Raw genomic sequence first — 56041 nt, forward strand, 5'->3', positions numbered from 1 at the left:
GACGTGCACGGTCATCGGACCACCTCGGCGGACGGGTTCGCGGCCAGCGTGACCTTGACCTTGACCCGGCCGGACGTCTCCGGAAGGCGGACCGTCAGCGAGCCGCTGTCGAAGTCGGTGTGCGGCTCGCCGTCGATGTCCACCGAGGCGATGCGCACGGACCCCGGCGGCAGCAGGTCGGGCGACACCCGCAGCAGCCGGTCCTCGACGAGCGCCGGGTCGGGCTTGAACCAGAAGTCCATCGTCTTGCCGTTGACCAGGAGGTTGTTGTACACCGCGGCCAGGTAGCAGAGCTCCGCCGAGTGGTACATCGACATCGAGTGGCTGCCCTTGAGACGCTCCACGCCGAGCAGGTACGGCATTCCGCCGGCGAGGGTGTTGAAGTAGACGGCACCCTCGTCGTGGTCGAGGAAGAAGGCGTTGTAGAAGGCCTGGGCGTCGCGGGCCTCGGTGGCGAAGGAGGCGCGCCCGGTCACCCCGTGCAGGATGAGGTAGGCGAGGATCGCCTGCTCCTGCTGCCACCAGGCCTTGCGGTCGTGCCACGTGAACCGGAAGCCGTCCTCGCCGTCGGCCCGGAGCCGCTCGACGACGTCGTACCAGCCGCCGCGCTGGCGGTCGGCGCCGACCGCGGGCATGGTCTCCCCGATCGAGGCGGCCGTCTGGAGGTAACTGTCCTTGGGGCGCAGCGAGTTCATGCGCATCAGGTTCCAGGCGATCTTCAGGTTGTGGCCCACCACCGCCCGGTTCTGCTGCCAGCCGTGCGTGGTGTCGTGCGACCAGTCCCGGTGGAAGCGCTCCTGCACGAACGGGCTGTTCTTGAGGTCGGGGAAGCGCTCGACGATGGTGTCGAAGGTGTACTCCAGCATGTCGGCGTAGCGCTGCTCGCCGGTGGCCAGGTACAGGTTGATCAGATAGGCCGGGGCGTGGTCGCCGACCGAGTTCCAGTTCTTGCGGGCCTTGTTGGGGCCGAGCGAGTCGTGATCGGGGCTCAGCAGGATCGGGTCGATGTGCGAGAAGTAGCCGCCGTGCTCGGGGTCCAGGTAGAAGCGGTCGAAGAGCCGGATGGTGGCGTCCGCGTCGGCCTTGATGCGGGGGTCGCCGGTGACGCGGTAGGTCTGCACCGGGCCCGCGAGGGCGTAGATCTGCTCGTACGCCGGCAGCGCGTCGTAGTCGTCGGAGAACTCCGAGGTGAACAGCTTGGTCTCGGTTTCGCCGTCGACCTTGAGGCCGTGGTACCAGTACACGACGTTCTCGTCGGTGTCGACGAACCGCATGTGCTCACGCAGGTACTCGGTGCCGCGCTCGGCGACCTCCAGGTACTCGTCGTTCCCGGTCAGCAGGAACGCGGAGGCCATGCCGTACACGAGGCGGGAGATGGTGTCGGTCTCCTGCACGTGGCTGGCGGTCTTCTCGCCGCCGAGCCGGATCTCGGTGCGGTACCGGGTGAAGTCGACGGGGCCGTCACCGAACTGGGCCTTGCGGTAGAACCCGGCGATCTCCTGGATCTGCCGGACCCACCAGCCCTCCTCCTCGAACCGGAAGTCGTCGGCGCCCCGGCCCATGAAGATGAGCCGCTTCGCCTCGAAGCGGGCGCCGGTGCCGTTCGGGTAGAAGACGCCGTACGCGAAGACGAACCGCCCCGGCTCGATCAGGCTGTCGATGTGCCCGGAGGCGTCCTGGTAGGGCTCGCCCAGGTTGTGCAGCAGCTCGGCGCTCGGGCCGCCGTCGAGGTCCACCTCGAAGTCCCGGCCGTCCGCGGTGGCCAGGGTGAAGCGGCGGGTGTCCGGGTCGAAGGAGGTCACCCGCCCGGCGACGGTGTCGGAGAACGTGAAATTCACAGCGTTGGACATGGATGTCTCCCAGTCAGTGGTTGCGTGCGGCTTGGCCGACCGCGGGGGCCCGGGTCTCGACGAGGATCTGGCAGGCGATGCCGCCCACCAGGACCGCTTCCAGGAGCACCGTGGGCAGGCCGCCGCCGGCCGCGCCGAACAGCACGAAGACCGCGCTGAGGCCGAGCCGGGACCATGCGCGCAGGTCGCCCCGCGGCCCCACGTTGAGCAGATGGATGCCGCCCACCCCGAACAGGAAGACGGCCATGCCGAAACAGAGCACCGGTCCGCCGTCCAGGGGCATGCGGCCGCCGCCGTTGGCCGCCTGTGCCGCGAGCAGGCCGCCGACGCCGGTCACGGTGATGCCGCCGTGCACGAACAGGTGGCCGTACACGTACGCCTGGCCGGTGAGCCGCCACTTGCGCAGCGGGGACGCGTCGACGTGGTCGAAGACCAGCCACCACTGACCGGCGGCGATCAGGAACGACCCGGCCACCACGGCCAGGGTCTGGGGACGCAGCCCGCTCGCGGCGATCCCGATGGCGTTGAGCGCCACGACCTCGCCGAGCACGATGATGGTGAAAAGGCCGAACCGCTCCGGCACGTGGGAGGCGTTGAACGGCACCCGGGCGACCGCCGAGCTGGACAGGATCGGGGTCAGGAGTTCCACCGCGACCCCGGCCGCCCACAGCGCGTAGCAGTACGGCACCGGCACCAGTACCGAGCTCCCCCAGACCGCCGCGCCGAGCCCGTACCCCTGGAGGAAGCGACGGGTCAGGGGGTGTGCCCGGGGCACGTGGTAGTGGGCCCGCAGGTACAGGCCGAGCAGGATCAGGCGCACCACGAAGTAGCCGAGCGTGAACCGGATCGCCCCGGGCCCGCCGGTGAAGGCGGTCGGCACCGCCACCGACAGCGAGAGCACCCCCATCATCGCGATGATCATGATGAGCCGGTAGACGCGGTCGTCGTTGTCGAAGCGGTCGGCGTAGAACGTGTAGCAGACCCAGGTCCACCAGACCGGCACGAACAGTGCGGTGAAGCGCAGCACCCCCGGCCAGGTCGGAGCGTGCAGCAGTACCTCGGTGAGCTCCGCGACGGCCACCACGAAGACCAGGTCGAAGAAGAGCTCCAACGGCGAGGCGGCCCGGTGGTGTCCCTCTTCGGACCCCCTCAGCCGCACCCGGCCGCGGTGCAGCCGCACCCTGCCGGTGTAGGTACCGCGCGCGGCGCCCGCCTCGGGCGCGTCCAGGACCCCCCTCATACCGGTCAGCCCCCGGCGACCTGGGTGTGGGCGTCGTCGTGGTAGCCCCTGATCTCGGTGATCAGGCCGTCGTCACCGACCCGGAAGGTGTCGATCCCGCGGTCCTCGACGACCTTGCCGTCCTTGGTGTGCGCGGTGATGTGGAAGCTGAACGCGGCCTCGTCGCCGGTGATCACCACATCGGTGACGCGGAATTCGAGGCGGTCGATGACGTCGAAGACCCCGTCGAAGAAGGCGGCCACGGCGCCCTTGCCGCGGTTGGCCGGCGAGCCGACCGGCTCGTACTGCACGACGTCCTCGGCGAGCAGGGCGACGAAGCCGTCCCGGTCCCGCTTGCTGAAGGTCTCCGCGTAGCCCTCGACGGCGGCGCGTATCTGCTGCTGGTCCGGCATGAACTGCTCCTGTCGGTTTCGCTCGGCCGCTTCGATCTCGCGGACGAAGGTGTCCATGAACTGGGCGGTCACCTCGGGGTGTTTGGCCGTGACGAGATCGCCGTCCACCACCAGGTCCGCCGTGCCGTCGCCCTCGTAGACGACCTCGGCTCCCGCGTTCTCCACGTCGCAGACGATGTTGTGGGCGCAGGTGACACGGCGGCCCTCGATGAGCTGCCGGTCGGCGCACAGCAGCCACAGCGAGTGGCAGATGGTGCCGATCTTCAGCCCCTCGACCGCCGCGGCGGCGCGCAGGAACTCCACGGCGGGCGCCTTGTTGCGGCTGTGCGGACCCGGCACCTCGGCCTGGTAGCGCAGCCGGTCCATGGCGTACGCGCCGATCAGGATCAGGCCCTTGTAGTCGTGCGGGCTGATCGACGCCACCTCGGTGGTGACGGTGAGGTGCTCCTCGACGTAGCCGTTGTCGGGGTTGCTGCCGAAGGTCAGCGACGGCTGGCCCCACAGGTGCGAGACGTACTCGACCTCGTAGCCGGCCCGTGGGAAGTACTCGTTGAAGGCGCGGTACTCGGTCTGGTCGAAGTGCTCCTCGATGAGGACCGCGATCTTCCCCTTGGCCGCCGGCGCCGGGCTCATCAGGCCAGGCCCAGCGGTGCGAGCAGCTGGTGCGGGTCGAAGAAGGCGGTGACCTCCTTGATGAGGCCCGCCTCGATGCGGAAGATGTTCATTCCGCGCACCGTGATGGGCTCGCCCGTGGGGGCGGCACCCATGAACACGCCCCGGTGGGTTCCGGTGATGGTGAACGAGGCGGCGACCTTGTCGTCCTGCTCCAGGAGGTCGTCGATGGTGAAGACGCGGTCCGGGAAGCCGCCGTACCAGCGCAGCGCGAACTCCTTGTACGCGGCCAGGCCGTGGATGCCGTCCGGCGAGATCGGGTTGTTGAACACCACGTCGGGCGCCATGATCTCGTCGGCGAGCTGCAGGTCGCCGGGGGCGGTCAGGAACTGCTCGTAGTACCGGCGGACGAGCTTGGACCCCTCGTCGGAAACGTCGGGCATGGGTGGACTCCTCGCAAGGAACGGTTCGTTGGGACAGACGGCCGGCCCGGACCGTGGATGGGGGGTACGGCCCGGACCGGGGTACCGGGGCGGGATCAGGCGCCCTGCAGGAACCACTCGGCGGCGCGCTCACCGATGACGTAGCAGGTGAGGTTCGGGTTCGCGCTGACATGGGTCGGCATCACGGAGGCGTCGACCACGTTCAGGTTCTGCACGCCGTGCACCCGCAGGCGCTGGTCGACGACGGCGCTCCCGTCGCCGCTCGGGCCCATCTTGGCGGTGCCGACCGGGTGCCACAGGGTGGCGGAGTTCTCCCGGATGTAGTCGAGCAGCAGGGCGTCGTCATCGACCTGGCGCTGCGTCAGCTTGTCCGAGAGACCCGACGAAAGGTCCTGGATCTGCTTGGAGTTGGCGATCTCCCAGGAGAGCCGCACGCCGTCGAGGGCGATCCTGCGGTCGGCCTCGGTGCCGTAGGAGTTGAGGACGATCTCGGGCTGCACCGACGGGTCGGCGCTGCGCAGCGACACCCGGCCGCGGCACTCCGGCTTCTGCAGCACGCTCATCACGCTGATCGGCCGGTGGGTGACCGGGACGTAGCGGCTGACGAAGTACAGCTGCATGTCGTTGAACTGCTGCGAACCCGGGTTGGTGTACCGCACCAGGACCTGGACGTCCGGGTCGTTCGGGTCGGTGACGCCCTCCTTGGGCAGCAGGCCCACCGTGATCTGCTGGTGCTCGATCAGGTTCTCGCCGACGTTCGGCTGGTCCAGGACCACCTCGATGCCGAGCTCGCGCAGCCGCTCCTTGGGGCCGATCCCCGAACGCAGCAGGATCGCCGGGGAGTTGAGGGCTCCGGCGGACAGCGTGATCTGGTCGCCGTAGACCTTTTCGAGACGGCCGCCGGTCTCCACCTCGACGCCGACCGCGCGGGTGCCCTCGAACAGCACCCGGTGCACGGTGGCACCCGAGCGGATGGTCAGGTTCTTCCGCTTGCGGGCCTCGGTGAGGTACGCGATCGCGGTGGAGATCCGCACGTCGCCGCGGCGGTTCATGGGGATCGGGCCGACACCGGTGGACTCCGGGTCGTTGTGGTCCTCGACGTAGCCGAAGCCCTGATCGAGGCAGGCGTCCAGATAGGCGGCCTGGAAGGGGACCAGCTCGTCGCGGGTATGCCGCACGACGGGGGTCGGACCGCCCTTGCCGTGCAGCGGACCGCCGAAGTCCTGGTCGTCCTCGATCCTGCGGAAGTACGGCAGCAGCGAGCTCCACGACCACTCGTCGTTGCCCAGCTGGGCCCACTCGTCGTAGTCCGCCGGGATGCCGCGCAGCGCGATCGCCCCGTTGACGGCCGAGCAGCCGCCCGCCACCTTGCCCCGGGCGTACGTCAGGGAGCGGCCGGGGACGGCCTCGGCCGAGTAGCCCCAGTCGTGGTCCTCCACGGACACGGTCCTGGCGTTGGTGATGTCGGCGGGGATGTCGGAGTTGTCGGCCCAGTCGGGCCCGGCCTCCAGGAGCAGGACGTCGACGCCGGAGTTCTCCGTGAGCCTGCTGGCCAGGACGGCGCCGGAGGAGCCGGCACCGACGACTATGTGGTCGTAACGCATGGAACAGTTCCCTTCCGGGTTCACTGATGGGTTGCGCCCGGGGCGGTTCCCGGGACTTCGCGGCCGGCTACTCGGATTCGAGGCCGCCGGGGTAGATCCCAGTGCGCACCCACTCGTCGATGGGGCCGCGGTCGCCGGTGTCCACGTACTCGATGCGGGCGCCCATCAGATCGGGCGCCGTGATCACGGCGAACGGGGTGGACTCGGCGTCCTTGCGGAACACCGCGTCGATGCCCACGCCCTGCTTCTCCAGGAGTTCGAGGCGCCCGGCCATGTCGTCCTCCCAGACCCCGTAGTACAGGATCTGTCCGGCGTTCTTCGCCGAGACGATGCCGTCGCCGTCCGCCTGGATCAGCTCGTAGTAGGGCGCCCCCGTCTTGGAGAACGCGCAGACCAGCTCGAAGGGGTGCGGCTCCGGGTCCTCCAGGCGCGGCACCTTGAAGGTGGCCGGCTCGGTGAACTCGACGCCGAACACCTCGGAGTAGCGCTCGATCGCCGCCGCCAGGTCCGGGACCACGATGCCGACGTGGAAGAAGGAGTCGGGCAGTTCCGGGCCGGGCGTGACGTCACGGTAGGTGTTCACCTCCGGGAATTCCTCCAGGCATTCCAGGAGGTTCGGAATGAAGTCGCGCAGATAGTCCGTCGACTTGTGGAATTCCATGGCCGCGTCGTCGCGGTAACGCTCGACGACGAGCCGCGTGTTGCCGCCCTCTTCCGGCTTCACATAGTCGAAGCCGACACAACCGGGCTCATTGGCACGGATCTTGGCGGCGAGAGCGGCCATGAGGACTTCGAGCTCGGCCTCCTTGCCCGGCTTGACGGTCTGCCGCGCCGTGACGGTGATCACGCCTGACCACCCCGGCCCGGAAGCAGCATCGGCTCGAAGAAGTCCGTGAACTTCTCCTCCAGCTCCGGGTGGAGGTAGAACTCGGGGCCCGCCTGGTCGAAGATCTGCTCGCCGATGCCGCCGTAGGTGTCGAACATCATCGAGACGATGGTGCCGACCTCCTTGCCGAAGTACTCGGCGACCAGCGCGACGGTGGACCCGTTCACACCGTACGAACCGGTCGTCGTCCAGATCTTCTTCGCGGCGTCGTGCAGCCACATCCGGCGCGGCGACGGCACGTTGGTGCCCTCCGCGCGCAGGCCGCGGGCGACCGCGGCGACGCAGGTCACCGGGGTGTCGCCGAGGATTCCGGAACGGGACAGGATGCCGATGCCCGAGCAGTTGCCCGCGATGACCTTCCCGTTCACGTGGTGGTGGCGGATCGCGTCGAGGATGCGCCCGTCCTGGGTCATCTTCCCGGAGCCGACACCGCCGGGGACGTACAGGATGTCGAAGAGCTGGCCGTCCTCCAGGACCGCGTCCGGCACGACCTGGGTGCCCATCTGCATGACGACGTTGCCCGGGTCGAGGGAGACGAACTTGACGTCGAGATCGCGCGGTTCGGCCTCAAGGGGCCACGGCGCGATCTGGTGGGCGAGCACCATGGCGGTGCCCTTGAAGATTTCGAGCGGCGTGATCGTGTCCTGCTCGCTGCAGCTCTCGTAACCGAGAACGGCCACGGTTTTGATCTCGGCCATTTCAGAATCCTCCTGGAAATCCCGTGCGGGATTTCGGCGTTGGGAATCCGACGGGCCCTCAAATGGGGCGTTCCTGTCGGCGATTACCGCGAAGCTAGCAGGGCGCCTTTGCCCGATGCCCGTGACCGGAACGGACTTCCTGAACTCCGCCGCACTTCAAGACCTCGGCCTGAGGTCAGGAAGTCCGCGCGGAAAACTTGGCCCCCTCACGCCCGTGCGGAAGCGTGCCGTCCATGACAACCGAGAGCATCGACGTCACTTCTCCGGCACCTGCCGAGAAGACGCACCCTGCCCCGAAGCCGCGCACCGCCGGCCGTTTCCTCGGTATCGCGGTCGGCAACTTCCTCGTCCTGATGGACGCGTCCATCCTGAACGTCGCCCTGCCCGACCTCCAGCACAGCCTGCACACCTCAACGGGCGCCCTGGCGTGGACGGTTGACGCCTACACCGTCGTCTTCGCGGGTCTGATGCTGGCGTCCGGCTCGTTCGCGGACCGCTGGGGACCGCGCCGCGTCTACCGCACGTCGCTGATCGCCTTCGGCGTGGTGTCGCTGCTGTGCGCGCTGGCCGGCTCGGCCGGGCTGCTCATCGCGGGCCGGGCGCTGCTCGGTGTCGCCGCCGCCGGCCTGGTGCCCGCCTCCCTCGCGCTGCTCGCCGGGCTCTACCCCGACCCGGCCAAGAAGGCGCGGGCGGTCGGCGCGTGGGCCGCGGTCAGCTCGCTCGGCCTGGTGTCCGGGCCGGTGCTCGGCGGCGGTCTGGTCGCGCTCGGCGGCTGGCAGCTGGTCTTCCTGGTCAACCCGCCCATCGCGCTGGTGACGTGGCTGGCCGCACGCGGCTTCGCCGCCGACGGGGCGCGCCCGCACCGGCCCGTCGACACTGCGGGCCTGGTGCTCTCCATCGTCGGGCTCGGTACGCTCACCTTCGGACTCGTCGAGGGCGGCACCTCCGGCTGGGGCAGGCCGGCGCCGATCGTCGCCGTGGCCGCCGCGGTGGTGGCCTTCGTCGCCCTCGGACTGGTCGAGCGGAAGGCCGCGTTCCCCGCGCTGCCGCCCGCGCTGCTCGTACGGGCCCGGGTGCAGGCCGACATGATCGCCGGTACCGCCGCCTCGTTCGTCTTCTACGGGCTGCTCTACGCGATGACCCAGTGGATGGTCAACGAGCGCTCCCTCACCCCCTTCCAGACCGGCCTCGCCTTCCTGCCCATGACGCTGCCGCTCGCCGTGCTCCCGCTGTTCACCGGCCGTCTGGTGGCCCGCGTCGGCACCCGCCCGCTGATCCTGTTCGGGCTCACCTGCGGCGTTCTGTCCGGTGTGATCCTCGCGTTCTCCGGCACCCGTACCCCGTTCGCCCTGCTGGTCGCCGCCCAGCTGATGCTGGCGCTCGGCTCCACCACCGCGATCCCCGCCTCCACGGCCGACATGGCGATGACCGCGCCCGCCGAGTACGCCGCCACCGCGCAGGGCGCCCTCAACGCCTCCCGGCAGGCCGGTTCCGCGCTCGGCGTCGCCGTGCTCGGCACCCTGGCCTCGATGCACCAGATCGGCCTCGGCGTCGCACTGTTCGCGGCCGCGGCGCTCCTCGCGGTGCTCGCCCTACTCACCCGGGCCCGGCGCCAGGAAGCCGCCAACTGATCGTTGCCGCAAGGCCGTTGATGCCGCCAGGGCGGACCCGCCGATGCATGACCGTAACGCCAACGAAAGGAACACCGCGATGACCACCGCCCAGGACGAGACCGTCAAGGCCCCGGTCCGCAACGTCGCCTGGATCCGCTCCGCGCTCCAGACCGCGATCGAGCTGGAGCACTCCACGCTGCCGATCTACACCTCGGCCATGCTCTCGCTCGAAGTGCAGAACTACACCAGCTACAACACCATCCGCAGCGTGCTGATGGAGGAGATGGTCCACATGGCGATCGCGGGCAACATGCTCGCCGCGATCGGCGGCCGTCCCCGGATCAAGGACCTCGACCCGGCGTTCCCCCGGCGCGGCCTGCCCGGCGGTGTCGAGCCCGACCTGTACATCGGCCTCACCTCGCTCTCCAAGCCGCAGCTGCGCAACTTCATGCGCCTGGAGTCGCCGCTGTTCCTGCTGCCCGAGGAGTACAGCCACGAGAGCTTCCCGACCATCGGCAAGCTCTACTCGGAGATCAAGGACGCGATCGTCGACAACGCCGAGGAGCTGCGTGCCGCGGTCAAGGGCGGCGGCATCGCCAACCAGGTCGGCGACAACATCGGCTTCAAGACCATCGCGTCGACCCCCGGCGTCGACCCCGTCGATCAGCTCCTGGAGGGCATCACCGAGATCCTGGAGCAGGGCGAGGGCGCGACCGGCGGCACCATCCAGGCGGGTGCCTCCTTCCAGCACGAGGAGTCCCACTACGGGAAGTTCGCCGAGCTCTGGTACGGCCGCGAGTACCGCCAGCCCGACCAGCCGCTGGAGCTGACCACCGAGACCGAGGCCGTCCACTTCCAGGGCAGCCGGATCGACTGGCCGGCTGTGGTCAACACGCTCGCCGTGCCCGCCGACGGTTACGCCAAGATCATCGCCGCCGACCCGGACGGGGCCGAAGCCGAGGAGGAGCTGCTCCAGTTCGACCAGACGTACACCGGGATGATGGTGCACCTCGACGAGCTGTGGAACGGCTCCGCGGCCACCCAGTGGCCCACCTTCGGCGACGCCGTCCACCACATGGTGAAGTTCCGGGTGTTCTCCTGCTTCACCTTCATGCGCCGCCAGATCCCCCCGTCGGTCATCGACGACCTGCCGCGCCTGTACCCGGCCGAGTTCGGCTACCTCAACACCTACACCGACCTGAACAAGCCGGTCTTCTACGGCCCGCGCTTCCGCAACCTCGCCGCCGCCCAGGCCTGAGCCCGCAGCAGGAGACAGCATGTCCCGCACCAAGACGCTCCTCGTCGTTCTGACCAGCCACGCCGAGCTGGGCGACACCGGCCGGGCCACCGGTTACTACCTTCCCGAAGTCGCCCACCCCTGGCGGGTGTTCACCGACGCCGGGTACCGCGTCGACCTCGCCTCGGTGCGGGGCGGCACCCCTCCGGCGTCCGGCGTCGACCTGAGCGACGAGATCCAGAAGGCGTTCCTCGACGATCCGGAGATGAGCGCCAAGCTGTCCGCGACGCTGCGTCCCGAGGACATCGACCCGGCCGCCTACGACGCGATCTTCTTCGCCGGCGGCCACGGCACCATGTGGGACTTCCGGGGGAACGCGGCGCTGGCCGCGCACGCCCGGGACGTCTACGAGGCGGGCGGCGTGGTCGCCGCGCTCTGCCACGGCCCGGCGGCCCTGGTCGACGTACGCCTCTCGGACGGCCGCCCGCTGGTCGAGGGCAAGCGGCTGACCGCGTTCAGCAACGCCGAGGAGGCCGCGGTCGGTCTCACCGACGTGGTGCCGTTCTCGCTCCAGACCGAGCTGGAGGAGCTGGGCGGCAAGCACGAGGCCGCGGCCCCGTTTACCGCGCACGCGGTGACCGACGGACGCCTGGTCACCGGTCAGAACCCGGCGTCGGCCACCGACACCGCACTGGCGACCGTCCTCGCGCTGGCCGGGGCATGACGCTCTCCGCCCCGGGGCCCGCGCGAGCGGCGGCGGACGCCGCCCTGGACCTGACGGCCACCGCCCCTCCCGCGGCCGTCACCGCGCCCGCCGACCGCGCCCGCTGGGTCGTCCTCGGGGTGGGTTTGATCTGCACCTTCCTGGTCGTCGGCGGGGTCTCCATCGCCAACCTCGCGATGCCCTCGCTCCAGCAGACCCTCCACATCGGCTTCGGCACCGTGCAGTTCGTGGTCGCCGGGTACGGCATGGTGTACGCGGTGTTCCTGATCACCGGCGGCCGGCTCGGCGACGTGCTGGGGCGCCGCCGGGTGCTGCTCGGCGGGCTCGCCCTGTTCACCGCCGCCGTCCTGGTCAGCGGGCTCGCGCCGAACGCCGCCGTGCTGATCGGGGCCCGGCTCGTCCAGGGCTTCGGAGCCGCGCTGATCTACCCCCAGATCCTGTCGATCATCCAGGACACCTTCGAGGGCACGGAACGCAACTTCGCCCTCGGCCTGTTCGGCGCCACCATCGGCGTGGCCATCGTGGTCGGCCAGCTCATCGGCGGCGCGCTGATCCAGCTCGACCTGGGCGGCCTCGCCTGGCGCCCGGCGTTCCTGGTCCTGGTGCCCATCGGCACCGCCGCGCTGCTCACCGGCCGCCGGGCGATGGCCCCCGACCGGCCCGCCGGCCGGGCACACATCGACCTGGCCGGCACGGGTCTGCTCGGCACGGCGCTCCTGCTGCTCGTCCTGCCGCTCCTGATCGGCCCCGGGGCGGGCTGGGCCTGGTGGACCTGGGTGATGCTGGTGGCGGCGGTCCCGGTGCTCGCCCTCTTCCTGCGCTACGAGCGGTACCTGGTCCGGGCGGACCGCACCCCGCTGCTGCGCCCCGCCCTCTTCCGCCAGCGGGCGTTCGGCGTGGGCATCGCGATCGGGGTGCTGTACTTCATCACCATCGTCGGCCTGGCCGTGTACACCTCGCTGACCTTCCAGGTCGGTCTGGGGCTCGACGCGCTGCAGGCGGGGCTCGCCTTCGCCCCGGTCGGCGTCGCCTTCTTCGCCTCCTCGCTGCTCGTGCCCCGCCTGGTGCCCCGGCTCGGCCGCGCGGTCCTGACCCTCGGTCACGTCCTGCTCCTCGGGGGCCTGCTCTCGGCCTGGCTCACGGTCCACTTCTCGGGCCGGCACCTGTCGGCCTGGAGCCTTGCCCTGCCCCTCCTGCTGGTGGGCGCCGCGCAGGGGCTGACCATGTCCCCCCTCATCGGGGTCGTCCTGACCGGCATCCGCCCCGAGGACAAGGGCTCCGCCTCCGGCGCCCTGACGACCGCGTTCCAGGTCGGTCAGGCGCTCGGCGTGGCGGGCATCGGCACGGTCTTCTCGGTGCTCGGGGCGCACCCGGGACCGGGCGCGGACACCGACCGCTACCGCGTCGCCTACCAGGCGGCCCTGTTCGTGATGGCGGCCCTCACGCTGGTCTCGCTGCTCCTGGTCCTCCTGCTGCCCAACCCGCACGACAGCCGTCCGCACCACCACTTCCTGTGGCTGCGGCACGGCCGCCGCACCGGCCTGGCGCACGCGCTGTACCTGCTGACCGGCGGCCACGCGGTGGGGCGTCTGACCCACTGGTTCCACCACTACGGGGATCACCCCCACGACGAAGGGACGCATTGATGCGCCAGGTCGCTCTCGGCAGCCAAGGACTGCGGGTCTCCGCACAGGGCCTCGGCTGCATGGGCATGAGCCAGTCGTACGGAGTCGGCAACGACACCGAGTCGATCAGGACGATCCACCGCGCCCTCGACCTCGGCGTGACGCTGATCGACACCGCCAACGTGTACGGGGCGACCGGTCTGTACGGTGTCGGGGCCAACGAGAAGCTGGTGGGGCACGCCCTGCGGGGCCGCCGCGACGAGGTGGTCCTGGCCACCAAGTGCGGCATCCACGACGTGCGGCCCGGTGCCGGAATGATCCTCCGGGCCGATCCGGACTACGTCCGCCGCTGCTGCGACGAATCCCTCCAGCGCCTCGGCGTCGACCACATCGACCTCTACTACCTGCACCGGGTGGACCCGAAGACCCCCATCGAGGACTCCATCGGGGCGATGGCGGACCTGGTGAAGGCGGGCAAGATCCGCCACGTCGGCGTCTCCGAACTCCCCGCCGACGAGCTGGAGCGCGCCCACGCGGTCCACCCCGTCACGGCCGTCCAGAGCGAGTACTCCCTGTGGTCCCGGAAGCTGGAGGAGTCGGTCCTGCCCGCCGCCCGGCGCCTGGGCATCGGCATCGTCCCGTTCTCGCCGCTCGGCCGCGGCTTCCTGACCGGCGCGGTCACCTCCCGCGACGCCTTCGACGCCACCGACATGCGGCGCACCATGCCGCGCTTCACCCAGGACAACCTCGACGCCAACCAGCGGGCCGTCGACGTCATCAGGACCATCGCCGCCGAACACGACGTGCTTCCCGGTCAGGTGGCCCTGGCCTGGGTCCACGCCCAGGGCCCGGACCTCGTCCCGATTCCCGGTACCAAGCGCGTCGGTTACCTGGAACAGAACGCCGCGGCGGCCGACCTCGCGCTCACTCCGGACGACCTGGCCCGCCTCGCGCGGGTGGCCGCCGGCATCGAGGGCGCCGGCCGCTGACACCACGGGCCGGTCGCCCGCTAGCGCCCCGCCGGTGCGGTGCCGCCCGTGCACAGCATGTTGTGGTCGACCTCCGCGCACGCCTCGGCCTGCTGCGGGTCGGGGGCCACCAGCATCGGGCTCTCGGTGTCCGCGCCGGTCGAGCTGTTGCGTACCTCGGACCAGATGGTGTCGCAGGACGGGCTGTAGCGGAGCTTCACCGCGTACGAGGCCGTCGTCAGGGCGCTCTGGGTGCGGGCGTCGGTGCGGCAGGGGGAGGCGGACGGGGCGTCGCCCTGACAGCTCGCACCCTGGCAGGCGGCCGGCGCGGGGGCGCCCGGGTCCGCCTCGTGCGGGTGCGGCAGGGCGGCCCAGGCGGCGCTGGTGACCAGCGCGAGCGCGGCGGCGACGGTGATCGTACGGCGGTGGGGGCGGCGGGCGGACGGCTCCTCGGGCAGCTCCGGCTCCGGTTGCGGCGGGGCCGTGGGCCCGGGCGGTCGTACCGCGCGGTCCCAGAGATCGAGGAGGCGCGCGTGGTGCTCGGCGCCGCCGAGGGCACCGAAGGCGTCGACCGCGTCGCGCGGCGGGAGGTTGTCGCCGTTGAGATAGCGGTGCCAGGCGGATTTGCTGTACGCGGTGCGGGTGGCCAGACCGGCCAGGCTCAGGCCCGAGGTCTGTTTGAGGTGCCGCAACTCATCGACGAGGAGCCGGAGTTCGGGTCGGGTCGACTCGGGCAGCTGTCGCCACTGGGCCACGTGGTGCCTCCCAAAAGTCCACAACATCCTGTTCCGGGGGCATCTGTACCCCAGAGGGGCCGGAATCAAGCTCCGGCCCCCCGCGCGAACGGGCGATGTCGCGGATCGGGCCCTGACCGCAAGTCCCCGATGGTCGGGGCCCGACCGTCAGATCCCGGTGCTCAGCACCACGGCAGGGAGGTCCCGGCCGGGACCCGTACGTAGTGGGCGGAGACGTAACGGCCGTGGTGTCCGGCCAGGCGGTACCAGACACGGTTGCCGTGCACCGAGGTGCCGTTCTTCTTGCAGGTCAGGTACAGCTTGTGACCCGAGCGGAGGGTGCCGGTGGTCCGGTAGGAGGTGCCGGCGCCGGAGCGGATGTGCAGCCGGTGGCCGTATCCGGTGACCACCACACCGCGGGCGTGGGTCTTGTAGTGGTAGTAGGCGGTGGCGGCGGTCGCCTTCGCCGGAGCGGCGGGCGGGGCCGTGGGGGTCGCGGCCATCGCGGTGGCCGGGAACAGGGCGAGCAGGGCGGCGACGGCGACGACGCCGCTGCGCACGGTGCTTCGGTTCATGTGTGTCTCTCCAAGGTGCGGGGTCCCCGAATAAGTGACCCTGTGTCAGCAACTGTGTCCGGGGAGTGGCGGCGGGATTCGTCCCAGCCGTGCCTGGGACGAATAGGGACGGTGCTGCTGGGCCCGGGCCCGGCACGACGGGCGCGTACGGCCCCTCGCGGGGCCCGCGTTCACTCGCGTGGCGGAACGCCTGAGCCTCACTTAGCGTGAGGAAGGGGCGCTCACCGATTCCTAATGCCGTCTGTCAAGCCGCAGAGGCGGTCGGCGGTGTGAGCTCGTAGCACCGTCCGTCGCGGAGAAGGGCCCAGAGGACGTTGACGCGGCGACGAGCGAGGGCAAGGACGGCCTGGGTGTGACGCTTACCCTCGGCGCGTTTGCGGTCGTAGAACCGGCGGGATTCCTCTGACCGTCGGATGCTGAACAGCGCGGAGGTGTAGAGCACGCGCTGGAGCCGTCGGTTGTATCGCTGCGGGCGCCGCAGGTTCCCGCTGATCTTTCCGGAGTCGCGCGGGACCGGGGCGACGCCGCCGAAGGCGGCGAGGCGGTCAGGGGTCCCGAAGGCGGCCATGTCGCCGCCGGTAGCGGCCAGGAACTCGGCACCGAGGATGATGCCCAGACCGGGCATGCTGGTGATCACCTCGAAGTGCTGGTGGTCGCGAAACCGGGCCTCGATGAGCTTGTCGAACTCGGCGACCTGCTCGTTGAGGAGCATCACCTCCTTCGCGAGCGTGTGCACCATCTGGGCGGTCAGCTTCTCCCCGGGCAGGCTGGTGTGCTGGCGCTCGGCCGCTTCGACCGCGGTCTCGGCGAGCTGATCGGCTCGGAGAACCTTGCGGTTGCGCAGCCACGTTTCCAGGCGCTTGGCACCGAGCCGGCGGATGGCCGCGGGGGTCTGGTAGCCGGTCAGCAAGGTCAGCGGACCCTTGTTGGTGAGGTCCAGGACCCGTTCCAGGCCGGGGAAGATCCCAGTCAGCTGGGCCCGGAGCCGGTTGACGGTGCGGGTGCGGTCGGCGACGAGGTCTATGCGCCGGCCGGTGAGGATCTTGAGGTCGGTGACCGTCTCGTCGCCGGTGTGTAAGGGGTGCAGGTCGCGGCGGATGCGGACCTGGTCGGCGATGACGGCGGCGTCCTTGGCGTCGGTCTTTCCTTCGCCGCGGTAGCCCTCGGAGGCGCGGTGGATGGCGCGTCCGGAGATGTAGTGGACCGGCTGGTCGTGGTTGAGGAGGATCACGATGGCCAGGGCGGCTCCACCGTCGGCCAGGTCGATTCCCCAGGTCGCCTCGTCGCCCAGGGCCAGGACGTCGGTGAGGAGTTCGAGCAGTTCGGGCTCGTCGTTGGCGACTCGCCGGGACAGCAGCCGGTGGCCGCTCTCGTCGATCGCGACGCAGTGGTGGTGGGTCTTGCCTGCGTCGATGCCGGCCCAGATCGCGGCCATGTGGTGCCTCCGTGCGGTGTGGTGCTGGTGCCTCCCGACGGACGACCTCGCTGTCGATTCCCTACGGAGCGATCATTCGCAATTCCTAATTGGCAGCCGAGTCGTCGTGGGGCGTCGGGTGGCCAATCGGTGGTTGCCACTAGCGGCAGAAGGTTGAAAGCCACGCCCGACGCCCCTGGGTGGGAGAACCATACGAAGGGCTCGCCCGGTCCTGCAGACAACATAGGGAAGGAGGAGCGGGGGCTCCGGCATGGTCAGGGCCCGAATCCGCAGAGGCATCGTCACCGCGCGGCCGCCGAGGCCGGTGCCGTGACGGCAGGGCGGCCGCTCGTCAGGGCCGACGGCCTCCGGGGGAGCAGGCCGACCGTGACCGCCGCCGCCGCGGACACCGCTCCGCCCAGGACCAGCGCGGCCCGGGGGCCCGCGGCCTGGGCCAGCCATCCGATGCACGGGGCGACCAGGGGCGTCGTGCCGAGGGAGGCCAGCATGTACAGGCCCATCACCCGCCCCCGTATGTCGTCGTCGACGCCGAGCTGGAGCCGGGCCTTGGCCGCCGTCAGGAACACGAGCAGCGCCGTGCCCGTAGGAATGAGCATCAGCAGGAAGGCGAGGTGACCGGGCATCAGGCTGCTCGCTGCCTCCAGGACGCCGAAGACGGTTGCCGCGGCCGCCATGTGGCCGCCGCTGGGCCGCTGATAGCGGACCGCGAGCAGGGAGCCGAGTACGGATCCGGCGGCGAGTGCCGCGTTGCCGAGTCCGAAGGTGGCGGCCGGCGCCCGGTAGACGTGCGTGGCCATGAGGGCGGTGGTGATCTGGAAGTTCATGCCGAACGCGGCGACGACCGCGACGAGCGCCAGCGTCCGCGCGAGGTCGGGGTGATCGCTGACGTAGCGCAGCCCCGCCCGCACCTGGCCGGCCGCGCGTGTGGTGGGCGGGGCCGGGTTCAGGGAATGGGGGTCCATGCGGAGCAGGCAGACGATCACTGCCAGGTAGGACAGGGCGTTGGCCACGAAGGCGGGTGCCGGGCCGAACACCACGATGAGGGGGCCGGCCAGCGCCGGGCCCGCCATGCGGGCGAGGTTGAGGACCACGCTGTTGAAGGCCAGGGCACTGACCAGCTGGCCGGGGCCGACGGATTCCGCGATGAAGGCCTGAAGGGCCGGCTTCTCGACGACCATGGTCAGCCCGAACGTCAGGGCCAGGACGTAAAGGGCGCCCAGGCCCACCGTGCCCGTCACCACCAGGGCAGCGGGAGCCAGCGCGATCACGCCCATCACCGCCTGGGTGGCCATCAAGGTCCGCCGCCGCGCATACCGGTCCACGAGGACGCCGCCGTACGGGCCCAGGAACAGCAGCGGCAGGAACTGCAGGGCCGTGGTGATGCCGAGGACGGTCCCGTCACCGTGCGACAACTCCAGGGCCAGCCAGTCCTGAGCCACCTTCTGCATCCACGTTCCGGTGTTGGAGGCGGTCTGGCCGAGGGCGAAGAGCCGGAAGTTGGGGCTCTTCAGCAGGGGCCAGCGCCGCGACGGACGGGGCGGCAGGGGCAGGGTCCATCTCCTGGCCGGCGAGGAGTCGGTGTTCACCAGACGGCAGGCACCTTCTGGGCTGCCGCGCGCAGACGGGTCCGGCAGGCCGCCACGACGGCCGGGGTGACGCCCGGCATCGCGGCGCGCCAGCCGACATTCGCATTGACCTCGCACAGGGTGAACCCGCCGCCCGGCGCGAAGAGCAGATCGACCCCCGCCACGCCCAGGCCCAGCGCCTCCGCGGCCCGCACGGCAAGCGCCTCGCCCTCCGGGTAGTGGCCCGTGCACACCCGCGCGGTCCCGCCCAGCGCCAAGTTGGACCGGAACTCCCCGTCCGGCGCGGTACGGACCTGTGCCGCCACCGCACGGCCCTCGACCACGATCACGCGCAGGTCACGCCCGTACGAGTACTCCAGGTACTCCTGGAACAGGTACGGACTGTCCTGGCTGAGACTGCCCTGGATGCCTTGGAGCATCGCTTGGTGGGGAGCCAGGAACACCTGCTCGCCGCGGTGGCCGCGCACGGCCTTCACGACGCACGGCTGCGGTGCCCCCGCGTGGATCGCCTCCGCCAGCGGCGCATCGGCGTACGTCCAGGTGTCGGGCACCGGAAGGCCCGCCAGCGCGAGCTGTTGCAGGTGCCAGAACTTGTTCAGACACGCCAGCACCGCATCGACCGGGTTCAGCAGAACGGTCCCCATCGCCTCCAGGTGCCGCAGCAGGGTGATCTCGCGGTCCGTGCGCGCCGCGGGAGTCCACACCCGTGCGTACGCGAGCTTCGGCGCGGCCAGTTCGCACCCGTCCAGGTCGAACAGCGCCGGCCGGCCGCCCCGCACAGCCATGAGGAGATCCTTGCTGCACACCACGGCACAGCGGTCACCGAACTCCGAGGAGAACGCCTCCGCGATACGACCCGTCAGTTCCCGCCCTTGGAGGCCCGCCCCCAGGACAAACCAGAATTCGGCCGCACGGCCCCCCAGGCACCTACCACCGGTCGACTCGACATCCGCCACGGACACCCAACTCCCCTCACCCACCAGGTACGCGGACTCAGTCCGGGCCGCTGGGGTGCGGCCGGGGCTGCCTCAGGAGTGCCCGTCGGACGAGGCGCTCGGGCCCGGAGAGGGCGGATCCCTCCGATCCGCTTACCGCACTGAACGTACACACTGATTGGCATTTCATAGCGTTAATAACTCCCGGTTTGCGGCATATGGGTGAGCCGCCTCAGGCTTCCGTCGGCGTGAAGAGGTCCTCGACTCCTTCCCGCGCCACCGGCCGTTCGGGGCCGTCGTCGGCTCCCGGGACATTTGTCCTGCCGCACTCGGGATTCTTCGCTCTGCCGCCGGCCCTGCTCCAAACGGGAGCATCAGTGGTGTCGGCAAGGGGCCGGCGGTCGGTGGAAAAGGGTGAGGGGAACGCCATGAGCGCCACGGTTGCGATGGAGATGCCGGTTCAGGTCAACGCCGAGGGCGAGGCGCCGGTCCAGGGCGAGGGTGCTGTCCTCAAGGGGCTGCCGAACTGGTACTTCCCGCTGGTCGGGCTCTTCGCCGGGATCTTCGACATCGCCCGTGCCTACCCGATCCTGTACGCACTGATCCCGGTCGTGGCCATCGTGCAGATCGTGCTTGCGTTCACGGTCCTGCGGGCCCGGATTCGGTACATGAAGGCGCTGTGGAAGAACAAGCGGACCCGGTTCCTGGCGCTCGGTCTGCTGGTGGTCCGGTTCGTCATCCGGTACGGGCTGGGGGTGGCCGGTCTCGCGCTGGGCGCGGCGGCCGGTCAGCTCACGCTCGGCATCGTCATGGCGGTCATCGGCACCGCGATGGCCTGGGGCGACCAGTGGCTGATCCTGCGCACCCTCAAGCACGCCCAGGCCGCCCAGGCCAAGACCGTCTGACCCCGCTACTTCCCCGGCGCCAGGATTCCCCGGTTCTCCAGGAAGGCCAGGACATGTCCGCAGTCGACGCAGGCCACGCCCGTCAGATAGCTCCTGCTGGCGAACATCTTGTCCTGCTGGAAGAACTTGGCCGAGAGGGTGCCGCCGCCGATTTGCAGCGTCACGGGCTCAAGCTTCCCCTCGCACAGCGGGCAGAACTCCGGTGGCACGGACGGCAGTTGCGGTATCGCCATGGCGCCGATCCTATGCAGCCGCCCCGCTCAGGACGCCTTGACGTCCCCCACGAAGCGGGCCCACGCGGTGACACCCACCACGAGTACCGGACCGTTTGGGTCCTTGCTGTCCCGGACTGGGACGACCGTCCCGAAGCCGTCAGCCACTTCGAGGCAGTCGCCGCCCTCGTCGTTGCTGTGCGACGACTTACGCCAGGCTCCGTCGGCCACCTCAAGGCAGCTTCCGCCCTCAGCGTTGCTGCGTGAGGACTTCCGCCACGCGCCGTCGGCGACCTCGACGCAGTTACCGCCGTCCGCATTGCTGTAGGACGACCTGCGCCACGCGCCCTCCGCCACTTCGACGCAGTTGCCGCCCTCCTCGTTGCTGTACGAGGACTTCTTCCAGCGGGCAGCGGCCAGGGAACGCGTTATGTTCATGGTGCCAAGTCCTCCATCGCCGCCTGGATCATGGCCAGGGACGCCGTCGGCGACAACGCGACGGCCCTGGCGAGATCGTAGGCTTTGATGTAACTCGCCGCCAGGGCTGGGGTGTCCAGCAGTTGGCCGGAATGGGCGGCTTCAAGGTAGATGACAGGCGGAGCGTCGGTGAACGTCATCACCTTGACCGATGCGTGCATGAGCGGGAGTGGCCCTGCATTGAACGGCAGCACTTGCACGACTGCGGCGCCGCTTTCTACCAACTTGCAGATGTGAGCCAATTGTTCGTGCATCACCTCGGCGCCACCCACGGGGATCCGCAGCACTGCCTCATGCAGAATGCACCACAGCTCAGGCGGAGTTGGCCCATCGAGAAGCTTGGCCCGTTCCCTGCGGGTCGAGACGTTGCGCTCGACATCCTCATCGGAGGCGAAGGGGCGGCCCGCACGGGTCAGGGCACGTGTGTATGCCGGCGTCTGAAGCAACCCAGGCACGATCATCGGCGCGTACTCGCAGATCGCGGAAGCCATCGCCTCAAGCTCCGCCGCCAAGCGGAAATACTCCGCATGCTGCGAAGCCTGCTCCATCGCCTCGCACATGCGGGTCAGGATGCCGTCCGTATGCAGCGCAGCGTCCAGCAGCTTGGCCATTTCCTTCGTCGGGCGGCGGGTCGCCGACTCCATCAGGCCGATGTACGTGCCCGAGCAGAAGACCAGCGCACCCAGCTCCTCCTGGGAGAGGCCCGCCTCCTCGCGTTTGCGGCGCAGTTCGGTGCCGTAGAAGGCGCGGGGTGAGTCCCACGGGTTGAGGTCCTTGGGTCGCATGGGCAACTCCCTTGTGCCACACCGGTGTTGGATGGGTCGGGCGTACTGCCCATCGAGGGTAGCTGCGTACGGTCACCTCGTGTGCACAGAACGTGAAATCACCCGTACGGCCCCAGCCGGTGCGGCAAACCATTAGATATGCGGCATTGCGGCTACTTTCCTCAGTTATGGGAGTTTCGAGTTCCGCGAAGCGGATGCTGGTCGGACGGCCGCTGGACACCAGTCGGCTGGGTGAGACGCTGCTGCCCAAGCGGCTCGCGCTGCCGATCTTCTGCAGCGACCCGCTCTCCTCGGTCGCGTACGCCACCGAGGAGATCCTGCTGATCCTCGCGCTCGGCGGAGTCACCCTGCTGCACCTCACCTGGTACGCGGCGGCGGCCATCATCTTCCTGCTGGTGGTTGTGGTGGCTTCGTACCGGCAGACCTGTTACGCCTATCCGGGGGGTGGCGGCGCGTACGTCGTCAGTGCCGAGAACCTCGGGCCCACCGCCGCGCTCACCGCGGCCAGCGCGCTGCTCGTCGACTACGTACTGACGGTCGCGGTTTCCGTCGTGTCCGGCGTTGCTGCCATTACGTCGGCCATTCCGTCGCTCGCCGAGCACCAAGTCGCGCTGTCCGTCACGTTCGTGGTGATCCTGACCGTCATGAACCTGCGGGGGGTGCGCGAGTCCGGGCGGGTCTTCGCCATCCCCACGTACGGCTTCGTGTTCGTGATCTACGTGATGTTCGCGTTCGCCGCGGTGCGGCTCGCCACCGGCGCCACGATCCGCGCCGAGTCCGCCGCGCTGCCCATCCAGGCGGCCGGGACGTACGCCGGGATCGCCGTCGTGCTGCTCGCCATGCGTGCCTTCGCCTCCGGGTGTACGGCTCTGACGGGTGTGGAGGCGATCAGCAACGGCGTACCCGCGTTCCAGAAGCCGAAGAGCCGCAATGCCGCCAACACCCTTGCTGCGATGGGCCTGTTGTCGGTCACGATGTTCGCCGGGATCACCGCGCTCGCCATGGTCTACAAGGTCCATGTGGCCGCCGATCCAACGGAGTTGGGGCTGCCCGCCGGGACCGCCATGTCCACCGCGCTCGCGCAGATCGCGCGGGCCACGTTCGGGCACGTGGACATCATGTTCTACCTGGTGCAGGCCTTCACCGCGGGCGTGCTGATCCTCGCCGCGAACACCGCGTTCAACGGGTTCCCGATGCTCGCCTCGATCCTGGCCAAGGACCGGTACGCGCCGCGCCAGCTCTACAACCGGGGCGACCGGCTCGTCTACTCCAACGGTGTCGTGCTGCTCGCGCTCGCCGCGATCGCGCTGATCGTGGCGTTCGACGCGGAGCTGTCGCGGCTGATCCAGCTGTACATCATCGGCGTCTTCGTCTCGTTCACGCTGTCGCAGGCCGGCATGGTCAAGCACTGGCGCAAGGAGCTCGCCACCCCGGCCGGGCAGGAGAACCGGCGGCACATCCACCGCTCGCTCGCCATCAACTCGGTCGGCGCGACCATGACGGCGATCGTCCTCGTCATCGTCCTGATCACCAAGTTCACGCACGGCGCCTGGCTGGTGATCATCGCGATGCCGCTCCTGTTCGTCGGCATGAAGGGCGTACGGCGCCACTACGACCAGGTGGCCAAGGAGGTCGCCGTCGCGCCGGACGCCAGGCCCCGCAGGCCCTCCCGCCACCATGCGTTCGTGCTGGTCTCCGCCGTGCACGCGCCCACCCTGAAGGCGATCGGCTTCGCCCAGGCGCTGCGGCCCGACACCCTGACCGCGCTCACGGCAGCCGCCGACGAGGACGCGGACCGGCTGCGCCAGCAGTGGGACACGCACGACCTGGACGTACCGCTGACGATCATCAACTCGCCGTACCGGGAAGTCGTCGCCCCGGTCCTCGCCCATGTGAAGGAGACGGCGGACTCGGACCCGAGTGCGATGGTGTCCGTGGTCATCCCCGAGTACATCGTGAGCCACTGGTGGGAGCAGCCGCTGCACAACCAGAGCGCGCTGCGGCTCAAAGCCCGGCTGCTCTTCATGCCCGGGGTGACCGTGATCGACGTGCCCTACCGGCTCCAGTCCGCGCGCAAGGACGAGCCGGCGAAGCGATGAACCCGCCCAGCGCCGGACCCGTACCGATGGCCGTCCGGGGTTCGGGCCACAGCCCCACCTGGGAAACGGGGGCTCCTACAGCCACCCGAACCGCCGCGCGTACCACCCCTTCACCACCTGTGTCAGCGTGCAGTACGCAAGCAGCACCCCCACCAGCCAGGGGAAGTACGACATCGGCACCGGCACGAAGCCGAGCGTCGCGGCCAGCGGCGAGAAGGGGAGGTACAGGCCCGTCGCCACCGCCAGGATCGTCATCACCATCACCGGCCACGTCGCCCGGGACTGGATGAAGGGGATCTTGCGCGTACGGATCATGTGGACGATCAGCGTCTGCGACAGCAGGCCCTCGATGAACCAACCCGACTGGAACAGCGCCTGGTTGGATTCGGAATTCGCGCCGAAGACATTCCACATGATCGCGAACATCGCGATGTCGAAGATCGAGCTGATGGGCCCGATCGTCACCATGAATCGCCCGATCCCCTTCGCGTCCCAGTTGCGCGGCTTGCGCAGGTACTCCTCGTCCATGCGGTCCCACGGAGTGGCCAGCTGGGCGATGTCGTACACCAGGTTCTGGACCAGGAGCATGATCGCCAGCATCGGCTGGAAGGGGATGAAGGCCGAGGCGACCAGCACCGAGAAGACGTTGCCGAAGTTCGAGGACGCCGTCATCTTGATGTACTTGATGGTGTTGCCGAAGGTGGTGCGGCCCTGCACCACACCCTGCTCAAGAACCGTGAGGTCCTTCTCAAGGAGGATGATGTCGGCCGACTCCTTGGCGATGTCGACCGCTGTGTCGACGGAGATGCCGACGTCCGCGTCCCGCAGCGCCGCCGCGTCGTTGATGCCGTCCCCGAGGAAGCCGACCGTGTGCCCCTCGGCCTGCAGCGCCCGTACGATACGGGCCTTCTGGACCGGGTTGATCTTCGCGAACACCGTGGTACTCGCTGCCAGTTGACGCAGTGCGGCGTCCTCCAGGCCGTCCACCTCCGGGCCCGTCACGACCCTGCCGACCTCGATGCCTACGTCCGCGCAGACCCGCGCCGCGACCAGCTCGTTGTCGCCGGTGACTACCTTCACCGCGATGCCGTTGTCCGCGAGGCCGCGCAGCGCGGCGGCCGCGTCCGCCTTCGGCGGGTCGAGGAAGGCGAGGAAGCCGACCAGGGTGAGGCCGGACTCGTCCGCGACGGTGTACGTGTCGCGCGCGGTCGGCATCGTGCGGGTCGCCACGGCCAGGACCCTGAGCCCCTGACGGTTGTTGTCCTCGGCGGTGCGGGTGACGTGCCACCGGAGCTGGTCGGTGAGCTCTACGCGCTCGCCCCGGTCCATCATGTGCGTACAGAGGCCGACCACCTCCTCCACCGCGCCCTTGGTGATCAGGATGTGCTCTGCCCGGCCCGCCTTGCCCAGCAGGCCGTTGCGATTGAGGACGACGGACATGCGGCGCCGGGCGAAGTCGAAGGGGATCTCGTCGACCATCGAGAACCGCGCGTCGACGACAACCTCCTCGGCCTCGTTGACGCGGTCGATGACCGCCCGGTCCATGAGGTTGCGCAGTCCGGTCTGGAAGTGGGCGTTCAAGTACCCGTACTCCAGAACCTCGTTGTCCTCCGCGCCGTGCACGTCGAGGTAGCGGTCCAGGACGATGCGGTCCTCGGTGAGCGTGCCCGTCTTGTCGGTGCACAGGACGTCCATCGCGCCCAGGTTCTGGATCGCGTTGAGCCGCTTGACGACGACCTTCTTCTTCGCCATCGCGACGGCGCCACGCGCGAGGTTCGCGGAGACGACCATCGGCAGCATCTCGGGCGTGAGCCCGACCGCGACGGCGATGGCGAACAGGAACGCCTCGTCCCAGTCGCCCTTCGTGAGCCCGTTGATCGCGAACACGACGGGGACCATCACCAGCATGAAGCGGATGAGCAGGAAGCTGACCCTGCGCACCCCGTTGTCGAAGTTGGTCTGCGGGCGCTCCCCGACGAGCGAGCCCGCCATCGACCCGAAGTAGGTGTCCGCGCCGGTGGCAACCACAACTCCCGTTGCCGTACCGGACGTTACGGACGTACCCATCAGGCAGAGGTTGTCCGCGTCGACGGGATCGGCCGACGGGGACCTGTTGTCCTCCCCGCTCCTCGCGTCGGCCTTGGCGACCGGCAGCGACTCGCCCGACAGGGCCGCCTGACTGACCATCAAATCCTTGGCGGTGACGAGCCGCAGGTCCGCCGGGATCAGGTCGCCCGCGCCCAGCTTGACCATGTCCCCCGGGACGACCTGGTCCATCGGGATCTCGACGGTGGTGGCCAGCGCCCCGCGACCGGCCCGGCGCCGTACGGCGGTGGTCGTGGTGACCAGCTTCTTCAGCGCGTCGGCGGCCCGCCCGGAGCGGAACTCCTGCCAGAAGCGCAGCAGTCCGCTGACGGCGACCATCACGGACAGAATGATGACGCCGGGGTCCGCCGGGTCCTGCCAGTACATGACGGCGGCGAGGAGGACGAGTACGGCGATGAACGGGTTCGCGTACGCCCTGACCAGCTGCGCGTACCAGCGCGGGGCTCGCTCCTGGGCGACCACGTTGAGGCCGTGCCGCTCCTGGCGGTCGAGCACCTCGGCCTGGCAGAGCCCGTCGCGGTCGACGCCGTAGTCCTTGAGTACCTGGGCGGTGGGCTGCGCGGCGATGGCGCCGAGGCGCTCGCCGACGATGCGGGTACGGGCCTCCAGCTCGGCGGCCCGCCGCTCCCGCCGCCCGCGCCGGCCCGGCGGTGCGAGCTTCTCGGGGGTGGGGGTAGGGGTGAGCATGGTCATGACGAAACCTCCCTGGGGTCGTCAGGGGTGCGGGGTGGGGGAATGGGCGTGCGCCGATGAGTGTGTGCCGCGTTTGAGCGCATGCCGAGCAGGGCGCACCCGCGAAGGAGACGGGGTGCACGCAGCTCCGAGAAAGGGGCCGGTCGGCCGGATCAGCCGACGGGCAGGGCGCGGCGAGGACTTCGGTCGGGACTCATTCCCGAACACCCCCTCGCTGCGGGCACGGCGTCGACGGTGAGCGGGACGGCCGTGCGGTTGTGCACGGCGACGACGGCCGTGCAGCTATTTGCGTCGATACGAAAGTAACATACTTGCGCGGACGCGAAAGTAGCCCGAAGGGCCTGATCCGGGTCCTGGTCCGGGCCGTGATGGGGGTCCTGGTCCGGGTCTGATCCGGGGCAGGGTCCTGAGCCCGGCCCCGAGCTCATGCTTTCGGCCGGTCATGCGGGCCGGGGTCCCGGCCCAACGGCCGATCCGCGGCGCGTGCGCCGCCCGGCACGATCGAGGGATGGACTTCACCCGTCGTATCGCGGTGACCGCGGTACTGGCGGGAACCCTGACCGTCCCGGCCGTGTGCACCGTCCCGGCCCAGGCGGCTCCGGTCCGTGCGACCTCGGCGGACGGCCCCGATCGGCCCGCGCCCCGCGCGGCCGACCGCGGTGATCCGACGCTCGACGCCGTGGCCGTCTCGATCACCGCCCTGGCCTCCGCGGGCGGCCTGCTGATCGCCCGCCGCCGCCCGCGCTGAACGCGTTCTTCCTGCTTCTCCACCCGGGGGTGTCCTCATGCTGCTGCACGTGCTGTATCTGATAGGTGTCGCCGCGTTCGCGGCCAGTGGTGTGCTGGCCGCGCACCGGGCGAACATGGACCCCTTCGGCGGCCTGGTCCTGGCCTTCGCCGCGTCCGTGTCCGGCGGCACCCTGCGCGACCTGATCCTCGACCGCCACCCGCTGTACTGGACGCACGACTGGGTCCTGCTGACCGTCATCGCCTGCACCGCCGTCGGCACGATGCTGTACCTGCGGCGCCGGGAACTTCCGCAGCGTTCGCTGATGGTGGTCGACGCGGTCGGCCTCGCCGTGGTCACGGTGATGGGCGCCCGCGCCGCGGTGGACGCCGGGGTCACCCCGGCCGCGGTGGTGATCCTCGCCGTACTGACCGGCGTCACGGGCGAGGTCGTACGCGACGTACTGTGCGGCCAGTTCCCGCCGCTGCTGCTCCGCGAGGAGGTGTACGCGACCGCCGCGCTGGCCGGCGCGGTCTGCTACCAGGTCCTCCACTGGCTGGAGGCGACCCCGACCCTGACGACGGTCGCCGCCGCCGGGGTCGTCCTGACGCTGCGGCTGACGGCGATCTTCCGGGATCTGCATCTGCCGCGGTTGCAGGGGGTGCGCTGAGTCGGTCGGTGCGTCAGACCTCCCGCCGCGAGAACAGCGCGTACGCCACGAATGCGGCCGCCAGCGTCCACAGCAGCAGGACCGCGCCACCCCCTGCGGGCGTCAGGTCGCCGGGTTCCTGATGGACCTGCATCAGCCGCAGCCCGGCCCGGTCCGGCAGCAGGCGGGCGAAGGAGGCGAGCCGCGACGAGGCGCCGAGCAGGCTGGACACGAGGAACAGCAGCGGCAGCAGAATGCCGAGCGCGGCGATCGACCGCCGCACCATGAAGGTGACCGCCCCCGCGCAGACGGCGATGAGCGCGCCATAGAGACCGGCCCCCAGCATCGTACGCAGCACGTCGGCGAGCGGGAGCTCGGACGGCTCCGCGCCCAGGGCCCGGGTGCCGCAGAGCAGGGCCACGCTGCCGGTCAGCAGGCCCCAGGTGAGACCTGCGGCGGCGAGCAGGGTGAGTTTGGCCGTCAGGAACCGGGCCCGGCCGGGCACCGCGGCGAGCGAGGTGCGGATCATGCCGGTGCCGAACTCCGACCCCACCGACAGGACGGCCAGGACCACGAGGGCGAGCTGGCCCAGCTGCATTCCGGAGTAGGAGAGCCCGATGGGGTCGAAGCCCGTACGGTCGGACGGTGACGCGCGCCGGAACTCGGGTCCGATCAGCAGACAGAGCAGCAGGCCCGTCAGCACGGTGACGAGGAGCCCGGTGAGCAGCAGTGCCGGGGTGGAGCGCAGCGAGCGCAGTTTGATCCACTCGGCGGCGAGCGCGTCACGCACGGCCGGCCACCTCGCTCCGGCGCTCGACGGTGAGGGGCGCGCTCGCCCGGTACTCGGCCGCCTCGTCGGTCAGTCGTAGATAGATGTCCGCCAACTCCGGCTCCACTGGGGTGAGTTCATGGATCGCGCAGCCCTGCTGCGCGGCGAGGTCGCCGATCCGGCGTGCGGAGAGGCCGGTCACGAGGGCGGGTCCGTTCGGGCTCTTGTCCTGGGTCAGCTCTCCTCCGGCCCTCCTCAACACATCGGCCATGGCGTGGAGGTGGTCGGATCGCAGTCTGACCGCGGGGGTTCCGCCGCGCAGGAGGTCGCCGAGGGGGCCGTCGCTGAGCACCCGGCCCTGGCCGATGACCAGGACGTGGTCGGCGACCAGGGCCATCTCGTTCATCAGATGGCTGGAGACGAGCACCGTACGGCCCTCGTCGGCGAGGGCGCGCATCAGCGTGCGGAACCAGCGAATGCCCTCCGGATCGAGGCCGTTCACCGGCTCGTCCAGGATCAGCAGTTCCGGGTCGCCGAGCAAGGCGGCGGCGATGCCGAGCCGCTGCCGCATGCCGAGCGAGAACCCGCGTACCGGTCTGCGCGCGGCGGTGGCAAGCCCGACCAGTTCGAGCACCGCGTCCACCCGGGCCGGTGCGATGCGGTGGGTGCGGGCGAGCCAGCCCAGGTGGGCGCGCGGGCTGCGGGCGGGGTGGACGGCCGAGGCGTCGAGCAGTGCGCCCACGGACCGCAAGGGCGTGGGGAGTTCGCGGTAGGGGACGCCGAGGACGGTCGCGGTCCCGGAGTCGGGCCGCCCCAGCCCCATGATCATGCGCAGGGTGGTCGACTTGCCCGCCCCGTTGGGCCCGAGGAACGCGGTCACCCGGCCCGGAGCGACATGGAAGGAGAGGTCGTCCAGGATGCGTCGGCCCGCGTACGTCTTCACCAGGTGCTGTACGTCGATCATTCACCGTCTCCGGTCGTGGGGGCGAGGGCGCCGAGGTCGATGGTCCGGTCGATGAGCAGGGGCTCACCGATGTCCAGGTGGGACACCAGGACGGTGGTGAGCCCCTCCCGGCCCCGGCGCCGCAGGTCGTCGGTGACCGCGGTGACGGCGGCCGGGTCGAGTGCGTTGAACGGCTCGTCGAGCAGGAGCAGTCGGGGCTCGTGCGCGGTGGCACAGACGTAACCGAGCTTCTTGCGCTGGCCGAGGGAGAGTTCCCCGACGAGTACGTCCCTGCAGTGCGCGAGGTCCAGCGCCTCGGCGCGGTCGAGCAGCGCCTTCTTGCGGACGCCCCACAGCCGGGCGACCAGCGCCAACTGCTCGTACGCGGTGAGGTGTTCGTACAGCGGAGGCGGCTCCTGGAGGAAACCGCGCAGGGCGCGGACCGCGCGGGCGCCCGGGGCGTGACCCGCGATGGTCGCCGATCCGGCCGACGGCGAGCACAGGCCGGCGAACACGGCGAGGAGGGTGCTCTTGCCGCAGCCGTTCGGGCCCGCGAGGCGGACCGATTCCCCGGCCTCGATGCGCAGGTCGAGGCCGCCGAAGAGCTCGGTCTCGCCGCGCCGGACGGAGAGGCCTGATGTCTCGATCACTGAGGTTCCCCCGAGGGTCGGTGGGCGAGTGGTGGGCGTGGTCCGGGCAGGTCCGTGCCGCTCAGGCGGCGCAGACCGAGCGCGGACACGGCCAGTACGAAGCCGAGGAGCGCGCATCCCAGCAGGCCGGCGGCGATGCCGTCGGTGAGTGCCGCGATCAGCGCCAGGCCCGCTGTCGCGGGCAGCGTGAGGAGCGCTGCGAACACGCCCTCCACCAGGTCCGCCGTCGGGGGCCGGGAGACCCGCCCCGCGTCGAAGCCCTCGGTACGCGGTACCGCGTACCAGGTGAGGACCGAGGCGCTGCCCGCCGCGAGCGCCACGACGGGGAGCAGCAGCACGGCCACGCCCCACTCGGCGCCGCTCACCCCGCCCAGCGCGGCCACCCCGAGGAAGAGCGGTGCGGTCACGGCGAGTACGGCGAGAGCACAGGCGACGGCCTTCGCCGCGGGCCAGGCGCCCGACGGCAGCGGTGACTGGCGCAGCAGGTCCCAGGAGGCCCGGTCGGCCTCGATGCCGCAGCTCTGGATCACCTCACCCGTCGTCATCAGCGCCGCCGCCACGAGCAGACCGGCGAGTGCGGGCGCGGGCAGCTGCCACAGCGGGTGGTCGAGGGCCGCCGCGATTCCCGCGCAGAACGCCCCGCAGGCGATGCTCAGCCGCTGCAGCCGGGCGAGCCCGCCGACCACCGCCGGGTCGCCGCGCCGCAGCCGCAGCCAGGTCAGCTTCAGGACGAGGGACAGGGGGGTCGGCCTGCGGGGGGTCGTGCGCGGGCGCCGGGGGTCACGCGGACGGATCCGGTACGGGGCCGAGGGGTTCGCCGCGTCGCGCCGGGCGGTGGTCCGCACGCGCAGGGCGGCGGTGGCAGCCGCGAGTACGGCCACCGCGAGGTAGCCCGCCGTGGTCCAGCCGAGACGGGCCGGGGTGTGCAGGGTGGTCCACAGCCCGGGGCGGCCGGCGGCGAGCGCGTCCGCGAGCAGGCGGGTCACCGTGGCCTCGGCCTCGTCCGGAGTCGCCCCGAGGGCCCGGGCGAAGGGAGCCGCGAGCAGACCGGCGCAGCAGCCGGCCACCCCGGCGAGCAGCGCCCGGGGCAGCTGCGCGACCCGGGTGACCCGCACCATGAACAGGGTGACCAGCAGGACGCGCAGGGCCCCGGCCACGGCGACGGTCCCGCAGGCGTTGACGGCGAGGACCGGCAGCAGGTCGCGGCCGCGGCCGGTGGCGGCGAGCCAGGGCAGCGCGACCGCGCCGAGGGCGACCAGGAGCGCGAGGGCGGTCCCGGCCGTGGGGACGACGAGCCGGGCGGCGACCACCTGGCCCCGGGACACCGGCAGCGTACGCAGCACGCTCGCGTCCGCCGGACGTACTAGGGACCTGGCCGACGCCGGGTCTGCGCCGAGGAGTTGGGCGGCCGTCCAGACCGCCGCCGGGGCCCAGGTCAGCGAGGCGAGACCGGCGGGCGTGAGGCCGCCGACCGGGGCGAGCGCGCCCAGAGTGCGGCCGAGCAGCATCAGGGCGCCGAGCACCGCCGCCGTACCGGCGGACAGGATGACCACGGCCGCGCGCCGCCGTCGGCGTCCCTCAACACCTTCGCCCGTCGTCAGGTTCAGGCGTCTGCGGGTGTCGGCCAGGCACAGCGCGGCGACCACGTGGGGCCACCGGGCGGGGCCCGTGCGGTCAGGCCTCATCCGGCGCGGGCTCCTTCCGGCGCCGCCGGGCCCCACCGGCGTACCGCTGGGCGGGGCAGAGCACCGCCGCCGGGATGACGAGCGCCACGAAGATCCCCGCGAGCAGGTGCAGGCCGGGTGCCCCAGGGAGTCTCAGGCCGAGGAAGCCGAGGGGAGCCCACCAGACCACGCCGCCGACGATGAGGAGCAGGCCCCCGGACCGGGCCAGGGACACCATCAGGCCCATCACGATCAGCACGATGCCGCTGATCAGCCAGACGAAGCTGAGCAGGTGGAGGATGTCCATCACGTTGCCCGGGTCCCCGGTGAGGGCGTCCGACGCCTCCACCGCCCGCCTGGTCGCGTCCACACTGGTGCTGAACCGCGCGAAGTACGCGAGGGCACAGGCGCCGGACGTCACCGCCGCGACCCCGCCCGCGATCCGCACGGCCGGATGCACCAGGCCGTCCGCGATCACGGCCCAGCAGCGCAGGACGAGTTCGATGACTTTCCGGTTCCCCAGAATGCTGAGGACAAGACGCTGAATCACAGTTCTCCGGCCGTACGGTGTGCGTCGGGGCGGTTCTCTTCGGGGATTTCGGGGCTCAGGAGGGCAGCAGCAGGAGCGTCCCGGTGTACAGGGCGGTGAGGGCGCCCGCCATGGCCAGCGCGCGCGGCCAGGCGGCTCCCGCGAAGGACCGGGCGGCCCACAGCAGCGCGCCGAAGAGCAGCGGAAGCCAGCCGTCGGGTCTGGTCAACGCCGGTACCGCCGTGGCCAGTTGGGCCCACCCGAAGGCGGCCAGGATGCCCTGTCCGGCCAGCTTGGCGAGGACGTACAGGCCCCAGGCGATGGTGAATGTCCGGCGCACGCCGGTGAAGTCGAACGTCGCCGGGTCGGGAGTGCGCCACCGCAGGGCCAGCGCGCCGAGCACCCCGAAGAGCACGCCGAGCACGCCGATCGTCACCAGGTTGGCCAGGGTCGCGGTGCTCCACCCGATGGCCGTGCCGATCCCCACCGCGCCGTCCGGCGCGTCGGGCAGGCGGACCTGGAGGCGCGCCCGGATCTCGTCCCACAGGGGTATGCAGAACGCGGCGGTGCAGAGCAGCAGCAGCGCGACGCCGAGCGCGTGGGCGCGCCTGGTGGGGAGCCGCCCCGTCGGCCCGCCCGCCGTCGGGGGCGCGGCCGATCCCTGCTGCAACTCGCTTGCGTACGACGGGAGTTGAGCCACTCCCGCGGTACGCCCTATGTGCTCAACCATGTCTCCACTCCCGCAGCTACGACAAGACCTGCCAGCGACACCGCCCACAGCCGGGCGGCATCGACGATCTGGGCCCACCACTCGGCACGCCCGATCGGTCGGCCGAGGCCGGAACGGGCCCAGGTCACCAGCGGCACCAGACCCGCGCCGGCGGCGACCGCCACGGCCGCCAGCTCCAGCGGCATGTGCGGCAGCAGATGCCGGACCACTCCTTCGCCGCCGAGGGCCGGGGCCGCCTGGCCCCAGCTGTGACCGGCGAGCGCACCGGTGACCAGCGCCACCGGCACCGTGGCCAGACCGGCCGTGACGACGCCGAGGAACAGGGCGCCGGAAACGCCGACGTTCCTGAGCAGGATCGACTGGAAGAGGTCCCAGTCGCCGTCCTGCCGGACCCGGGTCAACGCGCTCGCGTCCGTCGGGGCGTTGAGCCAACCGACACCGAACGCCGTGAACCAGAGCACCGCGCCGCACAAAAGACTCGGCCATTGCCGACGGAGGAGGCCGGCCGTCGTCCTCATTGCGTTTCCCGCCCAGTTGTTGCTTTACTGAATAAATAACTCTTGAGTGGCCCGTGGCCGCCGGGATTCCACTTGTCCGAATCCCGGCGGCACATGAATGCACGTCAGGCGACGAATGCCTTGCGGCCACCGCGCTTGATGGCCTGCTTGGCGGCCCACATGAGGGCGCCGCCGATGGCCAGACCGCCGGAGGCCAGGCCGATCGCCGAGGCGATGTCCATGCCCGCCATGATCGACTGCCAGGCGGCCGAGGCCGCGTCGTTGCTCATCTTGAACGAGCTCTTGAGGAAGAACGGCGCGGCGACGGCGGCGACCATGAAGGCGCCGAAGACGGCCGAGCCGACGGCGGCCGCGGGCATGACGCGGCGGATGGTCGAACGGTTCATGAGGTGGGGATTCCTTCCCGGAGGCTATGGATGATCCGGGCGCGGATGCCGCGCTGCGCACCGTCCCGTGCGCCGCTCCGGCGTCCCGGGCGACACCTTCGATCTTGCCGCCTGTGATCGACTTGTTCCATTGCCTCTTAGGGCAATGCCCTAAGAGGCAATGGAATCCTGGGTCAAGGCTTCGCGATGCTGGACGGACACCAGGGTCGCCTCAAGTCTGGAGTCGAGGTCGAGTTTGCGTACGACGCTCGTGATGTGGGCCTTGATCGTGCGCTCGGCGATGCCGAGGCGCCGGGCGAGCGCCCGGTTCGGTTCGGCCCGGGCGAGGTTGCGCAGGACCTCTCGTTCCCGGCAGGTCAGCCGGTCCAGCTTTCTGGTGTCGAATTCAGCCACGCTCATTGCTTCAACTCCCCCTGTCGGTTCCCCGTGCCGCTGCCCGGGGTCGATGGGAGCGGCACAACAGAAAGAGCCGGACGACGCTGTTCGTGCCAGTCCTGGTCGGGACTACCGCGACGCCGTCCGGCTCGCTGACTTGACCTGAAGTTTACCTACTTGGTCGGAATTTGCGAGCTGTGCGTGGTCTGACTCACATTCTCCTTCGGGAAACCTCACGGCTCAACGGGTGGGGCGCCCGGGTGGGTTGACCGGCTCAGCCGCGGCGGCGGCGCAGGAGGAGGAAGCCGCCTGCTGCGGCGCTTGCGGTGGAGACCGCGGCCAGGGCTTGGGGGGCTACGGAGTCGGACGGGTTCGGCGGGGTTGCGGCGGGGGGTGTGGGGTCGCCGCCGTGGCCGTGGTGGGTCACTGTGGAGTGGGGGGCGTCTGCGGTGATCCTCTGTTCCGACGGCGCCGCGGCGGCCTTCGCGGTGCTGCCGTACACCACGTCCGAGCAGCTGTAGAACGCCTCCGGGCTGTCGTCGCGCTGCCAGACCTTGTAGATGATGTGGCGGCCGGTGCGGGCGGGCAGCGTACCGGTGAAGTCGTAGTAGCCGTCCGTCGCCGTTCTGGAGGTCTGGTAGGTGGCTACGGGGGTGTCGTCCAGGTCGGACCACTTCAGCGGCTTGGTCGGGTCGAAGCCCTGCTTGGTGATGTACACCGTCATCGTGCCCGAATGCGCCGCCGTCACCCGGAACTTGAAGTCGAACTGCCCCGCCGCGACGCTGGTGGACGGCCAGTCGGTACGGGCCCAGTCCAGCGCCCGGTACTTGTCCCGGTTCGCCGAGCACAGCTTGCCGTCCGGGATGAGCTGGCGGGACTGGCCGTTGGCGTTGGCGATGTTCACCTCGTTCCAGTCGTACAGCGGCTGCGTCCCCGAATCCGCGACGAGGTCCTTGCACACCTGCGACACCGGGTGCTCCGGGCCCTCGGCGTAACAGGCGGCGATCCGGCTGACCGGGTTGAACATGGCTCCGTGCGCGGACGCGGGCGTCGGGGTGAGGGTGAGGAGCGTCAGGGAGGTCGCCCCGAGGACACCCAGGGACGCTGCGGTACGCCGTGCGGACATGCGAGTGCTCCTTGATCGTGGGGAGGCGGGGCGGCTGTGGCGCATCGCGGGCGCGCCAAGTCGCCCTCCGGTAGCGGTACTTGAGAGACTGGCATTGGTCTGGACCAAGTCGCAAGAGGTCTGCGGCTACCTGTCCGCCCGGGGAGGACGGTGGTTCGTCGGCCGGGCCGCGGGCCTGTCCTTCGCCGGGCGGGACCACCAGACGGCCTCGCCGTGGGTCAGGCCGGGCAGGCGCCGTTCGATCGCCGCGACCCGGCGGGCCGCCACCGTGCCGCGCAGCAGCCATCCCTCGGCGGCGGCCGCGCTCTCCTCGATGAGCGCGCCCATGGAGGTGAGCTGTCCGGCCACGGTCGCGAGAGAGGCGGGCGGGATCTCCAACTCGAAGGCCCGGTACGGCTCGTAGAGCGTGGTTCCGGCGTCCCGCAGGGCGCCTTCCAGGACGATCCTGGTCAGCGCGCGGAAGTCGCCCGCCGTACTCATGACGCTGTTGAAGCCGGAGCGTACGAGCGTGACCGCGCAGTCCGTGACCGCCCAGCCCAGCGGGCCCGTACGCAGTGCGTCGTGCACCGTCTCCTCCACGGCCTGGTGGAACGCGCGGGGCAGTGCGCCGAGCTCGGTCTCGTACCGGAAGGTGTTTCCCCTGCCGTACGGGGCCGGTTCGACGCGGAGTCCGACGGTGGCCCAGTGCCCGGTGGGTGCCGGGCCGCGGTGCATCTCCTCGGTGAACTTCCCTGTATGGGTGGGGCGTTCGGTGTGCACCGTACGGCTCGGCTCGAAGACCGCCTCAATGCCGTACGTGTCCGCGAGCGTGACGGCGATGACCTCCTTCTGCACCTCCCCGTACAGGAACACCGAGGTGGCGCCGCCTGGTTCGGTGCGGGCGCGGATCAGGGGGTCCTGTTCCGCGAGGTCCTTCAGGGCCGCGTTGAGCCGGGCGGCCGCTGCGGTGCCGGGGTCCCGGGGGCGTACGACGGACTGGAGGGTGGGGGTCGCGAAGTGGGTGCCGCGCTCGTCCGGGTGGCCCAGGTGGTCGCCTACGCGGATGTCGGGCAGGCCGCGAAGTCTCCCGATGTTTCCGGGGGTGAGGGTGGGAGTGGGGCTCGGGTCGGCTCCGACGACGCTCAGCGAGGTCAGGCGGCCGGTGTGGGATCCGGTGGGGGTGGTGAAGGCCAGCTTCTGACGTACCGTCACCTCGCCCTCGAAGAGGCGGAGGTACGCCGTTCTGTGGCCGGTCGCCGCGTCGCGTTCCACCGCGAAGACCGTGCCCCGGGGTGGGGCCGCGGGGTTCGGCTCCGGTGCGGGGAGCAGGGTGACCATGGCGTTGATCAGGGCTTCGATGCCCTGGCCGCCGATTGCCGAGCCGAAGTGGACGGGGTGTACGAGCCCCTTCGCGGTCTGGTCGGCCAGGGCCTTGCCGAGTTCGGCGGGGGTGGGGGGCGGGCCGTCCACCACTCGGGTGAGGAGCTCGTCGTCGTGGTCTGCCAGCAACTCGCCCAGGGCGGTGGTGAATTCGGTGTCGTACGGCTTCGGCGAGGTGGTCGCTGTCTTTGTGCCGGCGTTTCGTACCGCCGTCATGGCGACGATGTCGGGGGTCAGCCTGCGGCGGATGTCCGCGAGGAGTGCCTCCGTGCGGGCGCCGGCGCGGTCGATCTTGTTGACGAAGATCAGCGTCGGGAGGCGGGTCTCGCGCAGGGTGCGCATCAGGATGCGGGTCTGCGCCTGTACGCCTTCCACCGCGGACAGGACCAGTACGGCGCCGTCCAGTACGCCCAGGGCGCGCTCCACCTCGGCGATGAAGTCGCTGTGGCCCGGGGTGTCGATGAGGTTGACCTGGGTGTCGCCCACGCGGAACGACGCGACGGCGGAGTGCACGGTGATGCCGCGCTGCCGCTCGATCGCGTTGGTGTCGGTCTGGGTACTGCCGGCGTCCACGCTGCCGAGCCGGTCGATCGTGCCGGTGTCGAAGAGCAGGCGCTCGGTCAGGCTGGTCTTACCGGCGTCTACGTGGGCGAGGATGCCGATGTTCAGGGTGCGGGTCGGTCGCATGAGTGCGGGGGTCTCCGAAGGGTGCCGTGAGGTGTGGGCTCTGGGCTGTCTCGGAGAGTCGGCGCACGTGTTGCTCCCGCGGGGTGGGGGTGGGGGTGGGATGGCTGGGCTTGGTCAGGGTAGGGCGGGGCGGGGTGGGGGTGCGAGGGGTTTTTGGTGCGGGGCGGGGGTGGGCGGGGAGGGGCCTCCCGGGGTCTGGGGCGGAGCCCCGGCGCACCCTGCCGAGCCGCACCCCGCCCCCGGAGCCACGCGGTGGCTAGGGGATAGCCGGGCCCGGGAGGGGCGGGGCGGTCGCCCGGACAGTAGAGTGCGGCTCCGTCCCCCGCGCGCTCACACCGAGGTACTCACACCGTGACCCCCCACCCCCCCAACCCCCTCCCCGACGTCACCGTCATCGGGATCGGGGCCGACGGGTGGGGCGGGCTCGCTCCCGCCTCGCGGAACGCGCTCGGCACCGCCGACGTCGTCATCGGCGGGGCTCGGCAGCTCGCTCTGCTGCCCGACGCGTGCGGCGCGGAACGAGTTGCCTGGCCCACCCCGCTCCGGCCCGCCGTCCCCGTACTCCTCGAAGCCCACCGCGGGCGCCGCATCGCCGTCCTGGCCAGCGGCGATCCCATGTTCTACGGGATCGGGCGCACCCTCACCGAGGTCCTCGGCGCCCCGCCCCGCGTTCTGCCGCACCCCTCCTCGCTCTCCTACGCCTGCGCCCGCCTCGGCTGGGCCGTCGAGGAGACCGAGGTCGTCACCGTCGTCGGGCGGCCGCTCGCCCGGATCGCCGCCGCCCTCCACGACGGGCGCCGGCTCCTCGTGCTCAGCGCCGGCGCCGGCACCCCCGCCGACGTCGCCGCCCTCCTGCGCGACCGTGGGTTCGGGCCCAGCCGGATGCGCGTGCTCGAACGGCTCGGGTCGCAGGACGAGCGCTGCGTCGAAGGGGCCGCCGACGGGTGGGACGCCGACCCCGGCGACGCCCTCAACGTCATCGCCGTCGACTGCCGCCGCGGCCCCGAAACCCTCCGCCTCGGCGCCGTCCCGGGGCTCCCCGACACGGCGTACGAGCACGACGGGCAGCTCACCAAGCGGCACATCCGCGCCGCCACCCTCGGCGCGCTCGCGCCCGCGCCCGGCGAGCTGCTCTGGGACGTCGGCGGCGGCTCCGGCTCCATCGCGGTGGAGTGGATGCGTACGCACCCCTCCTGCCGGGCCTTCACCGTCGAGCGCGACCCCGTACGGGCCGACCGCATCGCCCGCAACGCCGACCGGCTCGGCGTGCCCGCGCTGCGCGTCGTCACCGGCGCCGCCCCGGCCGCACTGGCCCAACTCCCCACCCCCGACGCCGTGTTCATCGGCGGCGGGCTCACCGCACCCGGACTCCTCGCGGCCTGCTGGGACGCGCTTCCCGTCGGCGGACGGCTCGTCGCCAACACCGTCACCCTGGAGTCCGAGGCGCTGCTCGCCGAGTGGTACCGGCAACGCGGCGGCGAACTCGTACGGCTCGCGGTCGCGCACGCCGTGCCGGTCGGCGGGTTCACCGGGTGGCGGCAGGCCATGCCCGTCACCCAGTGGTGCGTGACCAAGTCCGATCCGACCGACCTTTCACCAGGAGCAGCCACATGACCGTGTACTTCATCGGCGCGGGACCCGGTGCCGCCGACCTGATCACGGTGCGCGGCGCCCGGACGCTCGCCTCCTGCCAGGTCTGCCTGTACGCGGGCAGCCTCGTACCGCGCGAGCTCCTCGCGGAATGCCCCGAGGATGCCCGTCTCGTGGACACCGCGCAGCTCAACCTGGACGAGATCGTCGGGGAGTTGGTACGCGCCCACGAGGCCGGGCAGGACGTGGCCCGGCTGCACTCCGGGGACCCGTCCGTGTTCAGCGCCGTCGCCGAGCAGATGCGGCGGCTCGACGCGGCCGGCGTGCCCTACGAGGTCGTGCCGGGGGTGCCCGCGTTCGCTGCGGCGGCGGCCGCCCTCAAGCGGGAGCTCACCGTGCCCACGGTCGGCCAGACCGTCATCCTGACCCGCATCGCCCAGCGCGCCACGGCCATGCCGGAGGGCGAGGACCTCGCGACGCTGGGGCGCAGCGGGGCGCTGCTCGTTCTGCACCTGGCCACGGGGTATGTCGACCGGGTCGTCGAGGAGTTGCTGCCGCACTACGGTGCGGACTGTCCTGCGGCGGTGGTCGCCTATGCCTCGCGGCCCGAGGAACTCGTTCTGCGCGGGACGCTGGCCGACATCGCGGGGCAGGTGAAGGGGGCGGGGGTCGTGCGGACGGCTGTGATTCTGGTGGGGCGCGTGCTGGGGGCGTCCGAATTCAGGGACAGCCACCTGTATTCGGCCGACCGCCACCGTTGCTAGGGCCCCGCCCCTGACCCGGGGTCACCGGGGGCCCCGCCCTTCGCCCCACTCACGAACGGAATCCGATCCTGTGCACGTCTTGATTCTGGGGGGTACGGGCGAGGCCCGTCGGCTGGCGGGGCTGTTGCACGGCGCCGAGGTCGCCGGGCTGCGCGTGACCAGCTCGCTCGCGGGGCGGGTCGCCGCGCCCCGGATGCCGGACGGGGAGGTCCGCGTCGGCGGGTTCGGCGGCGTCGAGGGGCTCGTCCAGTGGCTGCGTACGCACGAGGTGGACGCGCTCGTCGACGCCACCCACCCCTTCGCCCGGACCATCAGTTTCAACGCCGCGGCGGCCGCAGCCGCAGCCCACGTTCCCCTGCTGGCGCTGCGCCGGCCCGGCTGGGCTCCTGGCGAAGGCGACCTCTGGCACCCGGCGGACTCCCTCGACGAGGCCGCGGCGCTGCTCCCCGCGCTCGGCCGCCGCGTCTTCCTCACCACCGGACGCATGGGCCTCGCGGCCTTCGCCCATCTCGATGAGCTGTGGTTTCTCGTGCGGTCCGTCGATGCGCCCGAGCCGCCCTGTCCGGTGCGGATGGAGGTGCTGCTCGATCGTGGGCCCTTCACCTTGGAGGGGGAGAGGAACCTCTTGCGCGCCGCCGCCATCGACGTGCTCGTCACCAAGGACAGCGGGGGCGACGCCACCTCGCCCAAGCTCACCGCCGCCCGCGAGGCCGGGATCCCCGTCGTCGTCGTGCGGCGGCCGCCCGTGCCGGACGGGGTCGCCGTGGCGGCCACCCCCGAGGAGGCGGCCGCCTGGGTGCGTCAGTTCTCCGGGTAGCGGCGCGGGGTCCAGACGATCTCCTCGCCGTCCCCGCGGCGTACGGTCCGGGTCTGCGAGGAGCCGATGAGCAGGATCGTCCGCATGTCGACCTCGGCCGGGTCCAGGTCGGTCAGGCGCACGATGCGGACCCGCTCCGTGGGGCCGCCCACGTCCCGGGCGACCACGACCGGGGTGTCCGGCGTGCGGTGTTCCAGGAGCAGCTCGCGGGCCTTGGCCACCTGCCAGGTGCGGCTCGCCGAGCCGGGGTTGTAGAGCGCGAGGACGAGATCGGCGGCGGCCGCCGCGTGCAGGCGCTCCGCGATGACCTCCCAGGGCTTGAGCCGGTCGGACAGAGAGATCGTCGCGTAGTCGTGGCCGAGCGGGGCGCCCGCGCGGGCGGCGGCCGCGTTGGCCGCGGTCACCCCCGGCAGGACCCGCACGGGAACGTCCGCGTACTCCGGCTGCGAGGCGACCTCAAGGACGGCGGTGGCCATCGCGAAGATGCCCGGGTCGCCGCCCGAGACGACCACAACCCGCCTTCCCCGCATGGCCAGTTGGAGCGCGAACTCGGCGCGCTCGGACTCCACCTTGTTGTCCGAGCCGTGCCGCCGCTGCCCGGGGCGCTCCGGCACCCGGTCCACGTACGTCGTGTAGCCCACCACGTCGTCGGCGGCGGCGAGCGCGCCCCGCGTCTCGGGGGTCAGCCACAGCGGGCCCGCCGGACCCGTGCCCACGACCACGACCTCGCCGCGCTCGCGCTCCGGCGGGGTGGCGTCGATGCGGCTGGGGAGCACCGCGACGGAGAAGTACGGCACCGACTCGGCGTCGATGCCGGCGAGTCGACCGGTGCGCTCGCCCTCCATGGTGGCGCGCTCCACGTACCGCGCCTCGTCCAGGCGGCCCGAACGCTCAAGCGCCCGGCGCACCTTGGTGAACGTACGGCCCAGCTTCATCACCACCGCCGAGTCGGTCGCGGCCAGGCGCGCGGTGAGCTCCTCCTCCGGCAGCGTGCCGGGCAGGATCGTCAGCACCTCCTCGGCCTCCACCAGCGGCTCCCCGAGCCGGGCGGCCGCGGCGCTCACCGAGGTCACCCCTGGGATCACCTCGGTCGGATAGCGGTGCGCCAGCCGCTTGTGCATGTGCTGGTACGAGCCGTAGAACAGCGGGTCGCCCTCGGCGAGCACGGCGACCGTGCGGCCCGCGTCGAGGTGCTCGGCCAGCCGGGCCGAGGCCTCCTCGTAGAAGTCGTTCAGGGCGCCCCGGTAGCCGCCGGGGTGGTCGGTGGTCTCCACGGTGAGCGGGTAGACCAGCTTCTCCTCGATGTGGTCGGCACGGATGTGCTTCGCCGCGATCGAGCGCGCTATGGACCGGCCGTGCCGCGCCGAGTGGTAGGCCACCACGTCCGCCTCGGCGATGGCCTCCACCGCGCGTACGGTCATGAGGGAGGGGTCGCCGGGCCCGAGCCCGACCCCGTAGAGGCGGCCCACATTGTCGTTCTTCTCGCTCATTGCGTTCATTCCGTCTCGCTCGCGATCGCGTTGAGTGCGGCCGCGGCGATCGCGCTGCCGCCGCGCCGGCCCCGTACCACCAGGTGTTCCAGGCCCGAGGGGTGCGCGGCGAGTGCGTCCTTGGACTCGGCGGCGCCGATGAAGCCGACCGGTACGCCGATGACGGCGGCCGGCCGCGGCGCGCCCTCCTCGATCATTTCGAGCAGCCGGAACAGGGCGGTGGGCGCGTTGCCGACGGCAACCACCGCGCCGTCCAGGCGGTCGCGCCACAGCTCCAGGGCGGCGGCGCTGCGCGTCGTGCCCATCTTCGCGGCGAGCTCGGGCACCGACGGGTCGGCCAGCGTGCACAGGACCTCGTTGTCGGCGGGCAGCCGCTTGCGGGTCACCCCGCTGGCCACCATCCGCGCGTCGCACAGGATCGGCGCGCCCGCGCGCAGCGCCTCGCGGGCCCGGGCCACGACGCCGGGCGTCCAGCCGAGGTCACGGGTCAGGTCCGTCATGCCGCAGGCGTGGATCATGCGGACCGCGACCTGGCTCACGTCGGCGGGCAGGCCGGTGAGGTCCGCCTCGGCGCGGATCGTGGCGAAGGACTGGCGGTAGATCTCCGCGCCGTCCTTCTCGTAGTCGAACACTGTCACTGTGCTCTCGCTCATCTCGTAGTTGTCCCTGTTCCCGTTCCTGTCGCCTGCGTTCGGGCCGGTCCTGTCGCCGCCGTGCTCCGTGCCGCGGCGACGGCAACCGCCAACTCGCCCTGTTCCATTGGCACTTGGCGTTCCCCTGCACCTCGTACCGCCACCGTGTAGTGGCCGTCGGGGGTCGCCGTCACGTCCACCCAGTCGCCGTGCGGGTGCCCGCAGCGGCGTTCGCAGCCCGACCAGTGGACCGGCAGCCCGCCCGGCCCCGGCAGGGCGTCCCGGCGTACGTCGGCCAGCGCCTTGGCGCAGCCGGGGCGGCCGGTGCACGCCCCGACCCCGGCCCACGGGGCGTCGGGGGTGGTGATGAACCCGGCGTCGTGGAGCTGCCGCAGCTTCTCGTGGGCCGTGCGCTCGTCGAACCCGGGGAGGACGAATCCGCGCCACGGGGTGATCCTGACCTCGCCGCCGGGGCCGGCGAGCGCCCGCAGCTGGGTGCTGGTCACGCGGCCGAGCACGGGGGCCACGATCACGGCGTACGTTCCGTCGGGGGCGGCCGCGGTGCCGGGTTCCGGGGCGGTCGCGTGCGCGTCCGGTACGGGGGCGGGCTCGGCCGGGATGCCCGCGTCGGCCAGGGTGCGCGCGAGGGCGACCTCGTGGCCCGGGGGGAGTTCGCGTACCCGCCAGGCGCCGGTGCCCGCGGCGGCCGCGGTGGCGAGGAAGGCGCGGGCGGCTTCCAGTGCCGCGCGGGGGGCGTCGGCCGCCGCCACGCGCAGCGTGCTCGCCCCGACCCGTACGACTGCCGTGTCTCCGCCCTCCTGTGCGAGCAAGGTCACATCGGCGCCGAGGCTCGCGACGTCTCCGCGGCCGTCGTCCAGGGCGAACAGGAAGCGGCCCGAGAGCGCGGGCGTCCAGTCCTGGGCGCACAGGAGCGCGTCCAGTTCGCGCAGCCAGGGGTGCAGGGTGCCGTGGCCGAGGTTGTCGAGCCCGGCCAGTGGCGAAGCCACGATGTTGCGGATCCGCTCGTGCCGCTCGGAGGGCAACAGGGCGGTGTGGCGCAGGAGTTCGGCGAGGCCGGTGCCGCAGCTGTCGCCGATGCCGCGCAACTCGGCGTTGCCGCGGGAGGTGATGCCGAGGTGGCCGTCCCCGTACCGCTCGGCCGCGGCGGCCAGCGCGTTGACCTGACGGACCGTCAAGATGCCGCCGGGGAGCCGGAGTCGGGCCAGTCTGCCGTCGTCCGCGGTGTGCAGGCGGAGGGTGCCCGGGCAGGCGTCGTCGCGGTCCCGTACGACGGGGGCCGGGCGGGCGGGGCGCCCGGCGGCATCCTGGGCTGTCGCTCGGACGTCGTGCACGACAGCTCCCAAGGGGTCCGCTATGCGGGGTTCGCCCTGGTTGGGGGGTGTTGTGGAGGGGGGCGGCATGGCGGCGAGCATACCCACGAGCGAGGCGGTGGCCACCCGGGCGGGCTTTTCCCCCACCCCGCCCCTTCCCGAAACCCTCCGGGGGTCGTCATTCGGCTGCGGCCCGTCGGTGGCCCTGGGGCTCCGCCCCAGACCTCGTTCGCGCCTGAAGGGCGCTCGTCCTCAATCGCCGGACAGGCTGAAGATGCCCACCCCGGCCAGGATCGACCCTGCTAGGGGCGCGGGGAACTGCGCGACCAGCCACAGACGGCCCGCACTGAGCCTCACCACCCGCGGAAGCGCCCCGCACCACCCGGAGCGCCCCCGGCAAGGTCGCTACTATGCAGGCAACGGGCCGCACGGCCCGTTGCGCCGGTGACGGCGTCAGGGGAGGAAGCCCGGTGTGATTCCGGCGCGGTCCCGCCACTGTGAGCCCGGACCCGAGCCCCGCTCGGCCGGGTGAGTCAGGAACTCCCCCCTCCCCTCGGGGAGATCCATTCCGACACCACCCGGGGCGCGGACACCCCGAGGAAGGCCTGACGCCGCATGCTGCACACGTCCGGGGAGCCCGCAGAGGACCCCCGCCCCATCCTGCTCCTGTCGACGTCCGACACCGACCTCCTCAGCGCCCGCGCCGCGAGCGGCGGCGGCCCGGTGCCCTACCGGTTCGCCAACCCGTCCCGGCTCGCGCTCGACGCCCTGCCCGGGCTCATCGACGGCGTCGGGCTCGTCGTCGTACGACTGCTCGGCGGCGTACGCGCCTGGCAGGACGGGCTCGATCAGCTCACCGCGAGCGGGCTCCCCGTCGTCGTGCTCACCGGCGAACAGGCCCCGGACGCCCAGCTGATGGCGGCCTCCACCGTCCCCGTCGGCATCGCCGCCGAGGCGCACGCCTACCTCGCGCACGGCGGCCCGGCCAACCTCGGCCAGCTCGCCCGCTTCCTGTCCGACACCGTGCTGCTCACCGGCCACGGCTTCGAGCCGCCCGCGCCCGCGCCCTCCTGGGGCCCCCTTGAGCGCACGGTCCGTACGGTCGACGGCCCGACCGTCGCGGTGCTCTACTACCGCGCCCACCACATGAGCGGCAACACCGCCTTCGTGGACACCCTGTGCGGCGCGATCGAGGACGCCGGGGCCCGCGCGCTCCCGCTGTACGTGTCCTCGCTGCGCACCCCCGAGCCCGAGCTCATCGACGAACTGGGCGCCGCCGACGCCATCGTGACCACCGTCCTCGCGGCCGGCGGCACCAAGCCGGCTACCGCGTCGGCGGGCGGCGACGACGAGTCCTGGGACGCGGGCGCCCTCAGCGGCCTGGACGTACCGATCCTCCAGGCGCTCTGCCTCACCGGCTCCCGCAGCGCCTGGGAGGAGAACGACGAGGGCGTCTCCCCGCTGGATGCGGCCAGCCAGATCGCCGTCCCCGAGTTCGACGGGCGCCTCATCACCGTCCCGTTCTCCTTCAAGGAGATCGACGAGGACGGTCTGCCCTCGTACGTCGCCGATGCCGAGCGCGCCGCGCGCGTCGCCGGTATCGCCGTGCGGCACGCCCGGCTCCGGCACATTCCCGCCGGCGACAAGCGGCTCGCGCTCGTGCTCTCCGCGTACCCGACCAAGCACTCCCGGATCGGCAACGCGGTCGGCCTCGACACCCCCGCGAGCGCCGTCGCGCTGCTTCGCCGGCTGCGCGCCGAGGGCTACGACTTCGGGCCCGAGGAAGAGATCCCGGGCCTGGTCTCCGGCGACGGCGACGAGCTGATCCGCGCCCTGATCGACGCGGGCGGCCACGACCAGGACTGGCTCACCGAGGAGCAGCTGGCCGCCAACCCGGTCCGCATCCCGGCCGCCGACTACAAGCGCTGGTACGCCACCCTGCCCGAGGAGCTGCGCAGCGGCGTCGAGGAGCACTGGGGGCCGCCGCCCGGCGAGATGTTCCTCGACCGCTCCCGCAATCCCGAGGGCGACATCGTGCTCGCCGCCCTGCGCCGCGGCAATCTGCTGATCCTCATCCAGCCGCCGCGCGGCTTCGGCGAGAACCCGATCGCGATCTACCACGACCCCGATCTGCCGCCCTCGCACCACTACTTGGCCGCCTACCGCTGGATCGCGGCCTCCGCAGCCGACGGCGGATTCGGCGCCGACGCGATGATCCACCTCGGCAAGCACGGCAACCTGGAGTGGCTGCCCGGCAAGAACGCGGGCCTGTCCGCCGCCTGCGGCCCCGACGCCGCGCTCGGCGACATCCCGCTGGTCTACCCGTTCCTGGTCAACGACCCGGGCGAGGGCACCCAGGCCAAGCGCCGCGTGCACGCCACGCTGATCGACCACCTGGTGCCGCCGATGGCCCGCGCCGACTCCTACGGCGACATCGCGCGCCTGGAGCAACTCCTCGACGAGCACGCCCAGATCGCGTCCATGGACCCGGCCAAGCTGCCCGCGATCCGCGCCCAGATCTGGACGCTGATCCAGGCCGCGAAGCTCGACCACGACCTGGGGCTCGAAGACCGCCCCGAGGACGAGGGCTTCGACGAGTTCATCATGCATCTCGACGGCTGGCTCTGCGAGATCAAGGACGTCCAGATCCGCGACGGCCTGCACGTGCTCGGCAACGCCCCGGCCGGCGCCGACCGCGTCAACCTGGTCCTCGCGATCCTGCGCGCCCGCCAGATCTGGGGCGGCACCACCGCCCTGCCCGGCCTGCGCGAGGCACTCGGCCTCGACGAGTCCGCGGCCACCCGCACCTTGGCCGACGAGGCCGAGGAACAGGCCCGCGCCCTCGTGCAGTTGATGGACGACGCCGACTGGGACCTGGCCGCGATCCCCGCCGACCAGCCCCAACAGGTGCGTGCCATCCTGGAGTTCGCGGCCCGCGAGGTCGTCCCGCGCCTGGCCGCGACGACCGCCGAACTCGACCACACCGTCCACGCCCTGAACGGCGGCTTCGTACCGGCCGGCCCCTCGGGCTCGCCGCTCCGCGGCCTCGTCAACGTCCTCCCGACCGGCCGCAACTTCTACTCCGTAGACCCCAAGGCCGTCCCCTCCCGGCTCGCCTGGGAGACCGGCCAGGCCCTCGCCGAGTCCCTCGCCAACCGCTACCGCACCGACAACGGCGACTGGCCGACCTCGGTCGGGCTCTCCCTGTGGGGTACGAGCGCGATGCGCACGGCGGGCGACGACGTGGCCGAGGCGATGGCGCTGCTCGGTGTCCGCCCCGTCTGGGACGACGCCTCGCGCCGCGTCACCGGCCTGGAGCCGATCCCGCTCGACGAGCTCGGCCGCCCCCGCATCGACGTGACCCTGCGCATCTCGGGCTTCTTCCGCGACGCCTTCCCGCACACGATCGGCCTGCTGGACGACGCGGTACGCCTGGCGGCCTCCCTCGACGAGGCCGCCGACCAGAACTACGTACGCGCCCACACCCAGGCCGACCTCGCCGAGCACGGCGACGAACGCCGCGCCACCACCCGCATCTTCGGCTCCCGCCCCGGCACCTACGGCGCGGGCCTGCTCCAGCTCATCGACTCGCGCGACTGGCGCACCGACGCCGACCTCGCCGAGGTCTACACGGTGTGGGGCGGCTACGCGTACGGCCGCGAACTGGACGGCCGCCCGGCCCGGGACGAGATGGAGACGGCGTACAAGCGGATCGCGGTCGCGGCGAAGAACACCGACACCCGCGAGCACGACATCGCCGACTCGGACGACTACTTCCAGTACCACGGCGGCATGGTGGCCACCGTCCGCGCGCTGCGCGGCACCGCTCCCGAGGCGTACATCGGCGACTCCACCCGCCCCGAGACGGTCAAGACCCGCACCCTGGTCGAGGAGACCTCGCGGGTCTTCCGGGCCCGCGTGGTGAACCCCAAGTGGATCGAGGCGATGCGCCGCCACGGCTACAAGGGCGCCTTCGAACTCGCCGCGACGGTGGACTACCTGTTCGGCTACGACGCGACGACGGGCGTGGTCGCCGACTGGATGTACGACAAGCTGACCGAGACGTACGTCCTGGACCCGGCCAACCGCGAGTTCCTCCAGTCCGCCAACCCGTGGGCCCTGCACGGCATCGCGGAACGACTCCTGGAGGCCGAGTCCCGCGGCATGTGGGCGAAGCCCGACCCGGCGGTTCTGGAAGCCCTCCGCCAGGTGTACCTGGAGACCGAGGGGGACCTGGAGGACGAGGGCTGAGTTCCCCGTACGGACGGCGGGCCCGGGCCCGCCGTCCTCTGGCGGGCGCTACCCCTGGGTGCCGAAGTCCTGGGTCCACCACGGCCCGCCCGACCCGTAGTGCACCCCTATCCCGATCTCCTTGAACGCGCAGTTCAGGATGTTGGCGCGGTGGCCGGGGCTGTGCATCCAGGAGTCCATGACGGCGGCCGCGTCGGCCTGCCCGCGGGCGATGTTCTCGCCGTACGTACTCCACTTGTACCCGGCGGCGGTGATGCGCTCGCCGGGCCCGGCGCCGCTGGGGTCGGTGTGGTCGAAGAAGTTCTGCGCGGCCATGTTCTCGGAGTGCTTGAGGGCGGCGTCGTAGAGCTTGGGACTGCTGGTGAGCGCGGAGCAACCGGCCTTGGCACGCTCGGAGTTGACGAGCGCGAGCACCTCCTGGGCGGCGGCCGGCTGGCCGGAGTCGGCGCTGGGGGCCGCGCGCTTGGTGCTGGGCGTGGGCTTGGGCGACGCGGGGGGCGAGGAGGGCCTGGTCGAAGGCGTCGAGGGCTTGGCGCTGGGGCGGGCCGAACTGCTGGGCCTCGCCGGTGAGTTGGAGACGGAAGGGGTCGGCGGAACCGGCTTCGTACTGATGCCGTCGGCGGCGGCCTCGGTGGTGGTGGCGGGGGCGTCGGCGACGGCGTGGGACGCGTCGTCCCCGGAGTCGGTGAAGAAGCGGAAGGCCCCGCCGAGGGCGGCGATCGCGGCGACCCCGGCGATGACGGCGGCGGCCCGGCGCCGGCGCCGCGCCCGCTGGTCGCGCCGGTCGCGCCGGGAGGTGGGGCCGCGGCGCTTGTGGGCGGCGTGGGTGGCTCGCGGGGCGGGCTGGGGGGTGGCCTGGGTGGTGGCGTGTGCGGCGGTCTGCAGATGGGGCGTCTGCCCGTGCAGCGCGGCGAGAAGGCCGGCCGTTGCCATCGCCGGGACGAGGGCGAGGCCGACAAGAAGCCCCTCGGCGGGTATGAGCCCGCTCCAGTGCCCGGAGCAGACGGCGCAGGTGCGGGCGTGCCGGGCTATGCGCTTGCGCCAGAGGGCGGAGGGCACGCCGTCCCAGGAGAGGGCGAGCCCGGAGAGCTCGCCGCAGCGCTCGACCCCGGCGAGGGCGCGCACGACGACGCGGGCGGTCTCCAACTGGCCCTTCATGCGCTGGATGCGTACGGCGGCGTGCTCGGGGGACAGTTCGAGCGCGGAGGCGACCTCGCCCCGGGTGAGGACGCCCGCCGCCTCCAGCCACCACAGCGAGAGGAGCGCGCGGTCGTCGGGCTCCAGCCAGCGGGTGGCCTCGGTGACCTCCTTGCGCTGCCCGGAGAGCCCGAGCCGGACGATGGTGAGGTCGACGAAGTCGGCGCCGGGGTCGGCGACGTCGTAGGCGTCCTGGAGTCCGCCGTCGACGGGGGTACGGCGGTGGCCCTGCCAGTACCGCCGGATCTCGTTCATGGTGACGGAGACCAGCCAGGACCGGAAGGCCTCCGGGTCACGCAGCGAGCCGATCCCGTCGAGCATCCGCAGCAGGCTCTCCTGCACGACGTCGTCGACATCGGCGTGCCCGTTCAGCGCGCGGCCGACGATGTTGTACACGAGCGGCAGATACCCGGCTATGAGCTCGTCGCGGGCCGCCTGGTCACCGGCCCGAGCCGCGACGACCACCGCGGCTCCCTGTTCACTGATCACGCCTCGTCCACTCTCCCCGGCATCGACCGAACCTAACTGGCCCGACGGAGAGGAGAACAGCCCGGAGGTGACCGGATAACAGAAATCTGGTGATGGAGATCGGATGTTGCTTGAAGGGTTCTGACGGATCCTGACGGGTTCTGGCTGGTGGGGGCCGTGCCGGGGGGGCGGGGGGTGTGGGGATGTGGGGCTCGTCACCCAGGCGCATGCCCGACCGCCAGCATGTGGGAGCTGGCCGACAGAAGCTCGGGGTACGGCTCGGCGAGCCGGGCCGCAGCGAGCGCGGCGCGGAACATGGCCGAGTCCCGCAGCGACTCCTTGCCGTGCACCTCGGCCGCCTTGAGCGCACCCCACGACGGCCCTTCGATCCCGAGCACCTGCACATCGCTCACACCACCCGCCGCGAGTTCCTCGGCCAGCGACTCGGCGGTGTGGAAGTAGGCGGCGGTGAACCCCTTACGACCGGGGTCGTGGCGCCCCGTCCTGAGGATGTCGAAGACGGCGTCGTGGACGCGCTCCACGTCGAGCAGCGTGGTGGCGACGTGCTCGAAGAGCGAGGCGTACCGCCCGATGGCGGCAGCCGCGACGAGCCCGCCCGGCTTCACGACACGCAGCGCCTCGCCGATGGCCCTGTCCCGCTCCTCGCGCTCAAGCAGGTGGTAGAGCGGGCCGAGCAGGAGGACGACGTCCTGGGAGTGGTCGGGCGCGGACAGCTTGCGCGCGTCACCGACCTCGGCCGTGACGCCGGAGGGTGCCTGCGCGACATGGCGGGGCACGGGGTCCACGATGTGCACGGTGTACCCGGCCTCGGCCAGCCACTGCGCATGGATGCCGGGCCCGCCCCCTACATCGAGGACGCTGGCCGGCGCGGGCGGAAGGTGGCGCCGCAGGATCTCCTGGGTGCGGATGAGTTCGAGCGCGCCGTCGGCACTGGACGTCAGGCGGACCGACTCGTCGATCGTCTCCGTGTAGAAGGCCATGACTTCCGGGGCGAGCACGGGAACGGGCTCAGACGTCATGCGGTCATCCCTACGCCTTGTGCGCTGCGACGTCCTGCGCCCGAGTCATCAGATCGCGCACCGCCCGCGCCTTCGTGTACGGGGCGAGCCGCTTGCGCATGGTGGCGAAGTGCTCGTCGCCGCGCGCCGAAGACAGGTCCTGGTAGTCGTCGAGGAACCGGCCCCACGTCGAGCACGCCTGCTCCACGTGCCCGAGCTCGAACTGCCGTTGTGCGAGAACGCCGTTGGCATGCACCCGGCCCTGCCGCTCCTGGGGAGGTTGGACACGCAGCGAGTGCTGCATCGCCTTGATCGAACCGTCCAGGTCCTTGAACTCGTACAGGACATGGGCGACATGGAACTGGTAGGCGGCCTGGTCGTACCCACCGATCGCGTCCCGGTGGTTGTCGGCCTTGGCCAGTGCGGCCTCGGTCTCGCGCAGCCGGTTCATGGCCTGCCGCTTGTCACCGACCATCGAGGCCGCGTGGACCTGCTGTCCGCGCAGGAACGCGGTCAGGCGAGGGCCGGCCGAAGGGGCCACCTCAGCCGCGCTGTCGGCGTATTCGAGGGCCTTGGACCCGTAGCGCAGGTTGGAGGCCTGGAGGCTCATGCCGCGCAGGGTGCGGCAGTACGTGACGTGGTCCTCGGCCTCGCGGGCGAGGTCGAGCGCGCGTAGGTAGTAGGTCTGGCCGGTGCCGTGCTCGCGCTCGTACATCGCCATCCACCCGGTCAGGTAGGTGAGGTCGGAGGCAGCCGAGAGCATGTCGGAGTGGACCTCCCCGGTGGCCGAGGCCTTCAGGTAGGGGCCGACGGTGTTCACGAGGAACGCCGCCGCCATCGGCCGGGCGTGACCGGCGCCGAGTTCGTCGAGAATGTCCGCGATCTTGTCCGTCATCCTGCGTACGGTGTCGACTTGCCCTGACCCGATATGAGTTGTGGGCCGGGCGGGGGATTTCGCGGCGGCTTTCGCGGGCGTTGCCACGGCGAATGCGGGGACGGCCAACGCGGCCGAGTACAGGCCGCCGGCGAGAACGCCCCGACGGGACGGGTTCATATCGGCCGTTCCCAGGTCCATCAGGTCCTCGACCGTGTCACCCCCTGCCCCTCCGCGCACGTCCGGAACGGGCGTGAGACCCGCTTCGGCATGCGTGACCGGGCGCTTCAACCTACGCGCCAGGACCTCGACGATAACCGCCCTGACCTGCGATTTCGGCTGCGTACCGGCAAGCCAGTGTTTCACCGCCGAATGGTCGTAGCGCAGTTCGAGCCCGGCCGCGACGCCCGCGTGATTCACCGCATTCGCGAACTGGGACTGTGTGTATTTCGCCTGTTCAAGCAGGCTCGACAAGCCGGTATTCGGTGTCTTGGGGCTGATCCTCGCCATCTCAACTCCCAACCAACTGCGGGGGTTTCCCAGGTTTCACATTCCCGGGGAGGTTCAACGGTACCCGTGGGCCTGCCATCGGGGGTTAGCTCTTCACAGACCCCTGCTGGAAGGGGTGAATCCGGAAGGGGGCACGGTCAGTGAGGGACGTGAGCACGATAGACGCTGAGCCGTTGACGCCCACCGAGCGGGAGTTGGCCGCTCTGGACTGCGACCGGGCCTTGGTCGCCCACCAGTTCAAGCCGAGCCGAAGGGAGATCGGCGTTCTCACCGCGAGGGTCCATGGCCATGGGGCGCAGCTGTACGCCTCGGTACGGCCCCTGCCCGGGACGCAACGCTCGGACGCGGCCCTGCGGGACTGGGCCGACCTGATGGCGACGGGCCCCGAGCCCATTCCGCTCGGCGCGTGGACCTACCTGCGGGCGCCGGCCCGGACGGTCCGGGCGTTCCTGGAAGTCCTCGACGCTGCCGACACTGCTAAGGGCCGAGCCCGGTGACCTGGGAACCAACCAGAGCTGGCACCCCACCCGAGAAAGGAAGCCACAAGGGCCGGAAAGCACGGCGGCGAGACCGACGACAAGCCGTGGACGCCCCCACCGGAGCCGCCCAGCCCCGACGGGCAGCGGCCGAAGTAGGGCACGTCGTGCACTACCGCGACGTATGCCGCCAGGCCCTCGCCGCCAAGGGCGTGTTCCGCGAGCCCTGGCTCAGGGACGCGTTCGACGCCGTCGACCGTGAGAACTTCGTTCCCGGCCGGGCCTGGGTGCCCGAGCAGGATGAAGACGGCCGGTACCGGTTCGTCGACCGGGACGCCGACCAGGCCGCATGGCAGCGGGCCGCATGGGACCACCACCGGTCCGTCGTCACGCAGATGGACGACGGCCGGACCCTGCCGACCGGACCGGCCTACGGCAATTTCAGCTCCTCCGTGTCCGCCCCGGACATCGTCTTCGAGAAGCTGAGCCATCTTGAACTCCGCCCGCACCACACGGTTCTCGACGTCGGATACGAGTCCGGATGCCACACCGCCTACCTGTGTGAGCGGGTGGGCGGCGAGCGGGTCACCGGGGTCGAGATCGACCAGGATCTCGCCGGCCGGGGCGCCGCGAACCTCAAGCGGGCCGGGTATGCCCCGCATCTCGTCTGCGGCGACGACCTCCTCGGGGTGCCCGAACGGGCTCCGTACGACCGGATCATCAGCACCGCGTCGCTGAGGACCGTGCCGCGTGCTTGGATCGACCAGGTCAGTGAAGGCGGCCTGATCCTCACGCCGTTCGGGACGGCTTACGAGAACGCCGGGCTGCTCCAACTCCGCGTCACCCGGGGGAGGGCAGAGGGCCGGTTCGTGGGCGGGGCGTCGTACATGTGGATGCGCGGTCAGCGCCCCGGGCGGGCACTCAACGTGGCGGACGACGATTCCGTTCGCCGGTCGTCGTCGCCGGTCGACCCGTACGAAGTGCTGCAAGGGCCCTACGTACAGGACTTCGCGATCGGGCTTCAGGTGCCCGATGTGTCCTACTCCCATCGTGGAGACGGGGACGACCGCAGGGTCCAGTTCGTGGACCAGTCCGGTACGTCCGTCGCGATCGTGCGCTACAGCGACTGGTGGCAGGACGATGCCGTGCGGGTCTGGGGGCCGCGTGACCTGTGGGGCGAGGTGCTGACGTCGTTCGGCTGGCACCAGCGCGAACGGCGGCCGGACATCACCCGGTTCGGCGTGACCGTGGATGCGCAGGGGCAGCGGTTCTGGCTGGATGAGCCCGGTCGGCCCGTCGCTTCGTAACCCAGCAACCGCCAACTCCGCATGCCTACAAAGAAGTTGGACCAGACGCGAACGAGGCTCTATAGGCGCGCGGGCTCGTCGTGAGGCGGGTGGCGAAGTGCTGGCGCATCGTGATTTCGCTGCCGAAGCCCGCTCGGCGAGCCACCTCCGGCATGGGCAGGTCGGTGCGTTCGAGGAGTTTCTGGGCCGTCGCGATGCGCTGGTCGAGCAGCCAGCGCCGGGGCGTCGTCCCGGTGGTTGCGGTGAAGTGGCGGGCGAAGGAGCGGGGTGACATTCCGGCGCGCTCGGCGAGTGCGGGCACGGTCAGCGGCTCGTGGAGGTGGCTGAGCGCGTACGCCCGTACATCGGCCAGGGCATCCAGGTCCCGGTCGGTGCGCGGGGTGGGATGTTCGATGAACTGGGCCTGGCTCCCCGTTCTGAACGGCGCGGTGACCATCGAGCGGGCGATCGTCGCGGCGGTCTCGGCGCCGTGCGCGATCCGTACGAGGTGCAGGCACAGGTCGAGGCCTGCGGCCGTCCCGGCCGAGGTCCAGATGTTGCCGTCCTCCACGAACAGCGCGTCCTGTTCGACGCGGACCCGCGGATGGCGGGCCCGGAACAGGTCAGTGAGGGCCCAGTGGGTCAGGGCGCGGCGGCCGTCCAGCAGGCCGGCCTGGGCCAGGGTGAACGCGCCGCCGCACAGGGAGGCGATCGTGGTACCGCGGGTGTGGGCGCGGCGCAGGGCCTCAAGTACGGGTGCGAGGGCGGGAGTTGTGTGGTCGTCCAGGCCCGGTACGAGGATCAGTTCGGCGCGGTCCAGCCAGGCCAGGGTCCGGTCCGGGGTGAGTGCGAGGCCGCCGCGCATCGGCACGGGCGCCGGGTCCGTGGCGACCCGGCGCAGGTCGAAGGCGGGCACGCCCCGGTCGGTGCGGTCCGCGCCCCACACCTCGGTGATCACACTGACGTCGAAGGCCCGGATGCCGGGAAAGGCCAGCAGGGCGATGCGATGGCTCGGCGTACTCGGCGTACTCGCCAGACGAGGCAGGGTCGGCATGCTGGCAGTAAACCATCGATCGCTGACTTCTGTACCTCTGGGACGGGGTGGTCCGCAACGGCAGCATGGTGGCCATGAGCAGCGCTACGAGCAGCAGTGACGAGAGCGTACGGATCACAGGGAGCCCCCAGGACATGGACATCGCACCGAACGCGGCGCTTGTCGTCGTCGACGTACAGCAGGGCTTCGAGGAGGAGCGGTTCTGGGGGCCGCGCAACAATCCCTCGGCCGACGAGAACGTCGCCGCGCTGATCGCGGCCTGGCAGGAGACCGGCCGGCCGGTCGTCTTCGTACGGCACGACTCGGCGAAGCCGGACTCGCCGCTGCGCCCGGGGTACGGCGGCAATGACTTCAAGGAGTACGTGCAGAAGCGGCGGGGTCTTGGCGGCGGCCCGGAGCTGCTTGTCACGAAGACGGTGAATTCGGCGTTCTACGGTTCGCCCGACCTGGACGCCTGGTTCAAGGAGGCCGGGATCCGCCAGTTCGTGGTGGCCGGGATCCAGACCAACATGTGCGTCGAGACCACGGCCCGGATGGGCGGCAACCTCGGCTACGAGGTGCTGCTCCCGCTCGACGCGACCCACACCTTCGACCTGACCGGCCCCTTCGGCTGGCACCAGTCCGCCGACGAACTGGCCCGGGCCACCGCGGTGTCCCTGCACGGCGGCGGCTTCGCGACCGTCGTGACGGCGGCGGGGCTGCTGGCGGCGTGCCGGTAGCAGGGCATCGCGGGGCC

51 protein-coding genes and 1 riboswitch (1 of these 52 running past the window's edge) are annotated in these 56041 nt (G+C 71.3%); of the genes, 16 read left to right on the top strand and 35 right to left on the bottom strand.

Features of this window, described 5'->3' with window-relative positions:
* From ACSHXC_RS20455 to ACSHXC_RS20490, 8 genes are all read right to left on the bottom strand, one after another.
* On the bottom strand, positions 1-15 hold the 5' end (the start) of the coding sequence (locus ACSHXC_RS20455; RefSeq protein ID WP_438292945.1) for an STAS domain-containing protein. 327 nt of this gene lie to the left of the window's left edge; 15 of the gene's 342 nt are visible here — the first part of the coding sequence; its start codon is at positions 13-15; its stop codon lies beyond the left edge, outside the window.
* Positions 12-1850 carry an AGE family epimerase/isomerase gene (locus tag ACSHXC_RS20460; protein WP_438292946.1) on the bottom strand — a complete coding sequence of 613 codons (1839 nt, stop codon included), beginning with the start codon at positions 1848-1850 and terminating at the stop codon, positions 12-14. Before ACSHXC_RS20460 ends, ACSHXC_RS20455 begins: the two co-directional genes overlap by 4 nt.
* 13 nt (positions 1851-1863) lie before the next feature.
* A complete protein-coding gene (locus ACSHXC_RS20465) occupies positions 1864-3090 on the bottom strand; it encodes a low temperature requirement protein A (protein ID WP_438292947.1) in 1227 nt (408 codons plus the stop codon).
* Between the two features lie 5 nt (positions 3091-3095).
* Entirely contained in the window at positions 3096-4115 is a 1020-nt protein-coding gene (locus tag ACSHXC_RS20470) for a nuclear transport factor 2 family protein (protein WP_438292948.1), read from the bottom strand.
* The gene (locus ACSHXC_RS20475; RefSeq protein ID WP_438292949.1) at positions 4115-4537 is read right to left on the bottom strand and encodes an ester cyclase; all 423 of its coding nucleotides are present in this window, start codon (positions 4535-4537) and stop codon (positions 4115-4117) included. Before ACSHXC_RS20475 ends, ACSHXC_RS20470 begins: the two co-directional genes overlap by 1 nt.
* A 95-nt stretch (positions 4538-4632) precedes the next feature.
* Positions 4633-6141, bottom strand: a complete 1509-nt coding sequence (gene mftG, locus ACSHXC_RS20480; RefSeq protein ID WP_438292951.1) for a mycofactocin dehydrogenase MftG — start codon at positions 6139-6141, stop codon at positions 4633-4635.
* Positions 6142-6208: 67 nt separating this feature from the next.
* Entirely contained in the window at positions 6209-6988 is a 780-nt protein-coding gene (locus tag ACSHXC_RS20485; RefSeq protein WP_438292953.1) for an antibiotic biosynthesis monooxygenase, read from the bottom strand.
* Positions 6985-7725, bottom strand: a complete 741-nt coding sequence (locus tag ACSHXC_RS20490) for a DJ-1/PfpI family protein (RefSeq protein ID WP_438292954.1) — start codon at positions 7723-7725, stop codon at positions 6985-6987. The genes ACSHXC_RS20485 and ACSHXC_RS20490 overlap by 4 nt, the downstream gene beginning before the upstream one ends.
* Positions 7726-7958: 233 nt before the next feature.
* Here ACSHXC_RS20490 and ACSHXC_RS20495 point away from each other — a divergent pair, with 233 nt between their 5' ends.
* The 5 genes from ACSHXC_RS20495 (at position 7959) to ACSHXC_RS20515 (ending at position 13913) form a co-directional block, all read left to right on the top strand.
* On the top strand, positions 7959-9356 hold the full coding sequence (locus ACSHXC_RS20495) for an MFS transporter (protein ID WP_438292956.1): 1398 nt from the start codon (positions 7959-7961) through the stop codon (positions 9354-9356).
* Between the two features lie 79 nt (positions 9357-9435).
* Positions 9436-10596, top strand: coding sequence for a ferritin-like domain-containing protein (locus ACSHXC_RS20500; RefSeq protein ID WP_438292957.1), 1161 nt, complete (start codon positions 9436-9438; stop codon positions 10594-10596).
* A 19-nt stretch (positions 10597-10615) separates the two neighbouring features.
* On the top strand, positions 10616-11299 hold the full coding sequence (locus ACSHXC_RS20505) for a type 1 glutamine amidotransferase domain-containing protein (RefSeq protein ID WP_438292958.1): 684 nt from the start codon (positions 10616-10618) through the stop codon (positions 11297-11299).
* Complete coding sequence (locus ACSHXC_RS20510) at positions 11296-12945, top strand: MFS transporter (RefSeq protein WP_438292959.1); 1650 nt, start codon at positions 11296-11298, stop codon at positions 12943-12945. Before ACSHXC_RS20505 ends, ACSHXC_RS20510 begins: the two co-directional genes overlap by 4 nt.
* Positions 12945-13913, top strand: a complete 969-nt coding sequence (locus tag ACSHXC_RS20515) for an aldo/keto reductase (protein ID WP_438292961.1) — start codon at positions 12945-12947, stop codon at positions 13911-13913. Before ACSHXC_RS20510 ends, ACSHXC_RS20515 begins: the two co-directional genes overlap by 1 nt.
* Before the next feature lie 20 nt (positions 13914-13933).
* On the opposite strand, the gene ACSHXC_RS20520 is transcribed toward ACSHXC_RS20515, so the two are convergent.
* From ACSHXC_RS20520 to ACSHXC_RS20540, 5 genes are all read right to left on the bottom strand, one after another.
* Positions 13934-14647, bottom strand: coding sequence for a helix-turn-helix domain-containing protein (locus tag ACSHXC_RS20520; protein ID WP_438292962.1), 714 nt, complete (start codon positions 14645-14647; stop codon positions 13934-13936).
* A 161-nt stretch (positions 14648-14808) separates the two neighbouring features.
* Complete coding sequence (locus ACSHXC_RS20525; RefSeq protein WP_438292963.1) at positions 14809-15201, bottom strand: SH3 domain-containing protein; 393 nt, start codon at positions 15199-15201, stop codon at positions 14809-14811.
* Positions 15202-15445: 244 nt separating this feature from the next.
* Positions 15446-16636: an IS110 family transposase gene (locus ACSHXC_RS20530; protein WP_438291837.1), complete on the bottom strand. Its 1191-nt coding sequence runs from the start codon at positions 16634-16636 to the stop codon at positions 15446-15448.
* A 281-nt stretch (positions 16637-16917) separates the two neighbouring features.
* Positions 16918-18222 (bottom strand): MFS transporter, encoded by a 1305-nt coding sequence (locus tag ACSHXC_RS20535; protein WP_438292964.1) that lies wholly within the window; start codon positions 18220-18222, stop codon positions 16918-16920.
* Complete coding sequence (locus ACSHXC_RS20540; RefSeq protein WP_438292965.1) at positions 18219-19007, bottom strand: RimK family alpha-L-glutamate ligase; 789 nt, start codon at positions 19005-19007, stop codon at positions 18219-18221. The genes ACSHXC_RS20535 and ACSHXC_RS20540 overlap by 4 nt, the downstream gene beginning before the upstream one ends.
* Before the next feature lie 578 nt (positions 19008-19585).
* On the opposite strand from ACSHXC_RS20540, the gene ACSHXC_RS20545 reads away from it, so the two are divergent.
* On the top strand, positions 19586-20062 hold the full coding sequence (locus ACSHXC_RS20545) for a hypothetical protein (protein WP_438292966.1): 477 nt from the start codon (positions 19586-19588) through the stop codon (positions 20060-20062).
* A gap of 5 nt (positions 20063-20067) precedes the next feature.
* On the opposite strand, the gene ACSHXC_RS20550 is transcribed toward ACSHXC_RS20545, so the two are convergent.
* The 3 genes from ACSHXC_RS20550 to ACSHXC_RS20560 are packed head-to-tail and all read right to left on the bottom strand — an operon-like array spanning position 20068 to position 21536.
* Positions 20068-20295: a hypothetical protein gene (locus ACSHXC_RS20550; protein ID WP_438292967.1), complete on the bottom strand. Its 228-nt coding sequence runs from the start codon at positions 20293-20295 to the stop codon at positions 20068-20070.
* 27 nt (positions 20296-20322) lie between these two features.
* Positions 20323-20712: a DUF397 domain-containing protein gene (locus tag ACSHXC_RS20555; protein ID WP_438292969.1), complete on the bottom strand. Its 390-nt coding sequence runs from the start codon at positions 20710-20712 to the stop codon at positions 20323-20325.
* A complete protein-coding gene (locus ACSHXC_RS20560; RefSeq protein ID WP_438292970.1) occupies positions 20709-21536 on the bottom strand; it encodes a helix-turn-helix domain-containing protein in 828 nt (275 codons plus the stop codon). Before ACSHXC_RS20560 ends, ACSHXC_RS20555 begins: the two co-directional genes overlap by 4 nt.
* 167 nt (positions 21537-21703) lie before the next feature.
* On the opposite strand from ACSHXC_RS20560, the gene ACSHXC_RS20565 reads away from it, so the two are divergent.
* On the top strand, positions 21704-23635 hold the full coding sequence (locus ACSHXC_RS20565; protein WP_438292971.1) for an APC family permease: 1932 nt from the start codon (positions 21704-21706) through the stop codon (positions 23633-23635).
* A gap of 75 nt (positions 23636-23710) precedes the next feature.
* On the opposite strand, the gene mgtA is transcribed toward ACSHXC_RS20565, so the two are convergent.
* Entirely contained in the window at positions 23711-26434 is a 2724-nt protein-coding gene (gene mgtA, locus ACSHXC_RS20570) for a magnesium-translocating P-type ATPase (protein WP_438292972.1), read from the bottom strand.
* A gap of 508 nt (positions 26435-26942) precedes the next feature.
* On the opposite strand from mgtA, the gene ACSHXC_RS20575 reads away from it, so the two are divergent.
* Together ACSHXC_RS20575 and ACSHXC_RS20580 are read left to right on the top strand one after the other, a co-directional pair.
* On the top strand, positions 26943-27182 hold the full coding sequence (locus ACSHXC_RS20575; protein WP_438292973.1) for a hypothetical protein: 240 nt from the start codon (positions 26943-26945) through the stop codon (positions 27180-27182).
* A 37-nt stretch (positions 27183-27219) separates the two neighbouring features.
* A complete protein-coding gene (locus tag ACSHXC_RS20580; RefSeq protein WP_438292974.1) occupies positions 27220-27831 on the top strand; it encodes a trimeric intracellular cation channel family protein in 612 nt (203 codons plus the stop codon).
* 13 nt (positions 27832-27844) lie between these two features.
* Here the strand turns inward: ACSHXC_RS20580 and ACSHXC_RS20585 are convergent, their stop codons facing one another.
* The 11 genes from ACSHXC_RS20585 to ACSHXC_RS20635 all read right to left on the bottom strand — a co-directional run bounded on the left by ACSHXC_RS20585 (position 27845) and on the right by ACSHXC_RS20635 (position 37546).
* Positions 27845-28600 carry an ABC transporter permease gene (locus ACSHXC_RS20585; protein WP_438292975.1) on the bottom strand — a complete coding sequence of 252 codons (756 nt, stop codon included), beginning with the start codon at positions 28598-28600 and terminating at the stop codon, positions 27845-27847.
* Positions 28593-29543 (bottom strand): ABC transporter ATP-binding protein, encoded by a 951-nt coding sequence (locus ACSHXC_RS20590; protein WP_438292976.1) that lies wholly within the window; start codon positions 29541-29543, stop codon positions 28593-28595. Before ACSHXC_RS20590 ends, ACSHXC_RS20585 begins: the two co-directional genes overlap by 8 nt.
* Positions 29540-30172 (bottom strand): ATP-binding cassette domain-containing protein, encoded by a 633-nt coding sequence (locus ACSHXC_RS20595; protein ID WP_438292977.1) that lies wholly within the window; start codon positions 30170-30172, stop codon positions 29540-29542. The genes ACSHXC_RS20590 and ACSHXC_RS20595 overlap by 4 nt, the downstream gene beginning before the upstream one ends.
* Complete coding sequence (locus ACSHXC_RS20600; RefSeq protein WP_438292978.1) at positions 30169-31857, bottom strand: hypothetical protein; 1689 nt, start codon at positions 31855-31857, stop codon at positions 30169-30171. Before ACSHXC_RS20600 ends, ACSHXC_RS20595 begins: the two co-directional genes overlap by 4 nt.
* Complete coding sequence (locus ACSHXC_RS20605) at positions 31847-32386, bottom strand: hypothetical protein (RefSeq protein ID WP_438292979.1); 540 nt, start codon at positions 32384-32386, stop codon at positions 31847-31849. The genes ACSHXC_RS20600 and ACSHXC_RS20605 overlap by 11 nt, the downstream gene beginning before the upstream one ends.
* Positions 32387-32441: 55 nt before the next feature.
* On the bottom strand, positions 32442-33095 hold the full coding sequence (locus ACSHXC_RS20610; protein ID WP_438292980.1) for a hypothetical protein: 654 nt from the start codon (positions 33093-33095) through the stop codon (positions 32442-32444).
* Positions 33080-33613, bottom strand: coding sequence for a stage II sporulation protein M (locus ACSHXC_RS20615; protein WP_438292981.1), 534 nt, complete (start codon positions 33611-33613; stop codon positions 33080-33082). Before ACSHXC_RS20615 ends, ACSHXC_RS20610 begins: the two co-directional genes overlap by 16 nt.
* 104 nt (positions 33614-33717) lie before the next feature.
* On the bottom strand, positions 33718-33999 hold the full coding sequence (locus tag ACSHXC_RS20620) for a hypothetical protein (RefSeq protein WP_189967560.1): 282 nt from the start codon (positions 33997-33999) through the stop codon (positions 33718-33720).
* Positions 34000-34149: 150 nt separating this feature from the next.
* Complete coding sequence (locus tag ACSHXC_RS20625) at positions 34150-34398, bottom strand: LuxR C-terminal-related transcriptional regulator (RefSeq protein WP_438292982.1); 249 nt, start codon at positions 34396-34398, stop codon at positions 34150-34152.
* 250 nt (positions 34399-34648) lie between these two features.
* Positions 34649-35500 carry a lytic polysaccharide monooxygenase auxiliary activity family 9 protein gene (locus tag ACSHXC_RS20630; protein ID WP_438292983.1) on the bottom strand — a complete coding sequence of 284 codons (852 nt, stop codon included), beginning with the start codon at positions 35498-35500 and terminating at the stop codon, positions 34649-34651.
* A 126-nt stretch (positions 35501-35626) separates the two neighbouring features.
* Positions 35627-37546 carry a GTP-binding protein gene (locus ACSHXC_RS20635; RefSeq protein ID WP_438292984.1) on the bottom strand — a complete coding sequence of 640 codons (1920 nt, stop codon included), beginning with the start codon at positions 37544-37546 and terminating at the stop codon, positions 35627-35629.
* A 351-nt stretch (positions 37547-37897) separates the two neighbouring features.
* On the opposite strand from ACSHXC_RS20635, the gene cbiE reads away from it, so the two are divergent.
* The 3 genes from cbiE to ACSHXC_RS20650 all read left to right on the top strand — a co-directional run bounded on the left by cbiE (position 37898) and on the right by ACSHXC_RS20650 (position 40717).
* Entirely contained in the window at positions 37898-39160 is a 1263-nt protein-coding gene (cbiE, locus tag ACSHXC_RS20640) for a precorrin-6y C5,15-methyltransferase (decarboxylating) subunit CbiE (protein WP_438292985.1), read from the top strand.
* Positions 39157-39900: a precorrin-4 C(11)-methyltransferase gene (gene cobM, locus ACSHXC_RS20645; RefSeq protein WP_438292986.1), complete on the top strand. Its 744-nt coding sequence runs from the start codon at positions 39157-39159 to the stop codon at positions 39898-39900. The genes cbiE and cobM overlap by 4 nt, the downstream gene beginning before the upstream one ends.
* A 70-nt stretch (positions 39901-39970) precedes the next feature.
* Positions 39971-40717, top strand: a complete 747-nt coding sequence (locus tag ACSHXC_RS20650; protein WP_438292987.1) for a cobalt-precorrin-6A reductase — start codon at positions 39971-39973, stop codon at positions 40715-40717.
* On the opposite strand, the gene ACSHXC_RS20655 is transcribed toward ACSHXC_RS20650, so the two are convergent.
* Genes ACSHXC_RS20655 through ACSHXC_RS20665 form a run of 3 tightly spaced genes read right to left on the bottom strand, consistent with a single transcriptional unit; the run spans position 40702 to position 44272 of the window.
* On the bottom strand, positions 40702-42207 hold the full coding sequence (locus tag ACSHXC_RS20655) for a precorrin-2 C(20)-methyltransferase (RefSeq protein WP_438292988.1): 1506 nt from the start codon (positions 42205-42207) through the stop codon (positions 40702-40704). The genes ACSHXC_RS20650 and ACSHXC_RS20655 overlap by 16 nt on opposite strands.
* A gap of 5 nt (positions 42208-42212) precedes the next feature.
* Positions 42213-42860 (bottom strand): precorrin-8X methylmutase, encoded by a 648-nt coding sequence (locus ACSHXC_RS20660; RefSeq protein WP_438292989.1) that lies wholly within the window; start codon positions 42858-42860, stop codon positions 42213-42215.
* On the bottom strand, positions 42857-44272 hold the full coding sequence (locus tag ACSHXC_RS20665) for a cobalamin biosynthesis protein CobG (protein ID WP_438296715.1): 1416 nt from the start codon (positions 44270-44272) through the stop codon (positions 42857-42859). Before ACSHXC_RS20665 ends, ACSHXC_RS20660 begins: the two co-directional genes overlap by 4 nt.
* 357 nt (positions 44273-44629) lie before the next feature.
* Positions 44630-44713, top strand: a riboswitch (cobalamin riboswitch).
* Positions 44714-44785: 72 nt separating this feature from the next.
* Here ACSHXC_RS20665 and cobN point away from each other — a divergent pair.
* Positions 44786-48421: a cobaltochelatase subunit CobN gene (gene cobN, locus ACSHXC_RS20670; protein ID WP_438292990.1), complete on the top strand. Its 3636-nt coding sequence runs from the start codon at positions 44786-44788 to the stop codon at positions 48419-48421.
* Positions 48422-48469: 48 nt separating this feature from the next.
* Here cobN and ACSHXC_RS20675 read toward each other — a convergent pair whose 3' ends face one another.
* The 3 genes from ACSHXC_RS20675 to ACSHXC_RS20685 form a co-directional block, all read right to left on the bottom strand.
* Complete coding sequence (locus tag ACSHXC_RS20675; protein ID WP_438292991.1) at positions 48470-50107, bottom strand: sigma-70 family RNA polymerase sigma factor; 1638 nt, start codon at positions 50105-50107, stop codon at positions 48470-48472.
* 194 nt (positions 50108-50301) lie between these two features.
* On the bottom strand, positions 50302-51126 hold the full coding sequence (locus ACSHXC_RS20680; protein ID WP_438292993.1) for a class I SAM-dependent methyltransferase: 825 nt from the start codon (positions 51124-51126) through the stop codon (positions 50302-50304).
* A gap of 10 nt (positions 51127-51136) precedes the next feature.
* On the bottom strand, positions 51137-52489 hold the full coding sequence (locus ACSHXC_RS20685; protein WP_438292994.1) for a hypothetical protein: 1353 nt from the start codon (positions 52487-52489) through the stop codon (positions 51137-51139).
* A gap of 149 nt (positions 52490-52638) precedes the next feature.
* On the opposite strand from ACSHXC_RS20685, the gene ACSHXC_RS20690 reads away from it, so the two are divergent.
* Positions 52639-52986: a DUF6415 family natural product biosynthesis protein gene (locus ACSHXC_RS20690; RefSeq protein WP_438292995.1), complete on the top strand. Its 348-nt coding sequence runs from the start codon at positions 52639-52641 to the stop codon at positions 52984-52986.
* 86 nt (positions 52987-53072) lie between these two features.
* A complete protein-coding gene (locus tag ACSHXC_RS20695; protein WP_438292996.1) occupies positions 53073-54272 on the top strand; it encodes a protein-L-isoaspartate O-methyltransferase family protein in 1200 nt (399 codons plus the stop codon).
* Between the two features lie 25 nt (positions 54273-54297).
* Here ACSHXC_RS20695 and ACSHXC_RS20700 read toward each other — a convergent pair whose 3' ends face one another.
* Complete coding sequence (locus ACSHXC_RS20700) at positions 54298-55305, bottom strand: GlxA family transcriptional regulator (RefSeq protein WP_438292997.1); 1008 nt, start codon at positions 55303-55305, stop codon at positions 54298-54300.
* Between the two features lie 134 nt (positions 55306-55439).
* On the opposite strand from ACSHXC_RS20700, the gene ACSHXC_RS20705 reads away from it, so the two are divergent.
* A complete protein-coding gene (locus tag ACSHXC_RS20705; RefSeq protein ID WP_438296717.1) occupies positions 55440-56024 on the top strand; it encodes a cysteine hydrolase family protein in 585 nt (194 codons plus the stop codon).
* Positions 56025-56041 lie beyond the last annotated feature (17 nt).

It is taken from the genome of Streptomyces sp. HUAS TT7 (assembly GCF_051550175.1).
GTDB lineage: Bacteria > Actinomycetota > Actinomycetes > Streptomycetales > Streptomycetaceae > Streptomyces.

What these genes read in the sequence shown, in the direction of transcription:
- ACSHXC_RS20460 (WP_438292946.1), bottom strand. Translation starts at nt 1,850, where the DNA reads ATGTCCAACGCTGTGAATTTCACGTTCTCCGACACCGTCGCCGGGCGG.
- ACSHXC_RS20465 (WP_438292947.1), bottom strand. Translation starts at nt 3,090, where the DNA reads ATGAGGGGGGTCCTGGACGCGCCCGAGGCGGGCGCCGCGCGCGGTACC.
- ACSHXC_RS20470 (WP_438292948.1), bottom strand. Translation starts at nt 4,115, where the DNA reads ATGAGCCCGGCGCCGGCGGCCAAGGGGAAGATCGCGGTCCTCATCGAG.
- ACSHXC_RS20475 (WP_438292949.1), bottom strand. Translation starts at nt 4,537, where the DNA reads ATGCCCGACGTTTCCGACGAGGGGTCCAAGCTCGTCCGCCGGTACTAC.
- mftG (WP_438292951.1), bottom strand. Translation starts at nt 6,141, where the DNA reads ATGCGTTACGACCACATAGTCGTCGGTGCCGGCTCCTCCGGCGCCGTC.
- ACSHXC_RS20490 (WP_438292954.1), bottom strand. Translation starts at nt 7,725, where the DNA reads ATGGCCGAGATCAAAACCGTGGCCGTTCTCGGTTACGAGAGCTGCAGC.
- ACSHXC_RS20495 (WP_438292956.1), top strand. Translation starts at nt 7,959, where the DNA reads ATGACAACCGAGAGCATCGACGTCACTTCTCCGGCACCTGCCGAGAAG.
- ACSHXC_RS20500 (WP_438292957.1), top strand. Translation starts at nt 9,436, where the DNA reads ATGACCACCGCCCAGGACGAGACCGTCAAGGCCCCGGTCCGCAACGTC.
- ACSHXC_RS20505 (WP_438292958.1), top strand. Translation starts at nt 10,616, where the DNA reads ATGTCCCGCACCAAGACGCTCCTCGTCGTTCTGACCAGCCACGCCGAG.
- ACSHXC_RS20510 (WP_438292959.1), top strand. Translation starts at nt 11,296, where the DNA reads ATGACGCTCTCCGCCCCGGGGCCCGCGCGAGCGGCGGCGGACGCCGCC.
- ACSHXC_RS20515 (WP_438292961.1), top strand. Translation starts at nt 12,945, where the DNA reads ATGCGCCAGGTCGCTCTCGGCAGCCAAGGACTGCGGGTCTCCGCACAG.
- ACSHXC_RS20525 (WP_438292963.1), bottom strand. Translation starts at nt 15,201, where the DNA reads ATGAACCGAAGCACCGTGCGCAGCGGCGTCGTCGCCGTCGCCGCCCTG.
- ACSHXC_RS20530 (WP_438291837.1), bottom strand. Translation starts at nt 16,636, where the DNA reads ATGGCCGCGATCTGGGCCGGCATCGACGCAGGCAAGACCCACCACCAC.
- ACSHXC_RS20540 (WP_438292965.1), bottom strand. Translation starts at nt 19,007, where the DNA reads ATGGCTGTGCGGGGCGGCCGGCCGGCGCTGTTCGACCTGGACGGGTGC.
- ACSHXC_RS20545 (WP_438292966.1), top strand. Translation starts at nt 19,586, where the DNA reads ATGAGCGCCACGGTTGCGATGGAGATGCCGGTTCAGGTCAACGCCGAG.
- ACSHXC_RS20550 (WP_438292967.1), bottom strand. Translation starts at nt 20,295, where the DNA reads ATGGCGATACCGCAACTGCCGTCCGTGCCACCGGAGTTCTGCCCGCTG.
- ACSHXC_RS20555 (WP_438292969.1), bottom strand. Translation starts at nt 20,712, where the DNA reads ATGAACATAACGCGTTCCCTGGCCGCTGCCCGCTGGAAGAAGTCCTCG.
- ACSHXC_RS20560 (WP_438292970.1), bottom strand. Translation starts at nt 21,536, where the DNA reads ATGCGACCCAAGGACCTCAACCCGTGGGACTCACCCCGCGCCTTCTAC.
- ACSHXC_RS20565 (WP_438292971.1), top strand. Translation starts at nt 21,704, where the DNA reads ATGGGAGTTTCGAGTTCCGCGAAGCGGATGCTGGTCGGACGGCCGCTG.
- mgtA (WP_438292972.1), bottom strand. Translation starts at nt 26,434, where the DNA reads ATGACCATGCTCACCCCTACCCCCACCCCCGAGAAGCTCGCACCGCCG.
- ACSHXC_RS20575 (WP_438292973.1), top strand. Translation starts at nt 26,943, where the DNA reads ATGGACTTCACCCGTCGTATCGCGGTGACCGCGGTACTGGCGGGAACC.
- ACSHXC_RS20580 (WP_438292974.1), top strand. Translation starts at nt 27,220, where the DNA reads ATGCTGCTGCACGTGCTGTATCTGATAGGTGTCGCCGCGTTCGCGGCC.
- ACSHXC_RS20590 (WP_438292976.1), bottom strand. Translation starts at nt 29,543, where the DNA reads ATGATCGACGTACAGCACCTGGTGAAGACGTACGCGGGCCGACGCATC.
- ACSHXC_RS20600 (WP_438292978.1), bottom strand. Translation starts at nt 31,857, where the DNA reads ATGAGGCCTGACCGCACGGGCCCCGCCCGGTGGCCCCACGTGGTCGCC.
- ACSHXC_RS20610 (WP_438292980.1), bottom strand. Translation starts at nt 33,095, where the DNA reads ATGGTTGAGCACATAGGGCGTACCGCGGGAGTGGCTCAACTCCCGTCG.
- ACSHXC_RS20615 (WP_438292981.1), bottom strand. Translation starts at nt 33,613, where the DNA reads ATGAGGACGACGGCCGGCCTCCTCCGTCGGCAATGGCCGAGTCTTTTG.
- ACSHXC_RS20620 (WP_189967560.1), bottom strand. Translation starts at nt 33,999, where the DNA reads ATGAACCGTTCGACCATCCGCCGCGTCATGCCCGCGGCCGCCGTCGGC.
- ACSHXC_RS20625 (WP_438292982.1), bottom strand. Translation starts at nt 34,398, where the DNA reads ATGAGCGTGGCTGAATTCGACACCAGAAAGCTGGACCGGCTGACCTGC.
- ACSHXC_RS20630 (WP_438292983.1), bottom strand. Translation starts at nt 35,500, where the DNA reads ATGTCCGCACGGCGTACCGCAGCGTCCCTGGGTGTCCTCGGGGCGACC.
- ACSHXC_RS20635 (WP_438292984.1), bottom strand. Translation starts at nt 37,546, where the DNA reads ATGCGACCGACCCGCACCCTGAACATCGGCATCCTCGCCCACGTAGAC.
- cobM (WP_438292986.1), top strand. Translation starts at nt 39,157, where the DNA reads ATGACCGTGTACTTCATCGGCGCGGGACCCGGTGCCGCCGACCTGATC.
- ACSHXC_RS20655 (WP_438292988.1), bottom strand. Translation starts at nt 42,207, where the DNA reads ATGAGCGAGAAGAACGACAATGTGGGCCGCCTCTACGGGGTCGGGCTC.
- ACSHXC_RS20660 (WP_438292989.1), bottom strand. Translation starts at nt 42,860, where the DNA reads ATGAGCGAGAGCACAGTGACAGTGTTCGACTACGAGAAGGACGGCGCG.
- ACSHXC_RS20665 (WP_438296715.1), bottom strand. Translation starts at nt 44,272, where the DNA reads ATGCTCGCCGCCATGCCGCCCCCCTCCACAACACCCCCCAACCAGGGC.
- cobN (WP_438292990.1), top strand. Translation starts at nt 44,786, where the DNA reads ATGCTGCACACGTCCGGGGAGCCCGCAGAGGACCCCCGCCCCATCCTG.
- ACSHXC_RS20680 (WP_438292993.1), bottom strand. Translation starts at nt 51,126, where the DNA reads ATGACGTCTGAGCCCGTTCCCGTGCTCGCCCCGGAAGTCATGGCCTTC.
- ACSHXC_RS20685 (WP_438292994.1), bottom strand. Translation starts at nt 52,489, where the DNA reads ATGGCGAGGATCAGCCCCAAGACACCGAATACCGGCTTGTCGAGCCTG.
- ACSHXC_RS20700 (WP_438292997.1), bottom strand. Translation starts at nt 55,305, where the DNA reads ATGCCGACCCTGCCTCGTCTGGCGAGTACGCCGAGTACGCCGAGCCAT.
- ACSHXC_RS20705 (WP_438296717.1), top strand. Translation starts at nt 55,440, where the DNA reads ATGGACATCGCACCGAACGCGGCGCTTGTCGTCGTCGACGTACAGCAG.